We start from the raw sequence: 57,671 nt of genomic DNA, 5'->3' as shown, positions 1-57,671 counted from the left end.
GGTTGCGGCAGGTTGTGCAGCCGGTGCTCGACTACGGGCGGGTGTGGGGGCAGTTGCCGGAAGCCGAGTACTTGCCGGTGTGGGGGTTGGTGCTGAGCGTGGCGGCGGCCGCGCTGGTGGTTGTGGCGATCGTGGACCGGAGGGCGAAGACCGCCACACTCGTGCGTGCCAACCCGGGTGGGCAGTCTTGACGAGAGCGGCGACGCCGGCGCCGTGTCAGGTCCTCTTGAAGTTCATCACCACGTCTTGCGCCGAAATCTCGCACAAGGCCAGCGGTTTCCGTGCGCGGATCCGGATCTCGGGTTCGACGTCGTCCAGCAGCTGGGCGACCTCGGGTGATCCCTGTGCGATCTCCTGAAGAGCCCGGAGCCGGTGGAAACTCGTTCGTGCGACCGAGTTCTTCACATCCGCGTCGGTGACGTCCACGAACGCGGCCACATCGCCCAGGCGGGCGCCCATCACGATCGCGCAGAAGCGGTCCTGGTCCGTCACCGGAGCGACACCGTGGACGAGGCTGCGAACCCGGTCGAGCTCGCGATCAAGCCACTTCGACGACGGCAGTGCGCTGAGCGCCCAGCCCATGAGGAAGGGGTGAGCCATGTTCGGGTTCAGCTCGGTGCGGGTGATCTCGGGAACGGGCGCGTTGCTGACCCGGAGCCGGTGAACGGCCCAGCCGATCTCATACCAGTGTTCGCGCTCGTTGTAGATGATGGACTTCTCGATTCCGGCGGAGACCTGCGCAGCCAGCTGGTCGGTCACCCACGCCGCGCCGGGTACCTGCAGCCGGGTCGCGCAGCCGTGCAGCCGGTAGAGGTCCCACAACGACAGCCGGTCGGCGACGGTGTCCCTGCCGAGCCCGACCACGAGGTCGACCAGCTTCTTCGCTTCGTCGCGCTTCCTGGTGAGCACGAGTGACTCCGCGAACAGCGGCAGGGCGGCGAGGTCGGCGGGGCGACACCGTTCCAGACGTCGCTGAACGGCCTCGAAATTGATCTTCATCGCGATCTTCCACGGCCAGTCGCGCTGGCCGGGCACGGCTTCGCTCCACGTCAGGAACATCCGCAGCAGACCCGTCAGGCGCTTCACACACGTGATCCCCTGAAGGCTCTGGCTCTCCAGCCACTTCCGGTACAGGCCGGTGGCGGACTCCTTGTTCGAGGCGGTGGGCAACCAGCCGAGCTGGGTCAGGTAACGGGTGGCGCGGTACTGCTCGATGGGGTCTTGCAGGTGCAGGGCCTCACGGAAGAACGTTCGCCACACGTGCCGCCCGCGGGTGTCGTTCAGCAACTGCGCGCCGGTGCCTTCGGCGGCGCGTTCGGCGGCGTTCAGGAAGTCCAGCCCGGCCAGTGGGCTGTCGTACATGGCCTGTCGTGCTCTCCGCGCGAGCAAGGTGAGCTGCGCTGGTTGCGCGCTGGCGGTGTCCTCGTCGTCGGTCTCCACCGCCTCTGGCTGCGCCAGAGCCGTCACGACGGTTCGTGCGACGGTGCGGTCCAGGTGGGCCAGGTTGTGCATCGCGGTAGCGAGCTCCGCGGCGTTGTAGATGTTCCTGAGGCGCTTCTCGATGTCCTCCGCGTCGCCGAGCACCACGTTGAGCACGTCCTTGCCCGCGTCTGTGACACCACCGGCGATCAGGGTCTCGGCTGCGGCCGCGCAGGCCACCGTTGCTTCCGACGTCGAGATGCCCTGCATGTACTGCGACGGCATCTCGTTGAACGCCTCGATGAACCTGCCGATCAGGTGCGGGAAAAGCGCGCGCCCCAGCCGGTGGTAGTGCATCTGGGCCTGTGCGTTCTGCATCCCGATCATGCCGTTGAACACGCCCTCGTCCCACAGCCGGCCCTGGAGGCTGCGCAAGAAGTCCCAACCGAGGTCCGCGTGCTCTCCCAGCCTGAGGGCGAGCTGCGGACCCCAGTGGCTGACTCCTCGGTTCACCGCGTGGACGATGACGTTCAGCGCGATCTCCACGAGCTGCTTGCGGTAGGACGCCTCGGTGCCCCAGATCTCCTTCAGGAGGTGGTACCTCGTCGACGACCGCGTGTCGAGGCGGATCCGTTCGACCACCCAGTCGAAGCCGAGGTCCTCCGCGACCAGCGTGCCGAAGCCGGCGTGCTCGCGGAGGACGTTCTCGTCGATGGCCGTCAGTGCCGCGAGCAACATGCCGGTTCCCTTGCCGTCCCGCTGCTTCCTGGCGATCTCCGCCAGGTCCTCCGCGAGCTCGACGTCCGGCTCGTAGCCGCCTCTCGGGTAGAGGACCTGGATCGCCCTGTTGAGGTGCAACCGGCGAGTCGTGTTCAGCAGCATCGCTGTGTCGGCAGGGGGCGTCGAGGAGCGGATGATCTTGCTGATCTCGTCGCTGAACGAGGTGAGCTCGTTGAGGACCCTGTTGGCGAAGACGACCCTGATCTCGCCGATCTGCGAGAGCACGAGGTGCACGTCGCGCGCGGACTCCCCGGCGAGCGCCCGCAGCAAGGCGGGCTTCGCAGCGTGCAACCTCTCGGTCCAGTCCTCGTCGGGCTTGTCGAAGTGCACCCACAACGCGAGCCTGAGCAACGTCAACGTGAAGCTCGCGTCCGAAGGGGGGATGCCCAGCAGTCTGCGGACCTCGGGGTGTTCCGCGATCGCCTCGTGGCGGTCCGGGTGTTCCGACCGGTTGATGGCCCGCGTGGCCAGTTGGTCGACGCGGTACACCAGCAGGCACTCCATGAGGGAGGTGTGGTCGAGACCGGTCAGCAGGTCGCGCGCACCCTCGATCACGATCTCGTCGATCTTCGGGTCGTTGAACCTGAGGAGGAGGTTCAACAGCCCGTAGGTGTCGTGTTTGCTGGCGTAGCCGATCCGCAGCGCGTGTTCCGCGGCGTTGCGCACCCAGCTCAGGCAGTGCCCGAAGAGGTCGCCGTCGATGGACGTGCGGTAGCGGGAGACGACCCCCGCGACCATCATCAGCGTCGACTGGCGGAGGTCGATCTGGAGTCCGCTGATCCGGCTCGCGAGCAGCTCGCACAGCTCGTCGACCCTCTTGCCGAACAGGCCACCGGAGGACCGCAGGAGCGCGGCGATCTCGTCCGACCCGGCCGTGGTCAGCCACAGCTTGAACTCGTCGCTCTCGGCGAACTCCTCGATGACACGCCGCGCCAGCACCGGGCCGTGCATGCGCAGGCTGAAGATCGCGGTCGGGATGGTGTTCCTCGTCGGCTTGTCGTCCGACTTGGCGGCACGGCAGAGCTCCGCCGCGGAGTACCTGGCGATCGCCGCCTCACCCGCTTCGGCTCGCGGGCGCGCGGGGTCTGCCGCGCCGGCGAGCTGATCGCAGGCGAGCAGGATCCGCTCGCCCGCTGACACGTTGTTCAGGGTGAGGTAGCCCGGCACAGCGGTGGGGGAGAAACCGAGCTGGGGCAACTCGTCGACATCGAGGAAGTCGGTCAGCTCGGCCTGAGGGTTGGGACGCTTCAGGATCACCCTCGTAGCCGCGATGGCCAGCGTTTCGCGTTGGTCACCGGTGAGTCGTGCGAAGACGCCGGAGTTGTCCTCGACGTCCTCGTCTTCCCCCCGTGCGACGCGCAGGAGCTCGTCGCACAGATCCCGCAGGTTCGCGTCGTTGCGCTGCGTGATGTCGCGGAGCTGATCGTCGGTGAGCTCGCCGAGCAGGTCGGGCAGGCTCTTGCGCAGCGACTCGGCGAAGTCCAGGCTCTGCTCCGGCCCGCTGATCGCGTGCACCACGGGACAACCGCCAGTGGTCCACTCGGCGCCGGGCCCCGACTCGAACTGGGGCAGGGCGAAGATGGACACCTCGAGCTTCTGCGCGACGTCGCGGAGGATGTCAGCGATGTCGCCGGAGTTGCTCACCGGGCGCATCCCCATCAGCACCAGCAACCGCCGCTGGTACTTGCGTTCCGGTTCGCAGGCGAACGCCGCCCTGCCCACCCGGATGAGCTCGTCGCGCGTGGTGAGCTCCTGGTCGGAGTCGGTGTTCAGCGTCACGCACTGCCAGTTCAGGGCGGTCATCTGCGTGGTCACCTGGGTCACCGTCACCCGCTTGCCGCACTTGGTCCCGCCGCCGAAGAGGACGACCGGGACCTCGTCCCTCCACAACATCTGCTTGACGATCTGGCTCTGCTGGGTCCGGATCTCCGGCAACGGATCGTTCTTCGGGGTGACGTCCGCCTTGCGCCACTTGCAGTCCGCCAGCACTGCGGCGAAGCGCTCGCGCCTCCAGTTCGCCCAGGCGTCCTCGAAGAGGAACGCAGCGAGCCCGGCCAGTCCGCGCTGATTGTCGTCGGTCGTGCGTTCATGGTCGGCTGTTCGCAACAGCCAACCTGTCGTCGTGGGCACGAGCAGGGCGTTGAAACGGCCGTCGGCCTTGACCGCATCGTGGTGCTTCGAGATCTCGTCCTTGGACAACGGCGCGAACTCGGAACCGGACCACCTGCCGACCGCGACGATGCCGGTCGGTAGCGGGATTCCCGTCGTCGCGGTCAGCAACGAGACGCATTCGGCCAGCACCGTGGAGGAGTCGTGCAGCCACCGCGGCGCACGCGTGACGAGTTCGGGGATGCGTGCCAGCTCACGAGGTCCGAACTCGCTCATGGCCACCCGGACGACCTCCAGCGCCTGTGTCCGCGAGTTCGGCACTGCTTCCGCGGGAACGACGATGACGGCCGGGACCTCATCGTCGTGGTACGTCACGGACATCGGTGTGCCGGCGGGGAGCGGGGTACCGGGCGCCGGAGTTCTCGCCTGCGCCAGCTGAGCTTGCAGTGCGCTGACCTCGTCGAGCAGGCCTTCCTCGATCAGCTCCAGCGCGCCTGCCTGCTCGTCGCTGTTCAGCAGCCGCTCCACCAGCAGTTCGACCGCAGGAGCAAAGCGGCGTGCGGTTGCGGCGGGCAGACCGTCCACGTGCTCGGCGTTCGCTGCTAGGTCCCTGAGCACCCGTGAGAGCTCGTCGATCGTCGAGTCCTCGCGAGCCAGGAGGTCGGCTTCGACCAGGACGGCCGTCAGTGCGTCGGGCGATTGCAAGATCAAGACCTCCGTTTCACTCGAACTGGCGTTCCCGCTGCGGAACACCGCTGGGCGGACGGACAGGTGGTGCCAAGAACGTCGCTGGCTGGTCTCCAGACGTAACAGTCGTCGCCCGTTCAGCCCAGCCGCAGGCTGACCAGGGCGGACCTGGTGGTGACCAGGAGCAGGTCCGCCCTCGTGAACGCGGCCGCCACACCGGCTTCGTGGAGCGGCACGTCGAAGGACTGGCCGGTCGAAAGATGCCAGACGCGCACCGAGTTGTCCTGCGTGGCTCGCACCGCGGCGACCCAGCGATCTCCCACTGCCAGGCTTTCCACACCGTTGAGGCGGCCGAGCGCGTACGCGGGTCTTCCGGGCGCATCGACCCACAGGACTTCGTCGTGCATCCATGCCGCACTGATGCCGTCGTAGGACAACGCCAAGGCGCTGGAGTAGCCACCGCGGTACCCCGTGCGGACGGTGGGTCTCGCGGTGCTGTTCCTGTTCCACAGGTGCAGAAGGCCGGTCTCCGTCGCAACCGACAGCACGGTGCGGGCGATGCACACCGCTTTCGCGTCGGGCACGTCGACCGGTTCCTGGAGCGCTCGGCCGTCACGGCCGTCGATCATGTGCAGCACGCCGTCCCCGAGCGCGGCGACGCGGAGGTCGGTGTCGACGGAGACGGCCTCGATGCGCTCGGCTGCTTCGACGGCGATCAGTTCCTTTCGCGCGCAGTCCCAGATCGCTACCAGGCCGGTGTGGGTTCCGAGCACCACCACCGGCTCACCGTCGACGGTCGTCACCGCGCATGCTGATATGTCCCTGATATCGGCGTGTCCGAGCCGATGTGCCACCTCGAACGAGGAGGGGCTCCAGACGGTGACGACCTCGTCGTCGTGGACCGTCACGCAGTGCGCCGCGTCCGACCCGCTGTCGACGGCGACGAGGGTGATTTCGTCGGTGTCCTCCGGGCAGGGCCGGTAGCGCTGCACCTCGACCGGCACACCGGTCACCCGCGCCTGCTCGGCCAGGTGGGTCAACCCGGCCGCGTGCGCGTGCAACGCCAGCAGGATCGACCGGGACGGCCGGGGCAGTGACGAGTGGCGGATTCGATGCCACACCTCGAGGAGCGGCTCTTTGCCCACCGCGCGCAAAGCTTCGCCGATGGCGCTGCTCGGAGCCGCCAGGAGGAAACTGGCGTCGTCGAGCAGGTCCACGCCCTGAGGCCTGGCGGCCACTCCCGCCAGCAGTTCCAGGTACACGTGATCGGCGGAGTCCCAGTGCCGTTCGTGCCCCCCGTTCGTGGGGATGAGACCGAGCAGAGCGGGGAGCAACGTTGCGTCCGAAGTCCGGTATGCGCCGCCCTGCAGGCTGAACCGCAGCAGCCAGGTGTCCTTCTCCTCGTCGTGCGTGAGGTACCTGCCGAGCCGGCCCACGACGACCAGGACGTCGTCCTCGGTGCACGGCTGGTTCGAGAGCGCTGTGGCGAGCCGTGCCCATTGACGGACCGTCAACGGCTTGCGCAGAGCGAGTGGCGAGAGCAACTGGGAGACCCGGGAGTGCGAGTGGTCGGTGGCGAGCTCCTGTTCGCAGTAGCCCGTCAGAACCCTTCCCACTGCTGGGACCGCTTGGTCGACGTCCCCCGTATCCACCAATGCTCCCGCCGCGTGCGCGGCGGCCTGGAAGGACTCGCAGCACTGGTCGGTCACCTCGTCGAACCTGCGTGCCAGCTCGGCTTCCCTGCTCCGCGTATCAGGTGATCTGGTTGCGCGGAATCGCAGGTAGTCCGGTAGGTCGGCCGCGTAGTCGTCGAGGTCGACCCGTCGTGCCGCCGCCACGGACGCGAGGACGCTCGGAGGACCGGCCACCACCACGCGGAGCCCCGGCCGTTGCGCCAGAGCCACGACCTGATCCAGCACGTCCTGTGTGGGCGGTTCCGTCGCGGACACGTCGACCAGCAGAACTGATCGCTGCGTCTCCGTTGCGGTGTGACCGAGCACCGTGCTCATGGGTGTCAGGCGGCTGAGCGGGAGGTAGTCGACCGCCAAGTCGGACCGCACCCGGCCCGTGCGCCGTTGAGCGACGGGCGGCACCGCTGCCCAGAGCTCCCTGGACGTGGTGATCTGGGTCCAGCGCAGCAACGCGGTCTTCCCCGAGCCGCGCGATCCGGTGATCACGAGCGGGCCCGGCCGGTCGTCACCCAGGTGCTCGTCGATCGCTGCGAGGGCCTCTCTGCGTCCGGTGAAGTACCAGCCCGGCTGCTCAGCCGCCTCCACGCCGCGCGCGGACCCCACCCAGCTGACCAGACCGTCCGGCAGCTGCCTCGGCATGTGGTGCGGGTCCAGCAGCAGACCGCACGTGTTGTTGGTCAAAGCGATCAGATTGGCCTGCTGGGACGCGGTGTCCAGGTGCTCGTTGATCACGCCGACGAACTTGGTGATGTCGATCTGTTCCTGGTTCCCCTCGGCTGAGGCCAGGCTCGCGGTGAAGGCCTCCGCGAACTTGCCCACCTCCGCGTTCTCCAACCTGCGGGCCGCGGAGATGACCCACAGGTTCGGTCCACGGCCGCTCGTGCCAGACGCCTCGGCTTCCAGCTTCACGATGTTCAGCCCGGCCGTGCCGGACATGCACGTGTCGACAATCAGGAGGAAGTCGTCGAGGACGTGCGTGTTGAGAGCCCAACTGGCCAGGTTGGCCGCGGGGACGAAACGGGCGCTCGGCGTCACTGGTTTGCCAGGGGGCGGTGGCGTGGCGTCCGCCGATGGCAGGAACAGGGTGTTCGGTGTGGAGACGACGCCGTGTCCCGTGTAGTAGACGACCAGGCTCGCCCGGTCGCCGTCGCGGGAGGTCGCCTCCCGCTCGGTCACCCAGTCTTCCAGCGCCTGCTCCAGCTCGACCGGGCCACGCCGGTCTTCTTCGGGCGGCTCGATCTCGGTGTAGCCGAGGTTCGTGAACGCCGCGCGCATCAACGCGACTTCCCGGGTCACGTCGTCGGCGTCGAGCTTCCTGTGGCCGGAGTAGTCCGACAGCGCACCGATCAGGAAGAAGCGCTCAGCGGAGTGCATCTATCAACGCCGTGGCAGTGCTCAGGTTCCGAAGGTATTGGGACGCGTCATGACCGCGGATGATGGTGTTGATCGCCGGCCGATCGTCGATGCGGCGGTCGTACGGCGTCCGCAGCTTCTTCACGAGAGCGACCGGATCCTCCTTCGCCGCCACGTTCACCCACGTCCGCACCGACCCCGGCCACTCAGTTCCGCGCGACAGGGCGGGCGAGATCCGCTTCATGATGCCGGGAAGACCCAACGGAGATCCCAGGGTGATCAGGGTGCGGGCCGGCCACTCCGGATGTGCGCGCAACGCCTCGTACGCGGCGACGCTGCCCAGCGAATGCGCGACCACGACCTTCGTGTCGTCCTCCATCGCGATCTCGATCTCCCGGTGCACGGCCGCGCGGAACGCGGTGTCGGCGAAGTACCTGCGCACCTGCTTGATCAGCCACAGCACCCCGGACGTGGTCGCCGAACCGAAGAACGGGGTGTTCACCAGACCGCGCAGGGCTGTCTGGAACGAAGAGGGAAGACCCAGCTTGTCCTGTCCGGAACCCGCAGGCGCGATCCCGGCTGCTTCGACCATGCCGAACAGGATTTCCTGCTCGAACTCGTCCAGGTCCTCGGGGTCGTCCGCCGTGATCCCGGTGGTGCCCTTGCCGTCCAGGTAGAGGTGCCCGTAGTAGGCGACGCGGACCTCTACGGAGTGCGGATCGGGGTGGTGGTTCTCCTGCAGGCCGATGCGCACCCGCTCGGTCCACTCCCGCTGAGTAGCGGGACCGGTCGCCTGATCACACCAGATGCCGTGCACACCGAGAATGGCAGCCATCGAGCCAGAATATCCGCGGAGCACCTCCCGCGACCGCGGTTCTTCCCAATGTCGTTCGGGACGTACCGGGAAGATCACGATCGCCTAGGTCACCGGCCGCAGGCGGCGCGCCACGCCGCGAGAGACAGGTGCTGCTCGCCGAGGGTCGAGTCGTCGCCGGCGTAGAACCACGTGTTGCCGGTGAAGCGGTCCTGCCTGCACCTCCCCAGGAGAGCGAATCAGACGAACGGTGAACGCATCTGGGACCGCGTAGCGAGGACCGCGTGGGCGACTTCGATCCATGGGAGAGCAACCGCGGCTGAACGTCCGCGTCCGGGGTGCTCGACACCTGCACCTACACCGACGGATGGGTCTGATGATCGCTGGTGTCGCATCATCGCGTGGACTACCGCTGTACACACGCAACGCCGACGACTTCAAGGGCTCGAAGTCTGATGACGGCAGTGGGGAGCCCACCTCAGCGGGCTCCCCACTCGGCCGAAAGTCACCAGCCGCGGGCGCGCCACTCCGCGAGGGACGGGCGCTGCTCGCCGAGGGTCGAGTCGTCGCCGTGACCGGGGTAGAACCACGTCTCGTCGGGCAGCACCGCGAACACGCGGTCCTCGACGTCGTTGATGAGCGAGGCGAAGTTGTCGGGCGAGGTGGTCTTGCCCACACCCCCCGGGAAGAGTGAATCTCCGGTGAAGAGGTGCGGGTGGCCGTCCGGGTCGTCGTACAAGATCGCGATCGAGCCCGGGGTGTGGCCGCGCAGGTGGATCACCGTCAGGGGGACTTCTCCCACGTCGATGGTGTCGTTGTGGTCCACGAGGACGTCCGGTGCGACGGGGAGGACCGCGGCGTCCAGCTCGTGGGCGGCGGTCGTGCAGCCGTGGGTGGTGGCCAGGGGTTCGAGTGCCTGCCAGTGATCGGCGTGCTGGTGCGTGGTCACGATCGTGCGCAGGGCAGGGCGCGTGGGGAGTTGGTCGAGCAGGGCGGACAGGCGCTCGTGGTCGTTGGCCGCGTCGATGAGCAACGCCTCGTTCGTGGACCGGCAAACGAGCAGGTAGGCGTTGTTGTCCATCGGTCCGACGGAGATCTTCGTGATGGTCAGCGCGGGGAGGGTGCGGCTGGCCGCGGGGCCGCCGGGCTCGACGTGACCGGTGTAGTTCTCGAGTACGTCCACGGTGGCTGACGGTAGTCGCTCCGGGCCGTGCGCCGCACACCTTCAGGTTGCATACAGGTTGCACTCATAGGGTAAGTAAAGGTCGACAATCCGTCGCCGCGTACTCCGAAGGCACCAACCCGCATCGACGAACAGGTCCCCACCTCTCGTGATCCCAGAGCAACGGCACAAGTCCCGGACGACCCGGCGGGTCAGCTGGGACGTCCTCAGGGTCGTCGCCATCGGATGCGTGCTGCTCCACCACGCCACGCTCACGAGCGTCAGCAGCCACCCCGACCTGGGGCCGTTGCCGTTCACCTTCCCGATGTCGATGGGCGCCAGCACCCTGATGGTCGTCTCGGCCTTCTTCGCCTGCGCCACCCTCAGCCACGGCCGGCCGGGCCGCTTCGTGTGGAGAAGACTCGCGCGGCTGCTGCCCGCCTACATGGCCGCCGTGCTGCTCACCTACGCCGTGCAGAGATGGGTCGCGCCGGAGGGGTGGAGCCAGCTCGACGGCCGTGACGTCGTCTACAACCTGCTGCTCGTCAACCAGTGGTTCCCGGACGTCGACATCGTCGACTTCGCCTACTGGACGGTGCCGGTGCAGATCTGCGCGTTCGTCGCGGGTGCGCTGCTGGTCAAGCGGTTGCGCGGGACCGGGCTGCGGGTCTTCCTGTGGGGGCTCGTCGTCACCCCGCTGCTGCTGCGGCCGTTGCTGGACCACTCGTACGCGCTCTTCACGATCTACAACGGGTTCGCGCTGCACCGCGCGCAGCTCTTCGCCGCAGGGATTGCCATCTGGCTGTGGTCCAAACACCGGATGGGCACGGCGCACCTGGGCGCACTGCTGACCGCCACGTTGGTGGCACAGGCGGTTCACACGACCGAGTACGGATCGACGATCGGCTTCGGCGTGCTGCTACTGCTCGTGTGCGCGGCGGCCGCTGGACCCGATTGGGTGTTCTTCAACCCGGTCCAGCGGGCCGTCACGTGGCTCGCGGGCATCTCGTACGGCGTCTACCTGGTGCACCAGCAGATCGGCACCGTGGTGATGGACCGCATGCACAACGCCGGGCTGCGGTCCTGGTGGCTGCTCGCCGGCTTCCTCACCTCGGCGGTCGTGCTCGGCTGGGCGCTCACGAAGTTCGTCGAACGGCCCGCCTACCGGCTGCTCACTCAGGCCCAGTCGGGCAGTTCCGGCAGCTCGCCGCGCAGCTCGGAGCCGTCGGAACGGCCGGTCAGCCACGCCAGCACGGCGCTCGCCGGCCCGCTCACCGAGTTGCGGCTCTCCGGGCCGGTGAGCTCCCAGCTGCGCTGAGCGCCGCCGGGCAGGGTGACCTCGACCGAGAACGCGTCGACACGGCCCTCGAACTGGCGCAGGACGTCGTCGAGGAACTCCTCCACGAGATCGGCCGGCAGGTCGTCGAACGTCACCCCGGCGTCGAGGTCGACCAGGTGGATCCACAGCTCGCGCAGTCGCAGGAACGGCACGGACGACGCCGGGATCGACGCGCCCTTGGGCGAGGCGACCTCGGAACGCCAGGCGTGCGCGGGCAGGTCGCGGCAGGCCGCGTCGAAGCGCTGGCAGGCGGAGTCGAGGTCGGCCCTGATCACCTGCAGCAGCCTGCGGGAGCCCTCCTCGATGTCGGCGTCGCGGTCCGCGCGCGACGCGTACGCCTGGTGCTCGACCCCGGTCTTGGCCCAGGTGAGCAGGTTCACCAGCGCGTCGGCGTTGCGCGCGAGGTGGGTGACGACGTGCCCGCGGGTCCAGCCGGGCAGCAGGCTGGGGCCGCGCACCGCGGTCTCGTCCAGCTCCTCGACGACCTCGTACAGCACGTCCGTCGCCTGCCGCACCGCGGTCAGGTGCCGGTCGGGCACTCCCCGCGGCGACGGCACCGACGTGTGCTGCGTGGACGGCGTGTAGGTCATGTGCTGCCTCTCCCCGACGTTGAGGCTGATCGAAGTGCCCAGCCTAGGAGGTAGAGCCTGTTCAGGGGAATGCGGAAGCCGCCCGATCCGTTTTTGTCGGTGGTGGCACCTAGCATGGTTCGCGGGTCGGTCACAGCCTCCGGAACGGTGCTAGTACGCTTCGAACGCTTGTTCGGAAGAGTGTGGCGTGAGTGACCCGCCAATCGCAGCCGAAGGGACCCCAGTGGCAGACCGTCTTGTCGTTCGCGGCGCCCGCGAGCACAACCTGCGCAGCGTGGATCTCGACCTGCCGCGGGACAGCCTCATCGTCTTCACGGGGCTGTCCGGCTCCGGCAAGTCGAGCCTCGCGTTCGACACGATCTTCGCCGAGGGGCAGCGCCGCTACGTCGAGTCGCTGTCGGCGTACGCGCGCCAGTTCCTCGGGCAGATGGACAAGCCCGACGTCGACTTCATCGAGGGCCTCTCGCCCGCGGTCTCCATCGACCAGAAGTCCACGAGCCGCAACCCGCGCTCGACCGTCGGCACCATCACCGAGGTCTACGACTACCTGCGCCTGCTCTACGCCCGCGCCGGCAAGCCGCACTGCCCGCAGTGCGGTGAGGCGATCGGCAAGCAGACGCCGCAAGAGATCGTCGACCAGGTGCTCGCCATGGAGCAGGGCACCAAGTTCCAGGTGCTCGCGCCGGTCATCCGCGGCCGCAAGGGCGAGTACCTCGACCTGTTCCAGAACCTGCAGTCGCAGGGCTACTCGCGAGCGAAGGTCGACGGGGTCGTCCACGCGCTGGGCGAGGTGCCGAAGCTCAAGAAGCAGGAGAAGCACCACATCGCGGTCGTCATCGACCGGCTGAGCGTCAAGGCGTCGTCCAAGCAGCGCCTGACCGACTCGGTCGAGACCGCGCTCAGGCTCGCCGACGGCCTGGTCGAGCTGGAGTTCGTCGACCTGCCGGAGACCGACCCGAACCGGGTCAGGGGCTTCTCGGAGAACCTGGCCTGCCCCAACGGCCACCCGCTCGCGATCGAGGACCTGGAGCCGCGGTCGTTCTCGTTCAACTCCCCGTACGGCGCCTGCGTGGTCTGCACCGGCATCGGCGTGCGCAAGGAGGTCGACCCGGAGCTCGTGGTCCCCGACGACGAGCTGACGCTCGAAGAGGGCGCCATCGCGCCGTGGGCAGGCGGGCAGACCGCCGAGTACTTCACGCGCCTGCTGCAGTCGCTCGGCGAGACCATCGGCTACCGGATGGACCAGCAGTGGCGCCACCTGCCCGCGAAGGCGCAGAAGGCGATCCTGCACGGCATCGACGAGCAGGTGCACGTCCGCTACCGCAACCGCTACGGCCGTGAGCGCTCCTACTACGCCAACTACGAGGGCGTGATCCCGTTCCTCGAACGGCGCCAGGAGCAGACCGAGTCCGACTACATGCGGGAGAAGTACGAGGGCTACATGCGGGAGGTCCCGTGCCCCGCGTGCGCCGGCACCCGCCTCAAGCCCGAGATCCTCGCGGTCACGCTGCACCACGGCAAAAAGGGCGACAAGTCCATCGCCGAGGTCTGCGCGATGAGCGTCGGCGAGTGCTCGGACTTCCTCGACGGCCTCAAGCTCGGCAAGCGCGAGTCGATGATCGCGGGCGCGGTGCTCAAGGAGATCCAGGCCCGCCTGCACTTCCTGCTCGACGTCGGCCTCGACTACCTCTCGCTCGACCGCGCCTCCGGCACGCTGTCCGGCGGTGAGGCGCAGCGCATCCGGCTCGCCACCCAGATCGGCTCCGGCCTGGTCGGCGTGCTGTACGTGCTGGACGAGCCGTCGATCGGCCTGCACCAGCGCGACAACCACCGGTTGATCGAGACGCTGACCCGGCTGCGCGACCTGGGCAACACGCTGATCGTCGTCGAGCACGACGAGGACACGATCCGCACCTCCGACTGGGTCGTCGACATCGGTCCCGGCGCCGGTGAGCACGGCGGCAAGGTCGTGCACAGCGGCCCGTACAAGAAGCTGCTGAGCAACAAGGAGTCGATCACCGGCGCCTACCTGTCCGGCCGCAAGTCGATCCCGATGCCCGCGAAGCGCCGCAAGATCGACAAGAAGCGCCAGCTCACGGTCGTCGGCGCGCGCGAGCACAACCTGCGCGGCATCGAGGTGTCGTTCCCGCTCGGCTCGCTCACCTCGGTCACCGGCGTGTCCGGCTCCGGCAAGTCGACGCTGGTCAACGACATCCTCGCGACCGTGCTCGCGAACAAGCTCAACGGCGCCCGCCAGGTGCCCGGCCGGCACACCCGGATCAAGGGCCTGGACCTGGTCGACAAGCTGGTGCAGGTCGACCAGTCGCCGATCGGCCGCACCCCGCGGTCGAACCCGGCCACCTACACGGGCGTGTTCGACCACATCCGCAAGCTCTTCGCGGCGACGACCGAGGCGAAGGTCCGCGGCTACCAGCCGGGCCGGTTCTCGTTCAACGTCAAGGGCGGTCGCTGCGAGGCGTGCGCGGGCGACGGCACGATCAAGATCGAGATGAACTTCCTCCCGGACGTCTACGTCCCCTGTGAGGTGTGCAAGGGCGCGCGGTACAACCGCGAGACCCTGGAGGTGCACTACAAGGGCAAGACGATCTCCGAGGTCCTCGACATGCCGATCGAGGAGGCCGCGACGTTCTTCGAGCCGATCAACGCCATCCACCGCCACCTGAAGACGCTGGTCGAGGTCGGTCTCGGCTACGTGCGGCTCGGCCAGCCGGCACCCACGCTGTCCGGTGGTGAGGCGCAGCGCGTGAAGCTCGCCTCCGAGCTGCAGAAGCGGTCGACCGGCAAGACGGTCTACATCCTCGACGAGCCGACGACGGGTCTGCACTTCGAGGACATCCGCAAGCTGCTGGGCGTCATCAACGGCCTGGTGGACAAGGGCAACACCGTCATCGTCATCGAGCACAACCTCGACGTCATCAAGACGTCCGACTGGATCGTCGACATGGGTCCCGAAGGGGGCTCCGGCGGCGGTATGGTCGTAGCAGAGGGCACACCCGAGCAGATCTCGCAGGTGGAGGAGAGCTACACGGGGCAGTTCCTGCTGCAGGTGCTCGGGAATGAGGAGGTGTCGGCGGCAGGGTGATGATCCCACTCGATGCGCTGGCCCACCGCGAGCGCGCCCTTGCGGCGTCGCGCGGCGTGCCCGTGGCGTACCCCTTCAGCCTCGTTGAGGCGCTCGACATGTCGGAGCAGGCACTCCGCCGTGTCGCGGCTGTCGGCTGGTTGCGAACCCTGGAACGGCTTCCCCGCCTCGCCGACAAGTGAACTAGGCGCCGCTCGGGCCCTGCTTGAGCGGCACTGGAGCGGTGGTGGAGCCGGATTCCCGGTCGTGGGGAATTGACCTCTCGATGTGACTTTTGTCGAGGGACTGTGACTCCCACGAGCTATCCGGGATGATTCTGACGTGTCACTCAACCGCTACCGGTTCCGCAGCGTGTGGCATGTCTGCGCGCCGCCGGCAGCCGTGTACGAGGTGCTGTCCGACATCGCGAACTACCCGCGGTGGTGGCCGGAGGTCAAGTCGGCGACGAAGATCGACGACGAGACCGGTGAGCTCCGCTGCCGGTCGTTCCTGCCCTTCGACCTCGTCATCCGGGCGCGGCACAGCATCCGCAACCAGCAGGCGGGTCTGCTGCGCGCGACGCTGACCGGTGACCTGGAGGGCTTCGCCGGCTGGGAGATCATCGGCCGCGACGGTGGCACCGACCTGGTGTTCGACCAGGAGGTCGTGGTCAACAAGGCGCTGCTGCGGCGGCTGGTGCTGATCGCGAAGCCGTTCTTCCGCGGCAACCACGACCTGATGATGCGCGGCGGCCTCAAGGGGCTGAAGCAGCAGCTGGAGGTCCGGGCCGCGAGCCGCCCCGAGTCCTGACCTCGGCGTGGGCGCCCGTTCCGCACGACCGGCCGCCTGTGTGCGCGGAACCGGGTCAGCCGCTGGCGGACAGATGGCGCACCAACCGGCCTAGCTGCTCGGCGTGTGGTCGCCGGCTGGAAGAAGTTCAAGATCTTTGTGAACCGGTGGGGCGCGCCCTGCGTGTGGAGGGCGGTGGTCGCCGCGGCGACCGGGCCCACAGGGGAGAGAGGAGCCCCGGCGGGATGTTCCCGTCGGGGCTCTTCCCGTCTCTCACCGCAGGCGCAGCAGCACCGCCTGCTCCGGTTCCAGGACCGGCAGCTGGACCCCGACGTCCGACAGCACGGAACCGGGCAGCTCCACGGTCTCCCAGCGCGCGGGACCCCGCTGCGTCAGCCGCGGTCGGCCGGCGGGCGCGTCGAACGAGAGCCGGTACGTCCGCTCGGGGTCGAGGCCCGGCAGCCGCACGCGGCGCGGCTTGGTCTGCGTCGAGGTCGTGAGCTGGACGTAGGCGAAGAACGCCTCGGACCGGTCGGCGGCCACGACGCCGTGCACCCACGCCGCGGGGTCCGGGTGGTCGGAGTGCACGACGACCCCGCTGTGCACCAGCGACCGCACGTCCTTGTAGTACTCGATCACCGCCTGCAGTCCGGCGCGTTCGGAGTCGGTGGCCGAGTTGATGTCCCACTCGATCCCGAAGTGCCCGAACAACGCCGTGGCCGCGCGGAACGACAGGTCGTGCACGCGCCCGGTGGTGTGCGACTTCGTGGGACCGACGTGCGCGCCCATCAGCTCCGGCGGCAGGAACACACCGGTCCACCGCTGGATCAGCTGCCGTTCCAGGGCGTCGTTGCAGTCCGACGTCCACACGCGGTCGGTGCGCGCGAGCACGCCGAGGTCGATCCGCCCGCCGCCGGACGAGCAGCTCTCGATCTCCACGTGCGGGTGCCGCAGCCGCAGCTCGTCGAGCAGCCGGTAGAACGCGGCGGTCTGCGCGTGCACGCGCGAGCCGATGAGGTCGCGGTTGTGGTCCCACTTCACGAACGCGATGTCGTTGTCCGCCAGCACCGACGACACGCGGTCGAGGATGTACGCGTAGGCCTCCGGGTGCGCGATGTTCAGCACCTGCTGGTGGCGCGACGGCGGCGGCAGCACGCCGGGACGCGGCCCGAGCACCCAGTCCGGGTGGGCGCGGTAGAGGTCGGAGTCCGGGTTGACCATTTCCGGCTCGAACCAGAGGCCGAACTCCATGCCGAGCGCGCGCACGTGCTTGATCAGCGGGGTCAGCCCGTCCGGCCACACGGTCTCGTCGACGAACCAGTCACCGAGCCCGGCGGTGTCGTCGCGGCGGTGCCGGAACCAGCCGTCGTCCAGCACGAACCGCTCCACGCCCATCGCCGCGGCGGTGTCGGCCAGCGCGGTCAGCCGCCCCAGGTCGTGGTCGAAGTAGACGGCCTCCCAGGTGTTCAGCACGACCGGCCGCGGCCGCCGCGGGCGTTCCCGCAGCTGCCGGTGGAAGGCCGCGCTGATGCCGTCGACGCCCGCCGGCGAGTAGGCCGCGTACAGCCACGGCGTCTCGTACTCCTGGCCCGCGGCCAGCGTGATCTCGCCCGGCAGCAGCAGCTCGCCGCCACCGAGGACGGGCGTGCCGTCGACCTGGTTCTCCGCGTACGTCACGTGGTTGCCGCTCCACGCCACGTGCAGCGCCCACACCTCGCCGTCGCGGAACGAGAACCCCGGCGTGCCCGCCAGCAACCCGATGGTCGCGTCGTGCCCGGTGCGCCCGCGCCGGCTCTCCCGCACCCACGAGCCGTGGTGGAACGCCTGCCGCTGCGGCTGGCGTTCGCGGCTCCAGCGGCCGGTGAAGTCGAGCAGCTCGGTGGCGTGCGACGGGACGGGCAGCGCGGTCTCCACGCCCTCCAGCGCGTACGGCGTCGTGCCGTCGTTGCGGACGACGTGCCGCAGCCGGAGCATGCCGGACTCCAGCAGCTCGACGGTGCCGGTGACGGTCAGCTCGGCCGCCGCGTCGGAGGCGGCGTAGCGGAAGATCCGGTCCTCGGCCGAGGACGAGGTGACCTGGAGCGCCGGGGCGAAGTGCTCACCGCCGCGGTGCCCGCGCAGACCCGGACGGCCGGAGTACCCGGCACCGGCGTCGGGCAGCAGCGCGAGCGGGACGGGGACGTCCGGGGTGTTGTTCGGGTTGCTCCACGAGACGACGCCGGCCAGGCCGCGCAGTGCGGCCTGGCCGAGGTCCCCGAGGGTGCGCCCCCAGTGCGCCACGACCGGCAGGCCTGCACCCTCGATGGTGATGACGACGCTGGAGGTGTCGTCGTGCAGGTGCACGACCTCCGTGTTGCTCATGCGGGCCCCGTCCACATCAAACACAACTGAACAATGTGCCGATCCTCAGATCCGGGGCCCGCGTTGTCAAGCGTTGGAACTTGTTGGGTTTTGTCCGATCAGATGATCAGACTGATGAGCGCCGCGACCACGAAACCGACCACCGACAGGATGGTCTCCAGCACGGTCCACGACTGCAGCGTCTCCTTCACCGACAGCCCGAAGTAGCGCGACACGATCCAGAACCCGCCGTCGTTCACGTGCGAGGCGATGATCGAACCGGACGCGATCGCCATCACGACCAGTGCGAGCTGGGGCTGCGAGTAGTTCAGGTCCGACAGCACCGGTGCCACGATGCCCGCCGTCGTCACGATCGCGACCGTCGCCGAACCCTGCGCGATCCGGATGACGCAGCTGATCACGTACGCCAGCGCGATCACCGGCAGGCCGAGGTCGGACAGCTCACCCGCCAGGGTCTTGCCGATGCCCGTCGCGGCCAGCACGGCGCCGAAGAAGCCACCGGCACCGACCACGAGCAGGATCATCGCGACCGGCTTCAACGACGCGGCGGACAGCTCCGCCACCTTCTCCCGCGTCATGCCGCGCCGGAAACCCAGCAGCCAGAACGCGAGCAGCACCGAGATCGTCAGCGCCACCGCGGGCGTGCCGAAGAACGTCGCCACCGAGTACAGCCGCGTGCCCTTGGTCAGCAGGATCGAGCCGAACGTGCCGGCGAGGATCAGCACCAGCGGCAGGCCGATGATCGAGAGCACCAGGCCGAGCGACGGCGGGTCGCGGTCGTCGCCACCGTTCTCCGCCCGCGCGACCTCGGCCGCCGCCAGCATCTCCTCCGGGACGGGCACGTTGATGCGCTTGCCGATCCAGTACGAGTACAGGACACCGCCGACGAACCACGACGGGAGCGCCACCGCGAGACCCATGATGATGATCCAGCCGAGCGACACCCCCAGCAGACCGGCTGCCGCCACCGGTCCCGGGTGAGGTGGCATGAACGCGTGCATGACCGAAAGGCCCGCGAGCAACGGCATGGCGAACAACACGATCGACTTGCCGCTGCGCTTGGCCGCCACGTAGACGAGCGGCGCGAGCACGAAGATGCCGATGTCGAAGAAGACCGGCACACCGAAGATCAGGCCGGCGAGGCCGATCGCGACCGGCGCCTTCTTCTCGCCGAACGCGTTCATCAGCTTGTCCATCAGCACCTGTGCGCCGCCGGACGCCTCGAGGATCGCGCCCAGCAGCGTGCCGAGGCCGATGATCGCGGCGATGTGCCCGAGGATGGAGCCGAAGCCCTTCTCCAGCAACGAGTCCGAGGCCTTCTGCGCCGACCCGACCAGCTGCTCCACCGGCACGCCCGCGAGGAGCGCAACCAGCAGGGCGACGACGATCAGCGCGATGAACGGCTCGACCTTGAACTTGATGATCAGCAGGAGCAGCACCGCGATGCTGACCACCGCGAGGGTCAGCAGACCCGGTGTTGAGTGTTGCAACCAGTCGATCACGGGCGGCTCCTGAGTGAATGGCCTGGCAATGCGCCGGTGGCGGTTCCGTCGTCGATCACCGGCACCCCGTTGCAGAACACGAACGGGATGCCGGTGGCCTGCTGCCTCGGCTGGTCGAAGGTCGCCGTGTCGGCGATCGTGGCCGCGTCGAACAGCACCAGGTCGGCCGCGAACCCCTCGCGGACCAGACCCCGGTCGGTGAGCCGCAAGCGTTTGGCGGCCCGGCCGGTGAGGTGCTCGACGCACTCCTCCAGGCTCAGCACGCCCAGCTCGCGGACGTAGCGCGCGAAGTAGCGGGGGAACGTGCCCCACGCGCGCGGGTGGGGGCGGTCGCCGACGAGCAGCCCGTCGCTGCCGCCGGTGTGCGCCGGGTGCTTCATGATCGCCTGCACGTTCTCCTCGTGCCCCACGTGCATGAGGCAGGAGGTACCCAGGCGTTCGTCGACCAACACGTCGAAGTACAGGTCGGCCGGGGTGCGCCCGAGCCGTGCCGCGGACCGCAGGACGCTCGCGCCGACGAGGTGCGCGTTGCGGTCGTTGCGGACCCCGTTGATCTCGATGGAGTCCCAGTCGACCGGCACGCCGTGGCAGCCGTCCGAGCCGATCTCCTCGATCTCCGCGCGGATGCGCTCACGGGTGTCCACATCGGACAACCGGGCCAGCGCGCTGTCCGGTCCGCCCTCCGTCGCCCAGGACGGGAGCAGCGCGGACAGGTACGTCGCGCCCGGCAGGTACGGGTAGGTGTCCAGCGAGATGTCGGCACCGCCCGCGATCGCGTCGTCCAGCAGCGCCAGCAGCTCCGGTGCCCTGCCCTTGTTCACCGGGAAGTTCATCGTGGCGTGCGCGAGGTGCAGCGGGCAGCCGGAGCGCTTCGACACGTCCACCATCTCGGCGTACGCCTCCAGCGCGCCCGCGCCGTAGCTGCGGTGGTGCGGGCTGTAGAAACCGCCGTGGCTCCCGACGACCTCGCAGAGCTGCACCAGCTCGGACGTGTCCGCGTACATGCCGGGCGTGTAGGTGAGCCCGGAGGACATGCCGAAAGCGCCCTCCGCCAACGACTTCGCGAGCTCGTCCTTCATCGCGAGCAGCTCGGCCCCGGTCGCGGGCCGGTCCTCCCAGCCGACGGCGAGCATCCGCAGCGTCCCCTGCGGCACCAGGTACGCGGCGTTGACCGCGATGCCCTGGTCGAGCCGGTCGAGGTACTGCCCGACCGAGCGCCAGTTCCAGTCGAAGCCCGGCGGGTCGTCGTTCCACCCGGCGAGCTGGCCGCGCAGCGTGGCGAGCACCTCGTCGTTCACCGGCGCGTAGGACAGGCCGTCCTGGCCGAGCACCTCGGTGGTGACCCCTTGCGAGACCTTCGCCAGGTGGTCCGGCTCGGCGAGGATGCGCAGGTCCGAGTGCGAGTGCATGTCGATGAACCCCGGCGCGAGCACGAGCCCGTCCGCGTCGATCGACCGCGTGGCGGAGATCCCGCTGCCGATGGACGAGATGACGCCGTCCTTGATCCCCACGTCCGCCTGGTAGGCGGGCGCGCCCGTGCCGTCGGCGATCAGTGGTCCGCGCAGGACGACGTCGTCCATCAGGGCACTCCCCTTCTAGAAGTAGGTGCGGATCAGGTCGACCACGGTCGTGCCCTGCACGACCGGGATCAGCTGCCACTTGTCGAACACCGTGCAGGGGTGCGACAGGCCCAGCCCGACCCAGTCGCCGACCCGGACCGTGGCCTCGGGACCGAGCTTCAGGAACGCGTGCTGGTCGTTCAGCGCGGTCACCTCGGCCTGGGTCAACGGGGCGACCGCGCCGTCGCGGCGGCGCAGCAGCTGCGGCTCCGGCAGGCCCTCGTCGAACGACGCGTCGCGCTTGCCGATCGTGAGCAGCGCCAGGTCGCGCTGGGGCCGTGAGGTCACCTGGGCCCACGCCTTGAGCGCCGGCCGGAACGGCTCCACGCCGTCGATCCGCGCGAACGGCGAGATGCCGCGGTAGAAGCCGTCGTCGTGCGTGATGTACGCGCCGCTGCGCAGCACCGGGGTGACCGGCATCGGCCACGGCTGCGTCAGCGTCGCCGCGACCTGGTCGAAGTACGCGCTGCCGCCGGCGGTGACGACCACCTCGTCGAGCTCGTCGAACAGACCGGCGTCGGCGAGCTGGACCACGAGCCCGCGCAGGTCGGCGAGGTAGCGGTCCACGACGGACTGCGACGACTCGGACGCGTCGTGCGCCAGGGCGCCCTCGTAGCCACCTGCTCCGACCAGGCGCAGCACCGGGCTCTGGGCGGCCGCGCGGGCCACGGCCAGCGCGGTCTCCACGTCCCGCGCGCCGGTGCGGCCGCCGGGTGCGCCCAGCTCGACCAGCACGTCCACCGGGCGTCCCGGCTGGAGCTCCTGCAGCGTCTCGCTCATCAGCGCGACACCGGCCTCGGAGTCGACCCAGCAGCTGAACTCGAACCGCGGGTCGGCGTCCTGCTCGGCGACCAGCCAGCGCAGGCCGGCCGGGTCGAGCAGCTGGTTGGCGAGCAGGACGCGCTGCACGCCGAACGCCCGGTAGACGCGTGCCTGCGACGCGTTGGCCGCGGTCAGGCCCCAGACGCCGTGCTCGATCTGCCGCTGGAACAGCTGTGGCGCCATCGTCGTCTTGCCGTGCGGCGCGAGCTTGACGCCGTGGTTGTCGCACCACGTCGCCATCGTCGTCAGGTTGTGCTCCAACGCGTCCGCGTCGAGCACGACCAGCGGGCCGACGAACTCGTCGGCGAACAGGTCGAGGCGGCGGTCCGCGACCTCGCCGATCGTCGAGCCGAAGACGCTCGACGGCAGGCCCTTGAACCGCCAGTCGACGCGTTCGGACCGGATGCCGGCGACCGCGGAGAGGTTCATCTCCGTCAGTTGTTGCATATTTTGCAACTCCCATTGCGCGATGTGATGCTGGAGTGTGTAGCATTCGGGTGCGCCGCCGTCAACGAACACCTCTGGAGCACGCATGCGGTTCGAACACGTTGGCGGTGTCGTGTGTCTCGGCGAGACCATGGTGATGATGGTTCCGGCTGAACCCGGTCCCGTGCACCTGGTGCGCACCTGGCACCGCGCCATCGGCGGTGCCGAGTCCAACGTCGCCTGCCACCTGTCGCGCCTGGGCGTGTCCTCGTCGTGGGTGAGCGCGGTCGGCGACGACTCGTTCGGCCGTGCCGTGCTCGACACCGTCGGCGGGTTCGGCGTGGACGTCTCCGGGGTGCGGGTCGACCCGGCGCGGCCGACCGGCCTGTACGTGAAGGAGGCCTCGCCGCACGGCAGCCCGGTGCGCTACTACCGGCGCGGGTCGGCGGCCTCCGGCATGGGCCCGGAGATGGTCGACCGGCTCGGCCTGGACGAGGTCGCGCTCGTGCACCTCAGCGGGATCACGGCCGCGTTGTCCGACTCCTGCCTCGCCCTGCTGCGGGAGCTGCTGCGCAGGCCGCGGCACGGGTTCCGGATCTCGTTCGACCTGAACTGGCGGCCGGCGCTGTGGACCGACCGCGACCCGCGGGTGCTGCGCGAGCTCGCCGACCTGGCCGACGTCGTGCTGGCCGGCGCCGACGAGGCCGAGCTGGTGTGGGGGACCGGCGACCCCGCACGGCTGCGCGCGTTGCTGCCCGGCCCGAAGTCGCTGGTCGTCAAGCACGGCGCGGACGGCGCGACGCTGCTGGAGGACTCGGGTTCGTGGTTCGAACCGGCGCTGGAGGTGCGGGTCGTGGAACCCGTGGGCGCCGGTGACGCGTTCGCGGCGGGGTTCCTCGCGGCGACCCTGGCCGGCGAGCCGCCCTCGGTGCGGCTGCGGGCGGGGCACCTGCAGGCGGCCTCCGCTTTGCTGACCGCGGAGGACGTCGGCGATCCTTTGCCCGGCGACGTGACAGCACGCCTGCTGCACGCCGATCCGCAGACCTGGGCCGCCGCCCGCCTGGAGGGGTAGATGAGCCAGAGCCTCGACCGCGCGCTCACGCTGGTGGGCCAGCTCGCGACCGGCCCGAAGACGCTGGACGAGCTGTCCGGCGTGATCGGCGTGCACAAGTCCACGACGCTGCGCCTGCTGCGCACCCTGGAGACGCACCGGTTCGTCCAGCGCGACGGCGTGCACCACTACCGGCTCGGCACGGCGCTGTTCGACCTCGCCCACCGCGCCCTGGAGGAACGCGACGTGCGCCGCGCCGCCGAACCCGCGTTGCGCGAGCTGAACTCCAAGCTCGGCTACACCCTCCACCTCGCGTCCTATGAGGACGGTGAGGTCATCTACATCGACAAGTACGAGTCCTCGCACCCGATGCGCATGTACTCCCGCATCGGCCGCCGCGCCCCGCTGCACTGCACCGCCGTGGCCAAGATCCTGCTGTCCGGCCTCCCGCCCGCCGCGTTGCAGAAGGTGCTGGCGACCATGGAGTTCCCGCGCCTGACCGCGAACACCATCACCGGTCGCGCCGGCTACCTCGCCGAACTGGACCGCGTGCGCGCCAACGGGTACGCCGTCGACAACGCCGAGCACGAGGACTTCATCCACTGCATCGCCGCACCCATCCGCGGTGCCCGCGGCGAGGTGATCGCGGCCGTCTCGATGTCCGTGCCCAAGGTGCTGCTCGACTTCGACGGGCTGCTCGCGCACCTGCCAGAACTGCTCGCCACCGCAGAGGCCGCTTCCGTCGAATGCGGTCACGTTCCGAGGTAAGGGGATTTTCCGTTGTCCAAGGTTGAGATCAAGACTGCCGACGCGCCGCAGCCGGTGGCCCGCTTCTCGCAGGGTGTGCGCAAGGGCAACATCCTGCAGGTGGCAGGCCAGGTCGCGTTCGACCCGTCCTCCGGTGAGATCGTCGGCACCACCGTCGCCGAGCAGACCCGCCAGACGTTCGCGAACCTCAACGCCGTGCTCGCCGCCGGTGGCGCGTCCATCGACGACGTCGTGATGATCCGCGTGTACCTCACCGACACCGCGCACTTCGCGGAGCTGAACGAGGTCTACGGCGAGTTCGTCACCGACCCGGCCCCGGCGCGGACCACCGTGTACGTGGGACTGCCGGCCGGGTTGCTGGTGGAGATCGACGCACTGGCCGTCGTGGACTGACGACCCGCTCGGCGGGCTTTTTCGCCCGCACAGCGCGCCGGACACCGGCTACTGCGGTTTCCTGGGGGCGCACCTCCCGGCCGGGAGGTGCCCCCTTCGCCGTGGGGAGACCGAGGTTGACAGCGGAGAAGGCCAACACCCGGATGCAGGCCGCCCTGCACGCCGTCCGCCCGCCCGCCCGAGGTCGGCCTGCCGCCCGCGCTCGCGGACGTCGCCGCGGCCGGTTGGACCACCGAGGGGTCGCGGTACCTGCTGCGGGGACTGGAGTCCGGGGTCCTCGACATGCCGCTCGCCGACACGCTCGACGAGCGGATGGGGGTGGCGCTCGCCTTCGCCCGCGAGTGCCTGCGCCAGGCCGAACGACCGGTGACGGCGTTGTTCTCGATCTCCGAGCCGTACGACGACGTCGTGCCGGTGACCACGCACGTGGCGTTCTGGACGCATCGGCGTGAGGCCGAGGACTTCACGGACTCCGATCAGCAGCTGATGTTGTTGAGCACCGAGCCGACGACGTTCCTCTACGCGTGCGACGAAGAACAGCGCGCGGTGATGGCCGACACGGCCGCCGCGCTCGACCTGCCGCACGACGAGGCGGTGGCGCTGGTCAACGCCTGCTGGAGCGACCTGAGCAGGCGCTATTCACTGCTCTACGGCGGGTGGCTCGGCCGGCAGAGCGGTGCGGAGTGGGCCGCGCGGATCAGGGCGGGGACCGCGGCGGCGGAGTGATCATCGACGCCGGATTGGTCACGTGGCAGCATCCGCCCCATGAAGTGGTACGCGGACAGACCGGTCAGGCTCACGCGTCAGGTGGTGGCAGACCTCCTCGCCGTCGGGTGGGTGGCGCTCTGGATCTGGGTGGCCACCACGGTCCACGACTGGGTGCTCGAGCTGCGGGCGCCGGGCGACGGGCTGGTCAGCGCGGGCGTCAGCATCCGCGACGTCTTCACCAACGCCGCCGGCAAGGCCAGGGGCGTCCCCTTCGTCGGGGAGGACCTGTCCGGGGCTTTGGGCAACGGCACCAAGGCCGGCGAGACCCTGACCGACGCGGGCAACGCGCAGATCGGCGTGGTGCAGGACTCCGCGTTCTGGCTCGCCGCGGCGCTGGTCGTCGTCCCGGTGCTGTTCCTGCTGATCACGTGGTTGCCGGTCCGGCTGCGGTACGCGCGCAGGGCCGCCGGGGTCGCGCGGCTGCGCGACAAGCCGGACCTGCTGGCGCTGAGGGCGCTCACCAGCCTCTCGCCGCGGCAGCTCGCGAAGTTCGGCGGAGATCCCGCGGTGGCGTGGCGCACCGGCGACACCGACGTGATCGACGAGCTGGCCCGGCGCGAGCTCGCCTCGCTGGGGGTGCGGGCATGACCGCGATCGCGGTGATCGCCGCCGTGGTGTCGCTGTGCTCGGTGGCGGTGGCGCTGTGGCAGGCGCGGGAGGCGAAGAACGCGCAGGAGGCGGCGCGCAAGGCGCAGGAGGAGGCCGCGGCGGCCCGCAAGGCGGTCGAGCAGGCCACCTCGAGCGCGTTGCAGGCCAAGACGGCGGTCGAGGAGTCGCGCAAGGCGGCCGAGGACGCGCGCAGGGGCGTCGACGAGGCCCGTGGCGCGGCGGTGAGCGCTCAGGACGCCGCCGGTGCCGCGCGGATGCTGGCCGACGAGGCGCAGCGGGCGGGGCAGTTCGCGATCGAGCGGGTCGAGGAGGTCGCCGAGAGCGTCTCGGCCGAACGGCGGCGGCGCGGCATGCCCTCGTTCGAGATCACGCCGGGCGCACCGGACGAGTTCCACCTCAGCTACGTGGGCGGGCCGCCGGTGCTCGACCAGGTCACCGTCTCGGTCGTGCCGGGCTCGCGGGTGCTCGGGCTGTCGGTGGGCGACGAACCGCCGGGCGAGCAGGTCGAGATCGGCCCGCTGCCCAACGGCGCCAGCGTCGCGTTCCGCGCCGCCACCGGCCAGCGGGCCTCACCGGTGTTCTCGGTGAGCGCCCAGCCGTGGGAGCCCGTGGTCGTGCGGGCGGATCAATAGACGGGACCGGTGAACTTCTCGCCGGGGCCCTGACCCGGCTCGTCGGGCACGACGGAGGCCTCGCGGAACGCGCGCTGCACCGACTGGAGACCGTCCTTCAGCGGTGCGGCGTGCGGGCCGAGGTACTCCGACGAGGCGGTCACCAGGCCGGCCAGCGCCGTGATCAGGCGGCGGGCCTCGTCGAGGTCGCGGCGCGGCGAGCTGTCCGGGTCCGGGTCCGCGAGGCCGAGGCGCTCCGCGGCGGCGGACAGCAGCATCACGGCCGCACGGCTGATGACCTCGATGCTGGGGACGTCGCCCAGGTCGCGGACGTCGTCTTCAAGGGTGCCTTCAAGCGGATCGGTCACGCCGCCCATTCAAGCAAGCGGACCCCACCCGGCCTCGATTCGGGGGTTGACAACCGCGTCTGCTACTATTTCCGACGCGACCAGCTCCCGCTCGTGCGGGAGCGGCAAGTGGAGCCCCGCTCCCACCCGCGATCACCGCTTGTTGAGGTGGCCGGGTCCGGTCCTCCTGGCAGCAGGGCGCACGGGTGCCCTCCGCCAGGTCTGTGATCGGTCGGAAGCGGGCCCTGTCGTCATCGACGACGGGGCTCTTGTTTTTGGCGCAAACGAGTCTCAAAGGACGTGAATGACAAGTCCCTCGAACCGCGGTGCACCCGTCAGCACCGAGCCGCGCATCAACGACCGCATTCGGGTGCCGGAAGTTCGTCTGGTCGGGCCGAATGGTGAGCAGGTCGGGATCGTTCGCATCGAGGACGCGCTCCGACTCGCGCAGGAAGCGGATCTCGACCTCGTCGAGGTCGCCGCTCAGGCTCGCCCGCCGGTCTGCAAGCTGATGGACTACGGCAAGTTCAAGTACGAGACCGCGCAGAAGGCGCGCGAGTCCCGTCGGAACCAGCAGCTGACGGTCATCAAGGAGCAGAAGCTCCGGCCGAAGATCGACCCGCACGACTACCAGACGAAGAAGGGCCACGTGGCCCGCTTCCTCTCGCACGGGAACAAGGTCAAGGTGACCATCATGTTCCGCGGTCGCGAGCAGTCGCGCCCCGAGCTCGGCTACCGGTTGTTGCAGAAGCTGGCGGAGGACGTCGCGGAGCTGGGCTTCGTCGAGTCGAACCCCAAGCAGGACGGCCGCAACATGATCATGGTGTTGGCGCCGCACAAGAACATCAAGCCGCGTCCGGTCAAGCAGGAGCAGGACGGCGTCGTCGAAGCCGACGAAGCCGCCGAGGCCACCGAATAAGGACGCATGGCCGCCCCCGACCCGGTGGGTAGCACGAGACGAGGACGGAAATGCCGAAGAACAAGACGCACAAGGGCACCGCGAAGCGAGTCCGGGTGACCGGCAGCGGGAAGGTCGTCCGCGAGAAGACGGGCAAGCGCCACCGCCTGGAGGTCAAGTCCAGCCGTGAGACGCGTCGCATGGCCGGCACGACCGTGGTCTCCCCGGCCGACGCCCCCCGCATGAAGAAGCTGCTCGGTCTCTGACCTGCTTCGACCCCCTAGCTAATTTCGGGGCGGCAGCACCAGGCTCTGGTGAGCACCGCCCCCATGAGATCGACAGGATGGACCCGTGGCACGCGTCAAGCGGGCTGTGAACGCCCAGAAGAAGCGCCGTACCACCCTCGAGCTGGCCAGCGGCTACCGCGGTCAGCGTTCGAGGCTGTACCGCAAGGCCAAGGAGCAGGTGCTCCACTCGCTCAACTACGCGTACCGCGACCGCCGTGCGCGCAAGGGCGACTTCCGCAAGCTGTGGATCCAGCGCATCAACGCCGCTGCCCGCGCGAACGGGATGACCTACAACCGCCTCATCCAGGGCCTGCGCCTGGGCGGTGTCGAGGTCGACCGCAAGATCCTGGCCGACCTCGCCGTCACCGACGCGACCGCGTTCGCCGCCCTCGTCGAGATCGCCCGTGGCGCGCTCCCGGCCGACGTGAACGCCCCGGCCGAGGACAAGGCCTGAGCCACCACGCACCCGGTCAACGACCCGAGGCAGCTCCGTTCACCGAACGGACGCCTCGGGTCGTTGCTGCTCGCCACCTGACCCGCCGCCAGGGCCGTGACAAGGCAGGCCGGTTCCTCGTCGAGGGCGCCCAGGCCGTGCGGGAAGCACTCGCCTGGCGCCAGGGCGAGGTCCACGAGCTCTTCGTCACCGCGACCGCCGCCGACCGCAACCCCGAGCTGCTCCGCACCGCCGCCGACGCGGGCATCCGGATCAGCGAGGTGACGGACAAGGCCGCCGCGTCGCTGTCCGAGACCGTGACACCGCAGGGTCTCGTCGCCGTGTGCGACGCGGTCCCGCAGCCGCTCGACCGGGCGCTGTCCGGTTCTCCGCGGCTCGTCGCGGTGCTGTACGGCGTGTCCGACCCGGGCAACGCCGGCACCGTCACCCGCGTGGCCGACGCGGCGGGAGCCGACGCGGTGATCTTCGCGGGCGATGCGGTCGACCCGCACAACGGCAAGTGCGTGCGCGCCTCCACGGGCTCGCTGTTCCACCTGCCCATAGCCCGGTCCCGTGACGCCGGTGAGGTCTTCGCGGCCTGCCGCGCGGCCGGTCTCACCCTGGTGGCCGCCGACGGGTACGCGGAGCAGGACCTGGTCGAGGCCTCCGCCAAGGGTGAGCTGAACCGGCCCACCGCGTGGGTGTTCGGCAGCGAGGCGCACGGGCTGCCCGACGACGTGGTCGCCTCCCTCGACACCGCGCTGAAGGTGCCGCTGTACGGGGCCGCCGAGAGCCTCAACCTGGCGACGGCCGCCGCGGTCTGCCTCTACGCCTCCGCCCGCGACCAGCGCAGCTGACCGGGCCGCGGAAAACCGCTGGCGCGCAGTCGCGTTTTTCGTATCGTGTGCCGGTGCGCGAACCCGAGATCGAACTCCTCTGCTCCCAGCTCACCGCCTACTACGTCTTCCCGGACACGGCGGTCGAGATCGCCGCGGTCCTGCGCGGCCGGCTCGCTGAGGGCGCGTACGCCGGCGTGGACGACGAGCGGTTCGCCGCGCTCGTGACCGAGGACCTGCAGAAGGTCAACGGCGACAAGCACCTGCGGCTCCTGCACAGCCACGACGAGGTGTCCGAGTCCGACCAGGGGTCGGCGTGGGACCCGGTGGCGTACCGGCGGGAGGCCGAGCTGGACGCGTTCGGCATCACCCGCGTCGAACGGCTCGCCGGCAACGTCGGCCTGCTGGCACTGCGCCTGCTGCACGACGCCGAGATCGCCACCCCGGCCGTCACCGCGGCCATGACGCTGCTCGCCCACACCGACGCGCTGATCATCGACCTGCGCGCCAACGGCGGCGGTGACCCGCACACGGTCGCGTTGATCTGCAGCTACCTGTTCGACGAGCCGGTGCACCTCAACGACATCTACAACCGGCCCGCCGACTCGACGCAGCAGTTCTGGACGTTGCCGCACGTGCCGGGCCCGAAGTTCGGCGGCACCAAACCGGTGTACGTGCTGACGAGCGGCCGCACGTTCTCCGGTGCCGAGGAGCTCAGCTACAACCTGCGGCAGAACGAGCGCGCCACCCTCGTCGGCGAGACCACGAAGGGCGGGGCGCACCCCGGCGACCGCTACCGCGTCGGCCCGCACCTCAAGTCGTCCATCCCGAACGGCCGTGCCATCAACCCGGTGTCCGGCACCAACTGGGAGGGCGTCGGTGTCGTGCCGCACGTCGAGGTGCCCGCCGCCGAGGCGTTCGACGTCGCGTACCGCGAGGCCCTGACCCACGTCCTGACCCTGGGCTCCGACGGCCCGCGCCGCGCCATCCACGAGGCCGCGACCGCCGCCCTCACCTCGGTGTGACCGCACGCGGGGCCCTTTCGTGCTCTCCTGGTGAACGAAAGCTCCCCGCGTGCACCCGCTTCTGATGTCACGCGGGAGTCCTTCGTTTCCCTCAGGGGAACGAAAGGGCCCCGCGTGACGGTCAGGAGAGGCGGGCGGTCAGGGCGCGGACGAGGGGGTCGGTGCCGGGGGTTTTCTGCTGGGCGCTCAGGGCGTCCGACAACGCCGAGAGCACCTCGCCGACCAGTGAGTCGTCGGGGAGCAGGGTTGCGGCGCGGCGGGCCTCGGACTCGGAGCCCTCGGGGTCGCCCGCCTCCAGCAGCACCCGTGCCGAGCGCACGACCAGGAACGTCCGCCAGCCGTCCTCCGACAACGAGGTCGCCAGCGCCTCCGCCTCGCGGTTGTACTTGATCGCCAGCGCGTACTCACCGGCCTGCGAGTGCAGGAACGCCCTGATCGCCGCGATCTCCGCCTGCCGCCGGGTGACCTCGGTGAGGTCCTCCAGCGACGGCAGCAGGGCCTCGGCGTCGTCGAGGGCCGAGCGGGTCTCCCGCACCGCCTCACCGGGCAGGGCGGAGGCCAGCTCGATCAGCGAACCGACGGCCTCGGAGACGTTGCCCTCCGACTGCCACAGCTCGGCGGCGGCGCGGTAGGTCGCCGCCGCCTCCTCGTGCTCGTCGGTGCGGTGCAGCACCGAGGCGAGCGCGTCGAGCAGGAACGCGCGGCGGCCGACCTCCTCGGCGGGCAGCAGGGCGGCGGCCTCCCGCAGGTGCTTCACGGCGTCGGGCAGCTCGTCGAGCGTGCGGCAGACCTGGCCGAGCCGGAACACGATCTGCAGGCGCAGGTCCTCCTGGCCTTCCTGCACCAGCCGCAGCGCCTCCTCCAGCACCTCGGCGGCCTCGACGAACCGGTTCGTCTGCACGTAGCCGCCGCTCAGCGCGAAGCAGAAGTGCGCGGTGTGGCCGGGGGAGAGGTGCACGCGCGAGACCGCCACGGCCTCCCGCAGCTCCGCCAGGCAGGCACCCTCCTGGTCGAGCTCCTGGATCGCGGCCACCTGGTACCAGCGCGCCTCCGCCGACTCCGGCAGCGGGAACGACGACACGAACGCCGCCGCGGTCGCCAGCGCCTCCGGCACGCGCTGCTGCAGGGTCTCGAGCCGCAGCCGCATCCGCAGGCCCTCGAAGCGGGCGTTCGGCGGCAGGTCACCGGCCAGCGCGGCCACGACGTCGGCGTACGCGCCGTCGAGGTCCTGCTGCCGGGCCTTGTGCTCGGCGGCCTGCACGAGCACCCGGCCGCGCAGCTCCGGAACATCCCAAGAGGACGCGAGTGCCATCATCTCGCCGGCCTGGTCGTGCTGGTGCTCCTCGTCGAGGAGCTCGGCCAGCGACAGCGCGGCGATCGTGCGCGTGTAGTCGGTGGTGGCCTCGGCCAGGCACCGCTGCGCGAGCTCCCGGCCGTTCTCCAGCTTGACGGCCATCCTGGCCCGGTAGCGCAGCGCCATGTCCGCGGGCAGTGCCGCCAGCAGCGCCTCGAAGTGCTCCTGCTCGAACGGCGCCAGGCCGCTCGTGATCCGGCGGATTCCGGCGTGCGCGGCCAGGTCCGGCGGCAGCAGCGCGTCCATGTCGGCGGGCAGCGAGTCGAGCATCCGCCGCGCCTGCACGAAGTCACCGCTCTCGTACAGCTCGACCATCCGCGTGGCGATGTCGACGGGGTCGCCGAAGACGACCGGCTCCTCCGCCGGCGTCGGCGCCGCGGCCACCGGGACCGCCAGCGGCACGTGCGGGTAGTCGGCCTGCTCCAGCGCCTTCGTCACGCGCTCGGTCCACGCCGGGGTGCCGTTGCGCTCGTCGAACGCCTTCGCGAGCTCGACGGCCCGCGCCGACAACCGGTCGAGCAGCTGGGCCGCGGTCAGCGTGCCCACCGACGGCACGTCGAACCCGACGTCGGCCGGGAGCCGCTTCAGCAGCACGGAGGCGCACTCGGCGAACGACATCTCGTCGGCCGGCAGCTGCGTCGCGGTCACCTTGTGCAGCGACCGGCGCAGGATCTCCTCGCCGCGGTCGAGGTTGCCGGTCAGCGCGCAGAACCGGATGTGCTCGTGCACGTACGAGGTGATCTCGTCGTCCTTGATCAACCGGTACGCGGTGGTGTGCGCGTGCGCGGCCTTCTCCAGGTCGCCGATCTCCAGCAACGGCCACAGCAGCGCGCTCAGGATGCCCTGCGGCTGCGTGGCGCACCCGGTGTTGCCGGACAGGCCCTCCCAGCCGTGGCCGGCGGCCTCGGAGTGCCGGCCGAGCCGCGCCAGCATCCACACCTGCTCCTCGACCACGCACGCGTCGCAGTCGGCCATCGGGCCGGACTCCGTGGCCAGGTACCTGCCGAGGTGCTCGCGCACGCCGTCCAGGTCACCGACGTGGTAGGCGTACTCCGCGCGGGCGCCGTGCACCGGCTGCACCGAGTACCCGAGCCGGCCGTAGCGGTCGGCGAGCTGCCCGATGACGGCCTGCAGCTGCTCCAGCGAGAACCGCGGGTCGCGGCGCAGGCCGGTGGAGATCCACTTGTGGGACCAGTCGAGCGAGTGGCGCTCGTAGTCGTTGAACGCCTCCGGGTCCTTCTCCTCCGCGCCCAGGCACCACGCGAACGGCGCCAGCATCAGGTCGTAGCGCGACAGGTAGTAGGCCGAGTCGATCATCGCGATCCGGCACGACACCCCGAGCGGCAGGTGGCCGAGCGCGTCGGACATCCGCGCCACCCGTTCCAGCGCCTCGTGCTTCGGCATGCCCGTGGGCATGTTGTAGGCCTCCAGGAACGCGTTCTCCGCGTCCTCCTCGGTGAAGTCGGCCATGTCTCACTTACCCCCAACGGCGCGGTCGAGCAGTTCCAGGAACGAGCGGTTCAGCGCCGCCGTGTCCTTCGGTCGCATGGCCCGCCGCGCCTGCAGGACGGCGTGCACGTACAGAGATTCGAGCGTCAGCTCCACGAGCGACGGGTCGGTCAGCCGCGCGAGCCGCTGCACCAGCGGGTTGCGGCAGTTCAGCACGAGCTGCTCCGGCCGGCCGGAACCGGTGTCCGCGGTCAGCTGCCCCAGCAGCTCCGCCCACAGCGGGTCGGCGTCGGCGGCGGTCTGCTCGGTGTCGAGCCTGCGCTGCTGCTCGGCGTTGCTGATCAGCAGCGCGGGCAGCGAGACCGGGTCGAAGTCGCGGACCACGGCGTCGCAGTCGTGCCGGTCCAGCGCCGCCGCGCCCTCCGCGAGCCGCAGCTTCAACGCGGCCTCGACGTCGGGTTCCGGATCGGCCAGTGCCGCCAGCAGCTCGCTCGGGGCGACCCGCCGCGCGACGGCGGGACCGTCGAGCGCGCTCAGCCGGTTCAGCAGCTCCATGTCGTAGGCGTAGCCGGCGTTGACCAGCCCGAGCCCCTGCGCCGCCGCGACCGGGGCGAGCTGGTGGAACTCGTCGACCTCGGGGATGTAGAGGATCGCGCCGTGCTTGCGCCTGAACTGCCGCAACGGGATCGCGCCGTCCGTGGTCTCGAACGGCAGCCACCGCTCCACCAGCCGCAGCATCTCGTCGTCGGACCGGGCCAGCGACTTGATGCCCAGGTGGTGCGCGGCCAGCAGCTCACCCGCGCGGCGCGGCTCGATCGCGTCCAGCCGGATCAGCCAGTCGCGGATCTGCTCGCCCAGCTCCTCGCGCACCGCCAGCAGCATCTCGTCCTGGTACAGCGACTCGCGCGACGCCGTCGGGCGGATCGCGGACGCGTCGACCACGCACCGCACGAAGTACGCCCAGTCCGGCAACAGGCCCTCGACGTTGTCGCCGACCAGCATCCGCTTCAGGTACACCCGGTGCGTCTGGCGCGTCCCGGGGTGCACGCCGGAGGGCAGCACGAACGCGACACCGGTCAGCCCGGCCGCCTCGACCTCGATCGGGATCGCCTCGAACGGCGTGAACCCCAGCACCTGCTCGCAGTAGGCGGACAGGTCCGCGTCCTCGTCGTCCCACGGCCGCAGCCCGCGCGTCACGACCTCGCCGTCCACCGTGACGACCGCGGGCAGCAGATCGCCGTAGTCGCTCACCAGCGGCCGCACGACGTCGGCTTCCAGCCAGTGCTCGTTGCCGCGCGACGCCCGCAGCACCACCGTCGTCCCGACGGCCACCTCACCGTCCACGGCGGACACGGAGTAGTTGCCGGAGGAGTCCGCCTGCCACCGCACGGCCGCACCACCGCGGGCCGAGCGCGTGATCACCGTCACCGAGGAGGCGACCAGGAAGCACGACAGCATGCCGACGCCGAACTGCCCGAGGAACCCCTCGCGGGCGAAGCCCAGGTCGTCGCGCTTCGAGGTGCGGCCGAGCGTCGACAGCAGCCCATGCACCTCGTCCTCGGTGAGGCCCACACCGCTGTCGGTGATCGTCAGCTCGGGGCCGCAGGTGATCGAGACCTCGGCCGGGCAGGACGGGTCGAGCTCGCGCCGTGCCGTGATCGCGTCGACGGCGTTCTGCAGCAGCTCGCGGACGTAGACGCGCGGGCTGCTGTACAGGTGGTGGCTGAGCAGGTCGATGATGCCGCGCAGGTCGACGCGGAAGGTGTGCGACATGATGCCGCCCATCCTAAGGACGCGATCCACACCGGCGCCGCCATTTATGTGGAACGGCCCGGGGCGGTCAAGTGGGCACCCACTAGGATCGGGGAGTTGATTACCGAGTCCGTGACGGGAGCTGTCCTACAACCATGTCCGGAGCCAACGACCCGTACGACCCCAAGCAGGTCGCGGCGCTGTCGGCCGAGCACCTCGACGCCGCCGTGCAGAAGGCGCGCGAGGCGTTCGCCGGGGCAGCCGACCTGGAGGCGCTGGCCGCGGTCAAGCCCGGCCACCTCGGCGACCGGTCGCCCGTGCTGCTGGCCCGCCGCGAGATCGGGGCGCTGCCGCCCAAGGCCAAGGCCGACGCCGGCAAGCGGGTGAACGAGGCGCAGTCCGCGATCAAGGTCGCCTTCGACGAGCGCCACGCGGTGCTCGCCGTCGAGCGCGACGAGCGGGTGCTGCGCGAGGAGACCGTCGACGTCACGCTGCCCTGGGACCGCTTCCCGCGCGGCGCGCGCCACCCGATCACCACGCTCGCCGAGCGCATCGGTGACGTCTTCGTGGCCATGGGCTACGAGGTCGCCGAGGGCCCCGAGCTCGAGACCGAGTGGTTCAACTTCGACGCGCTGAACTTCGGCAAGGACCACCCGGCGCGGTCGATGCAGGACACCTTCTACGTCGCGCCGGCCGACTCCGCGCTGGTGCTGCGCACGCACACCTCGCCGGTGCAGGCCCGCACGCTGCTCGACCGCGAGCCGCCGGTGTACGTGGTGTGCCCCGGCCGCACGTTCCGCACCGACGAGCTCGACGCGACCCACACCCCGGTGTTCCACCAGGTCGAGGGCCTCGCCGTGGACAAGGGCCTCACCATGGGCCACCTCAAGGGCACGCTCGACGCGTTCGCCCGCGCCATGTTCGGCGAGGACTCCCGCACCCGGCTGCGCCCGTCGTTCTTCCCCTTCACCGAGCCGTCGGCCGAGGTCGACGTGTGGTTCCCGGAGCGCAAGGGCGGCGCAGGCTGGGTCGAGTGGGGCGGCTGCGGCATGGTCAACCCCAACGTGCTGCGCGCCTGCGGCGTCGACCCGGACGTCTACTCCGGCTTCGCGTTCGGCATGGGCCTGGAGCGGACGCTGCAGTTCCGCAACGGCCTGCCCGACATGCGCGACATGGTCGAGGGCGACGTCCGCTTCACCCAGCCTTTCGGAACGGAGGCCTGAGCCGGATGCGCATCCCGGTCAGCTGGCTGGTCGAACACCTCGGTTTCGACGAGATCCCCACCCCTGACGAGCTCGCCGAGGCGTTCGTGCGCATCGGCATCGAGGTCGAGGAGGTGAGCCCGCTCGGTCCCGTCACCGGCCCGATCGTCGCCGGTCGCGTCGTCGAGATCGAGGAGCTCACCGAGTTCAAGAAGCCGATCCGCTACTGCAAGGTCGAGGTCGGCCCCGAGCAGGTCAACAACATCATCTGCGGTGCCTCGAACTTCGTCGAGGGCGACTCGGTCGTCGTCGCGCTGCCCGGTGCCGTGCTGCCCGGCGGCTTCACGATCTCGGCGCGCAAGACGTACGGCCGCACGTCCGAGGGCATGATCTGCGCCGCGGACGAGCTCGGCATCGGCGACGACCACTCCGGCATCCTCGTGCTGCCCTCGGGCACCGCGACGCCCGGTGACGACGCGATGGAGCTGCTCGGCCTGAACGACAGCGTCATCGAGGTCTCGCCGACACCCGACCGCGGCTACGCGTTCTCGGTGCGCGGCCTGGCCCGCGAGATCGCCTGCGCGCTCGACGTGCCGTTCGGCGACCCCGGTGTCGTCGAGGTCCCGGAACCGGAGGGTGAGGCCTGGCCGGTCCACCTCGAAGACCGCGCCGGCTGCTCGCGCTTCGTCGCACGCCGGGTGACCGGTGTCGACCCGACCGCGCCCACGCCGTGGTGGATGCGCCGCCGCCTGATGCTCGCCGGCATGCGCTCCATCTCGCTGCCGGTCGACGTCACGAACTACGTGATGCTCGAACTGGGCCAGCCGCTGCACGCGTTCGACGCGGCAGCGGTCCAGGGCGCGCTGACCGTGCGCCGGGCGGTCGCGGGCGAGAAGCTCACGACCCTGGACGACGCGGTGCGTGCGCTGGACGTCGACGACATCGTCATCGCCGACGACTCCGGGGTCGTGTCACTGGCCGGTGTCATGGGCGGCGCGTCGACCGAGGTCCGCGACAGCTCCTCGGACATCCTGCTGGAGGCCGCGAACTGGGACCCGGCGTCCATCGCCCGCACGGTCCGCCGCCACAAGCTGCCGTCCGAGGCCGCCAAGCGCTTCGAGCGCACGGTCGACCCCGCGCTCGCCCCGGTCGCGCTGGAGCGGGCCGCGAAGCTGCTCGTGCACTACGGCGACGGCGCGATCAAGCCCGGCCGCACCGACGTCGGCGCGGCCGTGCTGCCCGAACCCGTGTCGATGCCGATCGACCTGCCCGACCGCATCGCCGGCGTCCGCTACGCCCGCGGTGTGACGGCACGGCGCCTCGGCCAGATCGGCTGCCAGGTCGCGGTGACCACCTCCGACGACGGCCAGACGATCGTCACGGCGACGCCGCCGACGTGGCGTGCCGACCTCGTGCAGCCCGCCGACCTGGTGGAGGAGGTGCTGCGGCTGGAGGGCTACGACACGATCCCCTCGGTGCTGCCGCCCGCGCCCGCCGGTCGTGGCCTGACCGAGCAGCAGCGCCGCCGCCGCACCGTGTGGCGCACGCTCGCCGAGGACGGTTTCGTCGAGGTCAAGCCGTTCCCGTTCATCGACCCGTCGGTGTTCGACGCGTTCGGTCTCGCGGAGGACGACGTCCGCCGCAACACCGTCGGCGTGCTGAACCCGCTGGAGGCGGACAAGAACGTCCTCGCGACGACGCTGCTGCCCGGCCTGCTGGAGACGTTGCAGCGCAACCTCGCCCGTGGCGCCAAGGACGTCGCGCTCTACAACGTCGCCCAGGTGACGTTGCCGCGCGCGCAGCAGGTCCCGGTGCCGTCGCTGGGCGTGGACCGCAGGCCGACCGAGGCCGAGGTCGCCTCGATGCTGGCCGCGCTGCCGCAGCAGCCGCTGCACGTCGCCGGTGTGCTGACCGGCCACCGCGAGCTGGCCGGCTGGTGGGGCAAGGGCCGCATCGCCGACTGGTCGGACGCCGTCGAGGCGGCCCGCCGCGCGGGCCAGGCCTACGGGGTGACCCTGCGCGTCGTGGCGTCGGACCTGCTGCCGTGGCACCCCGGCCGCTGTGCCGAGCTGCGCGTCGGCGACTGGCCCGTCGGCCACGCCGGTGAGCTGCACCCGAAGGTCGTCGAGGCGCTGGGCCTGCCCAAGCGCACGGTGGCGTTCGAGCTCGACCTCGACGCGCTGCCGCTCGACGACCACCGCCCGGCCCCGGTCGTGTCGCCGTACCCGCCGGTGCTGCTGGACGTGGCGCTCGTCGTGGACGCGTCCGTGCCGGTGCAGTCGGTGTCGGAGGTGCTCGGCGCGTCCGCGGGCGAGCTGCTGGAGGACATCCGGCTGTTCGACGTGTACACGGGCGAGCAGGTGGGCGAGGGCAAGAAGTCGCTCGCGTACTCGCTGCGCTTCCGCGCGCCGGACCGCACGTTGACGGTGGAGGAGGCGACCGCGGCCCGCGACGCCGCCGTGGCCGCCGCCGGTGAGCGCGTGGGAGCATCGCTGCGCGCCTGACCGGTCACTCGCGGTGAAGCCCGGGGTTCCGCGGAGTCCCGGGCTTCACCGCGTCATGGGACGAGTGCCGTTGTCCAGAAGAACTGCCGTACCGAAGAATCGCTCGATCGGCTGAATCCCCGGAACCGGGATTTGGGGTCAAACCGGCAGGTGGTGGCCCTGGGTAGCTGTCAAGGTGCCGAAGGTCCTTCATTACAGGGGGAGATCGGCGCCCGACAGACGCTTGCGCAGTACGTGAAGGTTCTCCAAGATTGGCGGCGCGGCCCGCTGGGCCGAGGGGCGAAGCGATGAACCACCGGGCGAGTCTGGTCGCCGGTCCGGTGGGGAGCTAGAGGCGAACCCACCGCCTGGAGCAACAACTCTGGAGAGTTGCGCCATGCGTAGTTTGGGTCCCCGACTGGAGATCGCCGTGTCGTTGACGATCCTCATGGTCGGCGCGGCCGTGGTGGCGGCCATGCACCTCACGTGGCCGGAGCCGCAGGTCCCGGCTATGGCGTACTCCGTCAGCAGCGGCGAGTCGGGGATGCAGCAGCTCAAGCCGTTCGAGATCAACGACATCTCCGGTGCCCCGGTCGAGCTCACGCCGGGTGCGGTGGGCCAGCGCACGGTGCGGCTGTCGAACCCGAACGCCGTCGGCATCATCGTCGAGAGCCTGTCCGCGGTGCCCGGTCAGCCGCTGGACGCCACGCAGCAGCGCGTCGAGGGCTGCCCGGCCGGTGTGCTGAGCGTCGTGCCGCTGACCGACGTCGTGGAGATCCCGGCGGGCGGAGCGGTCGAGGTGACCATGAAGGTCCAGGTCGCCGCGGACGTCCCCGCGGTCTGCGCCGAGCTGGTCTTCCCGCTCACCTACTCGGGCCGCGCCAAACACGGTTAGTCAGCCGCTCCCGCACCGCCGGCCACTCGTCGGCCAGCACGGAGTGGACGACCGTGTCGCGGCAGGTGCCGTCCGGTCGCGTGATGTGCCCCCGCAGCACGCCTTCCCGTTCCGCGCCGAGCTCCTCCACCGCCCGCTGCGACCGCACGTCCCCGGCGTCGGTGTACCAGGCCACCCGCACCGCGCGGCGCGTCTCGAAGGCCTCGGTCAGCACCAGCAGCTCGGCCTCCGGGGTGATCTCGGTGCCGTGCCGGTCGGTGCCGACGACGGTGTACCCGATCACCAACCTGCGGTGCTCCGGCACGACCTCGTAGAACGACGTCGTGCCCACCACGCGGCCCGTGCCGTTCTCGACCTGCGCGTACGGCTCGCGCGTGAGCACCGCGTCGGTGACCCACTGCCGCATCTCGTCGACCGTCCGCGGCCGGCTCGGCAGCCACGTCCAGAGGTCCGGGTCGCGGGTCGCCTCGAACAGGCCCTCCGCGTGTGCCGGCGTCAGCGGTTCCAGCCGGACGTGCGTTCCCCTCATGTGGTCAACCTAGAGGTGTTTGAGGGCTTCGCGCCGTGACAACGGCGACAGGCCCGGCCGCGCGGCCACGAACGCCCGCACCCAGCCCGGCTCGGTCTTCGCGTACTCGCGCAACGCCCAGCCGATGCCCTTGCGCAGGAAGAAGTCCGGGTCGCCGGCGTTCGCGTCGACGCACGCCGTCAGCAGTTCGGTGTCGGTGGCCGCCTTGGCGCCCAGCTGGCAGATGACCGACGTCCTCCGCCGCCACCGGTCCGGGTCGGCCGACCACTGGAGCACCACCGGCCGGACGGCCGCGGGTTCCGAGCGCAGCAGCGGGCCGATCCGCTTGGCCGCGATCTCGTCGACGTGGTCCCACCACGCACCGGTCACGACCATCTCGTCGAACCACGGCAGGAGCTCGGCCGACTGAAATCGTTCGTCCCCGCTCAACGAGAGCGCGACATACCGTTCCTCGCGAAACTCCGCTTCACGCCACAACCGCTGCACGGCGCGGAACCAAACGTTCCGGTCGTCGATTCGCGGCAACGTCCTCAGCAACGCCGTGCGACCCGGCTTCGGCACGCCCAGGAACGGCATGTCCGACTTCATGTACGCCCGCATCTGCGGTGCCTTAACCGGGTCGGCCAGCGCGGCCAGCCCCGTCCGCACGGCGTCGACCAACACGTCCTCGGCAGTCACAGCGGCACTGTACGACCGGAGTCCCGCTCGCGCGGGCGTTGACCCGACTGCCCGAGGCCCGGCGGTCGATCGGCGCACACTTCTTGAATTTCGCTACGCACAATGCCCGGCCTAGCTAACGAAAACGCAAAACATCTCCGGCCACACCCTCACGGTGAACAAGAAACACTTGTGCGCGCACTACAGTTCGCTTTCATGCGCGTGCTGATGGTGGTGGTGGCGCTCGTGCTCGGCAGCATGAGCGCGACCAAGGCGGAATCCGCGGATTTCCTGGACCTGCCGCTGCTCAACGGGAACGGTGAGCAGCGCGGTGGCGTGCACCCCGACCTGCCGGCCGACCGGGTCGTCCTGGAGCGCGCGCTCGACTCCGCCCGGTCGAAGGGCCTGCACCCGACCCGCTACCAGGCGCTGCTGTGGCAGTACTGGGTCGTCCGCGCCGCCGACGACGCCGGGGTGCGGCTGGCCGACTGGGACCCGCAGCGCCCGGCCGAGCACAACCGGCCGATCATCTTCGCCGTCTACGACTTCTACGCGCGGCTCTACCTGGCGCACCCGGACACGTTGCGGTGGATGGGCTTCGCGAACATCGGCGCGCCCGCGTTCGCCGCCGGCATGCTCGACCTGGGCACCCTGCCGGAGCTCCGGTTCTTCTCCTCGATGCTGATGTCGATGCAGAAGCACATCTTCATGGACCTCGGCGCGATGCACGCCGCCTACCTCGCCGGGGGCATCGCCGCCGTGGAGGAGATGCGCGACGCCGGGATCATCGACGCGGCGACCACCGCGGCCTGGGCGGACCCGGCACGCGCGGTGCTCGCGTTCTCGAACCGCGAGCAGAACCTCGTGATCCCCGACCAGTTCGACCGGATGCGCGCCCGCCTGCTGCCGCCCGGCGAGATCGTCACCTACGCGATGACGGTGGCGGGACCGATGCCGGTGCCGGGCGCGCGGACCCCGGCGCAGTACCGGCCGCTGCTGTGCGGTCCGCTGCCCGCGTTCAACTACGCGGACCGGGTGGCCCGCTGGGACTTCCTCAGCCACGACACGGTGCCCGCCTACGAACGCCTGACACCCGAGGCGGTGCGCGGGATCGTGACCCGGCCGTTCGGCGAGCGCGTGGCCGAGTACCGGGCAGCCGCGCGGCTGCTGGACCTGATCCTCCGGCTGCCCGCGCGCACAGCGGCCTGCGGGTTGTCGCTGCTGACCGGCTGAACCGGATCAGTCGTTCCCGCGTGGAACCGGTGCGCGCTGGGTAGGCTGCCGACCATGACGTCGTACGACTACGACCTGATCGTCATCGGCTCCGGCCCCGGCGGCCAGAAGGCGGCGATCGCGGGTGCGAAGCTGGGCAAGCGCGTGGCGATCATCGACAAGCAGGAGATGGTCGGCGGCGTCTGCGCGAACACGGGCACCATCCCGTCCAAGACGCTGCGCGAGGCCGTGCTGTACCTGACCGGCATGAGCCAGCGCGAGCTCTACGGCGCGAGCTACCGGGTCAAGCAGGACATCACGATCTCCGACCTGATGGCCCGCACCCAGCACGTGATCGGCCGCGAGGTCCAGGTCGTGCGCGCGCAGCTGCACCGCAACGGCATCGACCTGCTCAACGGGTTCGGCCGGTTCGTGGACGAGCACACCGTCGCCGTCGACGGCAGCCACCGCGGCGACCACACGCGGATCACCGGCGAGTTCATCGTCATCGCCACCGGCACCACGCCCGCGCGTCCGTCCGTCGTGGACTTCGACGAGGAGCGGATCCTCGACTCCGACGAGGTCTTCGCCCTGCAGGAGATCCCGTCGTCGCTGGTCGTCGTCGGCGCCGGCGTGATCGGCATCGAGTACGCGTCGATGTTCGCCGCGCTCGGCACCCGCGTCACCGTCGTCGAGCAGCGCGAGCGGATGCTGGACTTCTGCGACCCGGAGATCGTCGAGTCGCTCAAGTTCCACCTGCGCGACCTGGCCGTCACGTTCCGGTTCGACGAGAAGGTCGTGGACGTCTCGGTGTCGGAGTCGGGCACGATCACGACGCTGGCGTCGGGCAAGCGCATCCCGGCCGCCGCGGTCATGTACTCCGCCGGCCGCCAGGGCTGCACCGAACACCTCGACCTCGCCGCCGCGGGCCTGGAGGCCGACCGCCGCGGCCGGCTGTCCGTCGACGAGCACTACCGCACGCCGGTCGAGCACATCTACGCCGTCGGTGACGTGATCGGGTTCCCCGCGCTCGCCGCGACGTCGATGGACCAGGGCCGCCTCGCCGCCTACCACGCGTTCGGCGAGCCGGTGCACGAGCTGACCGCGTTGCAGCCGATCGGCATCTACACGATCCCGGAGATCTCCTACTGCGGTGCCACGGAAGCCGAGCTGACGTCGTCCGCGGTGCCCTACGAGGTCGGCATCTCCCGCTACCGCGAGCTGGCGCGCGGCCAGATCGTCGGTGACGCCTACGGAATGCTGAAGCTGCTGGTGTCCACTGCGGACCGCAAGATCCTGGGCGTGCACGTGTTCGGCACGGGCGCGACGGACCTCGTGCACATCGGCCAGGCCGTGATGGGCTGCGGCGGCACGGTCGACTACCTCGTCGACACGGTGTTCAACTACCCGACGCTGTCCGAGGCGTACAAGGTCGCCGCGCTCGACGCGACGAACAAGATCCGCGCGCTGGACAGGTTCAGCGGTCTGTGAGACCGGCGTCGTGAGCGACGATGGCGGCCTGCACGCGGTTGGCGCAGCCGAGCTTCGGCAGGATCCGGCTGATGTGCGCCTTCACCGTGCCGGTCGCCATGAACAGCCGCTCGCCGATCTCGGTGTTCGACAGCCCTGACCCGACGAGCCGGAGCACCTCCCGCTCGGTCCCGGTGAGCGCGTCGACCTTGCGGCGCGCCTCCCCGCTGGTGTCCGGTGCGGTCAGGTGCCGTTCGATCAGGCGCTTCGTGATCTGCGGGGCGAGGATCGGCTCGCCCCTGGCCGCCGTGCGCACGGCCGTGATCAGCTCCTGCGGCGGGGTGTCCTTGAGCAGGAACCCGGTTGCGCCCACCTTCAGCGCCTGCGCCACGTAGGAGTCCTCGCCGAACGTCGTGAGCATGACGACGTTCGTGCTCCCGGCGATCTGTTCGGCGGCCTTGAGCCCGTCGCCGCCGGGCATCCGGATGTCCAGCAGCGCCACGTCGACCCGGTGCGCGCGGGCCTGCTCGACGGCCTGCCTGCCGTCGCTCGCCTCGGCCACCACGGTGATCTCCGGGTCGTTCTCCAGGATCAGCCGGATGCCGGCGCGCATCAGCGTCTCGTCGTCGGCGATCAGAACTCGGATCACGCGCCCACCCTACGGGCGCTCCTGCTCCTTGGAGATCAGCCTGCCCTCGCGGAAGCACAGCTTGTAGAGCAGGTCCGCGTCGTGCGAGCTGCGGAAGCGCGAGCAGCTGTCCACGCCGAGCTGCCCGAACCCGTACTGGTCGAACACCTCCTCCTCGGTGGTGACACCCACCCGCAGCGAGTCGAAGTACGGCGCGTTCATCTGCGTCGGGTTGAACAGCGCGAAGACCAGCAGCACGATCAGCGCGCCGCTGATCGGCAGCAGCGCGAGCAACCCCAGGCAGCCGCCGCCGAGCACCCGCGGCACGGTCAGCACCTCGGCCGCGAGCGGCGGCGGCACCTCCGCCACCTCGGCGGCGAACTGGTCGGCCTGCGGTGCCGGGTGCAGCGGCACGTCCGCCGCCACCCGGAAACCGCCCTCGTGCGGCGGTCCCGCGCTGAACGCGCCGCCGAGCAGCCCGACCCGTTCCTCCAGGCCGGCCAGGCCGCGCCGGGTGCCCCTGCCGGGCACGGTGGTGGTCGGTCCGTTGAGGACCTGGATCCTGGCCCGTCCGCCCTGGACGGCGACCTGCACCCTGGTGCGGGCCTTCGGCGCGTGCTTGCGGACGTTGCTCAGCGCCTCCCCGACCACCCGGTGCACCGCGCGCCGGGTCCGCGGGTCGGCGCCGTGCAGGTCGTCGCCGGACCAGTCGAGGGTCACCGCGACGCCCGCCGCGGCCGCGTTCTCGACCAGGTTCGCGATGTCGGTCCTGGTGCCGGTGTCCTCGTCGAGCGACTCGGGTTCGGGGTTGGTCCGCAGCACGCCGAGGATCTCGCGCAGCTCGGCCATCGCGAGCGACGACGTGGTGCGGATCAGCTCGGCCTGCTCCTGCAGCTGCGGTGCCCTGCGGGCGGTCGTCAGCTCCAGCGCGCCGGCGTGGATGGAGATCAGGCTGAGCCGGTGGCCGAGCATGTCGTGCATCTCGCCCGCGATGTGCGCGCGTTCCTCGGAACGGGCCGACGCGGCGGTGAGCGCGCGCGCTCGTTCCAGGTACTCGTTGCGTTCCCGCAGGAGCCGGACCATCGGCCTGCGGCGGCCGAGCAGCATCCCCGACACCGCGGGGAAGAAGATGAAGAAGACCGACCCGACCGCCGCGCCCAGCAGCGACTCGGCCGGTGGCGTGGTGCGGTAGCTCTCCTGCAGCAGGCTGAACCCGACTTGCAGCACCGTCATGAGCCCCAGCAACGCCCACAGCCGGCCGAACCGGGAGACGCGCCGGCACGCGGCGAAGACCACGAACATCGTCACGGCCTGCGCCCACAGGTTGTTGACCGCGAACAGCGGCGCGGTGAGCAGCAGCGCCCACTCCGGCCGCAGCGGCGCGAGCCACACCAGCACCGCGACCCACAGCGCGGTCGCGACGGTCAGCGCCGGGTGCGGGACCGGCGCCAGCGGTGCGAGCAGCGGCACCAGACCGACCAGGAACGCCAGCACCGGCCACGCGACCCTCACCGCGCCAGCTCCCTCTTCGTCGTCAGCAGGCCCTGCCGGGTGAAGCAGAGCTCGAAGTCGTGCCCGTCGTCGTCGCGCACGGGGTAGCGGTAGCAGCCGGGCCCGTCGGCGGGCACGCCGAAGCCGTGCGTCTCGGTCACCTCGGCCTCGTGCGTGACCGCCACCCGGTAGCCGTCGAACTCCTGCCGGGTCATCTCGCCGCGGCCGAACACCGCGATCACCACCAGCACCAGCACCGTGCCCACGGCGGGGACGACGGCGAGGACGCCGAGGCAGCCGCTGCCGACCACCCGCGGCACGGTGAGGACGTCGGCGGTGACCGGCGGCGGCGCTTCCGCGACGGCACCGGTCGCGCCCGTCTCCTCCTGGACCACCGGGTGCGCCGGCAGGTCGGCCGCCACCCGGAACCCGCCCGCGAGCCGGCCCGCGTCGAACTGCCCGCCGATGAGCGTGACCCGTTCCTCCAAGCCGATGAGCCCGCGCCGGGTGCCGCCACCGCGGGGTTCGCCGCTCGGGCCGTTGACCACCTCCACGCGCACCCGTTCGGCCACGTGCACCGACACGCGGGTCTGGGCTGACGGCGCGTGCTTGTGGACGTTCGTGAGTGCTTCACGCACGACCCGATGAACGGCCCTGCGCAGCCGTGCGTCGGCATCGGCCAGATCGTCGCCCGTCCACCGCAGGTGCACGGAGACGCCCGCGTCCTGCGACGCCGCCACGAGCCGTTCGACGTCGGCGCGGGTTCCGGCGTCCTCACCGGTCTCGGTGGCCGTGCCGAGAACGCCGAGGATCTCGCGCAGCTCGTCCATCGCGACCGCGGAGGTCTTGCGGATCAGCTCCACCTGCTCGCGCAGCTCCGGTGCCTGCTCGGCGGCGGCGGCCTCCAGTGCGCCCGCGTGCGCGGTCAGCTGCCGGAGCCGGTGGCTGAGCACGTCGTGCATCTCGCTCGCGATGTGCGCCCTGGTGTCGGACCTGGCGGTGCTCGCGGTGAGCACACGCGCGTGCTCCAGGTAGTCGTTGCGCTCCATCAACACCTGCGTCAACGGCTTGCGGCGCCCGACGAGCGCACCGGCCACGGCCGGGAAGACCAGCAGGAACACCACCGAGAACCCGGTGCCGAGCAGGTACTCGGTGACGTTGTCGCCGTTGAGCCACGAGTGCAGCCCGCCGAACCCGGCCTGCAGCGCCGCGGTCGTGGGCACCAGCAGCCACAGCTGCCGGGCGGGGACCGTCCTGGCCACGCGGAAGACCACGAGCGAGGTGGGCGCGATCGCGAGCAGGTTGTTGACCGCGTGCAGGGGAGTGGTGAGCAGCAGCGCCGCTCGCGGCCAGCGAGCACTGACCGGCACCACCGCCGCGGCCCACACGGCGGAGGCGACCACCAGCCACGGCGCGGCGGGCCGGCCGAGCGGTGTCATGAGCGACATCAGCGCCAGCAGCAGGGCACCGCCCGCCCACAACCCGTCGCGCAGCCTCACGTTCACGGCGATCATCCTCGCCGACCGCCCCGGTGGCGCCCAGCGCCACCCGACCCCAATCCCCCAGCCACCCAGCCACGTTTTGCCGGCACGCGGGGACCCCGCGTGCACCAGGAGAGTACGAAAGCTCCCCGCGTGCACTTTCAGTTGAGTGAGTTTGCATGAGCGTGCATAATCATTCGTATGACAGTGAGGATCGCGGTCGCGGGCGCCAGCGGGTACGCGGGTGGCGAGCTGCTCCGCCTATTGCTGGGCCACCCGGACGTCGAGATCGGTGCGCTCACGGCCAACAGCAGCGCCGGTGACCAGCTGCTCAAGCACCAGCCGCACCTCCTGCCGCTCGCCGACCGACAGCTACAAGACACCACAGTCGACGCCCTCAGGGGGCACGACGTGGTGTTCCTCGCACTTCCGCACGGCCACTCCGCCGAGCTCGCGGCTCAGCTCGGCGACGACACCGTCGTGATCGACTGCGGCGCCGACCACCGGCTGACCGACGCCGGCGACTGGACCCGCTGGTACGGCGGCACGCACGCGGGCTCGTGGCCCTACGGCCTGCCCGAACTGCCCGGACACCGCGAGAAGCTGGTCAACGCGCGCAGGGTCGCCGTTCCCGGCTGCTACCCGACCGTGTCGTCGTTGGCGCTCGCACCGGCCGTGGACCTCATCGAGGACGAGGTCGTCATCGTCGCCGTGTCCGGAACGTCCGGTGCCGGCAAGTCGCTGAGGACGAACCTGCTCGGCTCCGAGGTCATGGGCTCCGCGAGCGCGTACGGCGTCGGCGGCGCGCACCGGCACACGCCCGAGATCACCCAGAACCTGAGCGGCGTGGCCGGACGGCCGGTCAAGGTCAGCTTCACGCCGGTGCTGGCGCCGATGTCGCGCGGCATCCTCGCCACGTGCACCGCCACGCTGCGCGACGGCGGTGACGTCCGCACTGCCTACGAGAAGGCGTACGCCGACGAGCCGTTCGTCCACCTCCTGCCGGAGGGCATGTGGCCGACGACGAACGCCGTCCTAGGGTCCAACGCCGTCCAGCTGCAGGTCACCGTCGACACGGACCTGAACCGCCTCGTGGTCGTGGCGGCCGTCGACAACCTGGCCAAGGGCACCGCCGGTGCCGCCGTCCAGTGCATGAACCTCGCTCTCGGCCTGCCGGAGACGACCGGCCTCTCGACCGTTGGAGTCGCACCGTGAACCGCAGCAAGGGCGTCACCGGGCCCCAGGGCTTCCGCGCGGCCGGAGTCGCCGCCGGGATCAAGGAGTCCGGTGCCCTCGACCTGACCCTCGTCGTGAACGACGGGCCGCAGGACGCCGCCGCGGGTGTCTTCACCACCAACAAGGTGAAGGCCGCACCCGTGCTGTGGTCGCAGCAGGTCGTCCAGTCCCGCCGGCTCACCGCGGTGGTGCTCAACTCCGGCGGCGCCAACGCGTGCACCGGCCCCGAGGGCTTCCAGGACACGCACGCCACCGCCGAGAAGGTCGCCGAGGTGCTCGGCACGGGCGCGGTCGACGTCGCCGTGTGCTCCACCGGCCTGATCGGTGAGCGGCTGCCGATGGACAAGGTCCTCACCGGGGTCGAGACGGCCGCGAAGGAGCTCGCGTCGTCGCAGGAGGCCGGTCTCAACGCCGCCACCGGCGTGATGACGACGGACAGCCGCCCGAAGCAGTCGTGGAAGGACTCCGGGCAGGGCTGGTCGATCGGCGGGTTCGTGAAGGGCGCGGGCATGCTCGCCCCGAACATGGCCACCATGCTGTCGGTCCTCACCACCGACGCCAGGATCTCCGGCGAGGAGCTGGACCGGGCGTTGCGCGCGGCCACCTCCAAGACTTACGACCGCCTCGACGTCGACGGCGGCACCTCGACCAACGACACCGTGCTGGTGCTCGCCTCCGGCGCCTCGGGCGTCGAGCCGTCCTACGAGGACTTCCTCGCGCTGCTCACCGAGGTCGCGGGCGACCTGGTCAAGCAGCTGCAGGGTGACGCCGAGGGCGTGACCAAGGAGGTCAGCATCACGGTGAAGCAGGCCGCCACCGAGGCCGAGGCCGTCCTCGTCGGGCGGACCGTCGCCGAGGACAACCTGGTGAAGACCGCGCTGTTCGGCTCGGACCCCAACTGGGGCCGGATCGCGATGGCACTGGGCCGGGCCGACGCGCAGATCGACCCGGACGTGCTGCAGATCCTGATCAACGGCGTGTCGCTGTACCGCAACGGGACCCGCGACCGCGACCGGTCCGAGGCCGACCTGTCCGGCCGTGACATCGAGATCGTCATCGACCTCAACGTCGGCGAGGCCGAGGCCACGATCCTCACCACCGACCTGTCCCACGACTACGTCGAAGAGAACAGCGCATACTCATCGTGAACGCACAGGAAAAAGCGGCAGTTCTCGTCGAAGCGCTGCCGTGGCTGGAACGCTTCCGCGGCGCGCTCGTGGTCGTGAAGTACGGCGGCAACGCCATGGTCGACGACGAGCTGAAGAAGGCGTTCGCCGAGGACATGGTGTTCCTGCGGCTGTGCGGCCTGCGCCCGGTCGTCGTGCACGGCGGCGGCCCGCAGATCAAGTCGATGCTCGACCGGCTCGGCATCCACAGCGAGTTCCGCGGCGGCCTGCGCGTGACCACGCCGGAAGCCATGGACGTCGTGCGGATGGTGCTCGTCGGCCAGGTCGGGCGCGAGCTCGTCGGCCTGATCAACCAGCACGGCCCGTACGCGGTCGGCATCTCCGGCGAGGACGCGCACCTGTTCACCGCCACCCGCCGCGGCGCACTCGTGGACGGCGAGGAGGTCGACATCGGCCTCGTCGGCGACATCACCAAGGTCAACCCGGACGCGGTGCTCGACATCGTGCGCGCGGGCCGCATCCCGGTCGTGTCATCGGTGGCGCCGGACGTCCACGGCGTGCCGCACAACGTCAACGCGGACACGGCGGCCGGCGCTCTCGCGGTCGCTCTCGGCGCCGAGAAGCTCGTCGTGCTCACGGACGTCGAAGGTCTGTACGCGAACTGGCCGGACCGCTCGTCGCTGCTGAACCAGGTCCGCGCCTCCGAGCTGGAACGGATTCTGCCGGGCCTGGACAGCGGCATGATCCCGAAGATGGAGGCCTGCCTGCGCGCGGTGCGCGGCGGCGTCCCGCAGGCGCACGTGATCGACGGCCGGCTGGCCCACAGCGTTCTGCTCGAAGTCTTCACCTCCGAAGGTGTCGGAACCATGGTGTTGGGGGACAAGTGACCACGCGTTGGCAACAGTCCATGATGGACAACTACGGCACACCGTCGCTGCAGCTCGAACGCGGTGAGGGCGCGCACGTCTGGGACGCCGACGGCAACCGCTACGTCGACCTGCTGACGGGTCTCGCCGTCAACGCGCTCGGCCACGCGCACCCGGCGATCGTCGAGGCGGTCTCGACGCAGATCGCGAAGCTCGGCCACACCGGCAACCTGTACGTCAACGAGCCCGCCCTGAAGCTGGCCGAGCGCCTGCTCGACATCGCGGGCGAGCCCGGCAAGGTCTTCTTCTGCAACTCCGGCGCCGAGGCCAACGAGGCGGCGCTGAAGATGGCCCGCCTCACCGGCCGCACGAAGGTCGTCTCGACCGTCGGCGGGTTCCACGGCCGCACGATGGGCGCGTTGACGCTCACCGGCCAGGAACCCAAGCGCGCGCCGTTCGCACCGCTCGTCCCCGGTGTCGAGCACGTCCCGTTCGGTGACGTGGCCGCACTCGAAGCCGCGATCGACGACGACACGGCGGCGTTCATCGTCGAGCCGATCCAGGGCGAGCAGGGCGTCGTCGTCGCTCCGGCGGGCTACCTCCAGGAGGTCCGCCGGATCACCGCCGAGCACGGCGCGCTGTTCATCCTCGACGAGGTGCAGACCGGCATCGGCCGCCTCGGCACGTGGTTCGCGTTCCAGCAGGCCGGGATCGTGCCGGACGTCCTGACGCTCGCCAAGGGCATCGGCGGTGGCCTGCCGCTGGGCGCCACCATCGGCTTCGGCGCGGCGGCTGATCTGTTCAAGCCCGGCCACCACGGCACGACCTACGGCGGCAACCCGGTCTGCTGCGCCGCCGGGCTCGCCGTGCTCGACACGATCGCCTCCGAAGGCCTGCTGGAGCACGTCTCCGCGGTGGGCAAGGAGATCGCCACCGGTGTCGAGGCGTTGCACCACCCCGCGATCACCGGGGTCCGGGGAGCCGGTCTGCTGCTCGGCATCACGCTGCGCGAGGCGGTCTCGGCGAAGGCCGCGGCGGCCGCGCAGAAGGCCGGTTACCTCATCAACCCCATCCAGCCCGACGTGCTGCGGCTCGCCCCGCCGCTGGTGCTGGACGAATCCGACGCGCAGTCGTTCGTGGCCGCGCTGCCGACCTTCTTCGAGGAGCAGGCGTGACTCTGCGGCACTTCCTCCGCGACGACGACCTGACGACCGCCGAGCAGGCCGCCGTCCTCGACCTCGCGGACACCTACAAGGCCGACCGGTTCACCGCGAAGCCGCTGGCGGGCCCGAAGTCCGTCGCCGTGATCTTCGAGAAGAACTCGACCCGCACCCGGCTGTCGTTCGAGGTCGGCATCGCCCAGCTCGGCGGCAACCCGGTGATCATCGACGGCCGCTCCATGCAGCTCGGCCGCGAGGAGACCATCGAGGACACCTCGCGAATCCTGTCCGGGTACGTCGACGCCGTGGTGTGGCGGACATTCGCCCAGGCCCGCATGGAGGCGATGGCCTCCGTGTCGCGGGTTCCCGTGGTCAACGCGCTGACCGACGAGTTCCACCCGTGCCAGGTGCTCGCCGACCTCCAGACGATCCGCCGCCGCTACGGCACGCTGGCCGGCCTCACGCTGACGTACCTCGGTGACGGCGCCAACAACATGGCGCACTCGCTGCTGCTGGGCGGCGCCACGGCCGGGATGCACGTCCGCATCGGCGCACCGGCCGGTTTCGTGCCGAACCCGCAGTTCCTGGAGGACGCCAAGAAGCGGGCGGCCGAGACCGGTGGCTCGGTGGCGCTGATCAGCGACCCGCGCGAGTCGGTCGACGGCTCCGACGTGCTGGTCACCGACACGTGGACGTCCATGGGCCAGGAGAACGACGGCAAGGACCGCGTCGGCCCGTTCCGGCCGTACCAGGTGAACGCCGACCTGCTGGCCGCGACCGGCAAGCCGGACTCGACGGTGCTGCACTGCCTGCCCGCGCACCGCGGCTGGGAGATCACCGACGAGGTGCTCGACGGCCCGCAGTCGCTGGTGTGGCAGGAGGCGGAGAACCGGCTGCACGCCCAGAAGGCGCTGCTCGTGTGGTTGCTGGAGCAGTCGTCATGACCCGCACCGCCCGGCAGGGCCGCATCGTCGAGATCGTCAGCCAGCAGGCCGTCCGCAGCCAGTCCGAGCTCGCGAAGCTGCTGGCCGCGGAAGGCATCGAGGTCACGCAGGCCACGCTGTCGCGCGACCTCGACGAGCTCGGCGCGGTCAAGCTGCGCGGACCCGACGGCGGTGCGCCGGTCTACGTGATCCCGGAGGACGGCAGCCCGGTGCGCGGCGTGCAGGGCGGCACCACCCGGCTGGTGCGGCTGCTCAGCGAGTGGCTGGTGTCGGCCGACTCGTCGGGCAACCTCGCGGTGCTGCGCACCCCGCCCGGTGCCGCGCAGTTCCTGGCCAGCTCGCTCGACCGGGCCGCGCTGCACGAGGTCGTCGGCACGATCGCCGGCGACGACACGATCCTGGTCGTGGCCCGCGAGCCGATGACCGGCGCGGAGCTGGCCGAACGGCTCACCGCGCTGGCCTCGGTCAACGGCGATGAATGACCACCCGGTGCACGCCGTCGTGACGTTCGACGAGGGCGTGCCGGTCGCGGTGGACGGCGAGACGCTGACCGTGCCCGAGGCCGTGCGGGAGCTGAACTTCCGCGCCGGCGTGGTGCGGTCCAGCCTCGGTTCGGTGGCGCTGCGGGTGGCGCGGACGGCGATCCGCGGTGGCTCCGGCGAGGTCGACATCACGCTGTCCGAGGGGCGCGTGGTGGGCATCGTCGCCCGTTCGGAAGAATCCCTCTACGACTTCGCTAGCTGAAAGTTGCGTGCAATGAGTTCCTTGTGGGGTGGCCGGTTCGAGTCGGGACCGGCCGAGGCGATGGCCCGCCTGTCGCTGTCGACGCACTTCGACTGGCGGCTGGCGCCGTACGACATCGCCGGCTCGCGTGCGCACGCCCGTGTGCTGCACGCGGCGGGCCTGCTCACCGACGACGAGCTCGCCGGCATGCACAAGGCGCTGGACGAGCTGCTGGCCGACGTCGAGTCGGGCGCGTTCACGCCGGTGCTGGAGGACGAGGACGTCCACACGGCCCTGGAGCGCGGCCTGATCGACCGCGCGGGCGCCGAGCTGGGCGGCAAGCTGCGCGCGGGCCGGTCCCGCAACGACCAGGTGGCGACGCTGTTCCGGATGTGGCTGCGCGACGCCGCCCGCCGGGTCGCCGCGGGCGTGCTGGACGTCGTGGACGCGCTGGCGGGACAGGCCGAGACGCACTTCGGTGCCGTCATGCCGGGCCGCACCCACCTGCAGTCCGCGCAGCCCGTGCTGCTCTCGCACCACCTGCTGGCGCACGCGCACTCGTTGCTGCGCGACGTCGACCGCCTGCACGACTGGGACGAGCGAGCGGCGTTCTCGCCGTACGGCTCCGGTGCGCTGGCCGGCTCCTCGCTGGGCCTGGACCCCGCGAAGGTGGCCGCCGACCTGGGCTTCTCCGCACCGGTCGAGAACTCCATCGACGGCACCGCCGCACGCGACTTCGCCGCCGAGATCGCGTTCGTGCTCGCCATGGTGAGCGTGAACCTGTCGCGGATCGCGGAAGAGGTCATCATCTGGACCACCGCCGAGTTCCGGTTCGCCGTCCTCGACGACGCGTGGTCGACCGGCTCGTCGATCATGCCGCAGAAGAAGAACCCGGACGTCGCCGAGCTGGCGCGCGGCAAGTCGGGCCGGCTGATCGGCAACCTCACCGGGCTGCTGGCGACGCTGAAGGCCCAGCCGCTCGCGTACAACCGCGACCTCCAGGAGGACAAGGAGCCGCTGTTCGACTCGGTCGAACAGCTCGAACTGCTGCTCCCGGCGTTCGCGGGCATGGTCGCGACGCTCAAGTTCGACGTCGACCGGATGGCCTCGCTCGCGCCGGCCGGGTTCACGCTCGCCACGGACATCGCGGAGTGGCTGGTGCGCGAAGGCGTCCCGTTCCGCGTGGCGCACGAGGCCGCGGGTGCGTGCGTGCGCGCGGCGGAGTCCCGTGGCGTGGGCCTGGAGGACCTCACCGACGAGGAGTTCGCGGCGATCTCGCCCGCGTTGACGCCTTCGGTCCGTTCGGTGCTCACGGTCGAGGGCTCGATCGCGTCCCGCAACGCCCACGGCGGCACGGCACCCCCGCGGGTCCGCGAACAGCTGGACGCGTTGGTGGCCAAGGCATCGGCGGCCCGTGAGTTCTAGGCTGCTCACCCGGGAGGAGCTGGCGGTCGACCCGGTCGACGCGTCCCGGCTCCTCCTGGGGTCCTTCCTGGAGACCGGCGGCGTGCGCGTGCGCATCGTCGAGGTGGAGGCGTACCGGGGCGGCGACGACCCGGCGTCGCACTGCTACCGCGGCAAGACGCCCCGCAACGAGGTCATGTTCGGCCCGGCCGGCCATCTGTACGTGTACTTCGTCTACGGCATGCACTTCTGCGCCAACGTCGTGTCGCTGACCGACGGTGTGCCCGGTGCGGTGCTCTTGCGCGCGGGGGAGGTCGTCGAGGGCGAGGACATCGCGTTCTCCCGCCGCCCGGCCTCGCGTTCCGCGGCGGAACTGGCCAAGGGACCCGCACGGCTGTGCAAGGTCCTCGGGCTGGACCGCGGCTCCAACGGCCTCGACCTGACGTCTGCTGACTCGCCGGTGCGGTTGTACGCGGGCGACCCGGTGACGACCGTGCACTCCGGACCGCGCGTGGGTGTCGCCGTGGCGATGGACGTGCCGTGGCGGTTCTGGATCGACTCCCCGTCCGTGTCGACCTACAAGCGCGGCGGGAAACGGCGCGCGAACCCGGCACCGGAGTCGAGCTGACCCGTCCGGTGAGGACGGGACGGGCGGGGTGACGTGCTCGGCCACCCCGCCGCCGTCGGCTACGGCCGCACCGTGGTCCTGCGGTACCAGGCCCTGCGGTGGTCCACCGGCAGCGCCAACCGGGTGATCAGGCTCGTCAGCAGCGTGCCGATGAGCAGCCAGAGCACCGCGGCCAGGCCCTCGTTGAACAGCACCGCCACCTTGGGGCTGTCCGGCGTGAACAGGCCCTCCAGGCCCAGGGTGATCCCGTCCGCCCAGCCCGCGACGAACTGGAAGAACCCGTTGGTCGCGTTGGCATCGGCGATCACCAGGAAGATGTGCACCAGAAGCACGATGGCGAACACCCAGCACACGACGTCGATGACCGCGCAGACGCTGTGCACGGTGCGCACCTTGCGGTACGTGTCGTCGCGGCGCTCGACCACTTCCTCGACGACCGGCTCGTTCACCCGCTCGTTCACCCGCTCGTTCACCCGCTCGTTCACGCGCGGCAAGCGCTCGGTGGGCCGCCGTAACTCCGCATCACGTGGGTCCGTCATGGCGCTGGCGTACCCGTCCACGTACCGGGTCGAAACACGTTGGACCAGGTAGGCGACAATGAGACGCGTGAGCGAGCACATCCTTGACGAACTGTCCTGGCGCGGCCTGATCGCGACGTCCACCGACCTCGACGCACTCCGGAAGGACCTGGCCGCCGGCCCGCTCACCCTCTATTGCGGTTTCGACCCGACGGCGCCGTCGCTGCACGCGGGCAACCTCGTGCCGCTGCTGATGCTGTCGCGGTTCCAGCGGGCGGGCAACCGGCCCATCGTGCTGGCCGGCGGTGCCACGGGCATGATCGGCGACCCGCGCGACACCGGCGAGCGCACGCTGAACTCGCTCGACACCGTCGCCGAGTGGGCCGACCGGATCCGCGGCCAGCTGGAGCGGTTCGTCGAGTTCGACTCCTCGGCCACGGGCGCCGTCGTCGAGAACAACCTCAACTGGACCGGCCAGGTCACCGCGCTGGAGTTCCTGCGCGACGTGGGCAAGCACTTCTCGGTCAACGTCATGCTGTCGCGGGAGACGGTGAAGCGCCGGCTCGAGTCGGACGGCATGTCGTACACCGAGTTCAGCTACCTGCTGCTGCAGTCGAACGACTACCTGGAGCTGCACCGCAAGTACGGCACCTCGCTGCAGATCGGCGGCTCCGACCAGTGGGGCAACATCGTCGGCGGCGTCGACCTGATCCGCCGGGTCGAGGGCAAGCACGTGCACGCGCTGACCGCACCGCTGGTCACCGACGCCGAGGGCCGCAAGTTCGGCAAGTCCACCGGCGGTGGCAACGTGTGGCTCGACCCGGAGATGACCTCGCCGTACGCCTGGTACCAGTACTTCGTGAACGTCGGTGACGCCGACGTGCTCCGCTACCTGCGGCTCTTCACGTTCCTCTCCCGCGAGGAGCTCGGCGAGCTGGAGCGGGAGACGGCGGAGAAGCCGCACCTGCGCTCGGCGCAGAAGCGGCTCGCGCAGGAGTTCACCGACCTGGTGCACGGCAAGCGCGCGACGGAGCAGGTGCAGCTGGCCTCTCAGGCGCTGTTCGGCCGGGGCGAGCTGCGGGACCTGGACGAGTCGGTGCTGAAGGCCGCCCTGGCGGAGGCGCCGACCGGTGACGTCCGGCTCGCGGACGAGCCCACGATCGTCGACCTGCTGATCGCCGGTGGGCTGGCGGACAGCAGGGGAGCCGCGCGGCGCACGGTGAACGAGGGCGGTGCCTACGTGAACAACGCGAAGGTGACCGACGAGGAGTGGAAGCCGTCGTCGTCGGACCTGCTCCACGGTGAGTGGCTGGTCCTCCGCCGCGGGAAGCGCAACAACGCCGGCGTGCGGGTAGCGCTCTGACCTGGGTTTACAGCTGTCCGAAGGCCGTCTGCCCCGCACGGGGCGGGCGGCCTTCGATCTTTCTGAACGTGATCGCGGTCACAGTGTGCAGGGGATCGGGGCTGCGATAGCGTGTTCGTGGGTCCTGTACGGGGCTGTTGACCTGCGGTTTCACCACCGCGGGTGAACGGTTTGCCCCCGATTTGACCCCGAGTTGGCGTGCGTGTAACTTTCTCCATGTCAGCGCGGAACGGGCCGGGAACACCGGAACGGAGCGCGACGAGGGTCACGAACCAAGCTTCCACGGACTGTGGTAGAGTGGGTGACCGAGAAACGACGAAGACCCAGCCGGTAGCTCGTCTGAGCTCAGAGGCCAAGGGCGTCGGAAGTTTCAACAACAAGCTTATGTACGACACAGCCTCGGATCGAGTCGCCGTGCGGCGGACCGTGATGATGAGCGCGTGTTCTTTGAGAACTCAACAGCGTGCCGATAACACAGCCAGTAATATGAATACTCCTCGTCAGGAGTATTCCTTTGAGTAGCTAGAC

Annotated in this window: 48 protein-coding genes and 1 pseudogene (1 of these 49 running past the window's edge); 31 read left to right on the top strand and 18 right to left on the bottom strand. The window is 70.4% G+C overall.

The window, feature by feature from the left end:
- Positions 1 to 191 carry the final stretch of a hypothetical protein gene (locus ACZ7CF_RS41545; RefSeq protein WP_458430864.1) on the top strand. It extends 1,081 nt beyond the left edge of the window, so 191 of the gene's 1,272 nt are visible here — the last part of the coding sequence; the start codon falls outside the window, past its left edge; the stop codon is at positions 189 to 191.
- Between the two features lie 25 nt (positions 192 to 216).
- Here the strand turns inward: ACZ7CF_RS41545 and ACZ7CF_RS41540 are convergent, their stop codons facing one another.
- The 4 genes from ACZ7CF_RS41540 to ACZ7CF_RS41525 form a co-directional block, all read right to left on the bottom strand.
- A complete protein-coding gene (locus ACZ7CF_RS41540; protein ID WP_470372460.1) occupies positions 217 to 5,013 on the bottom strand; it encodes a hypothetical protein in 4,797 nt (1,598 codons plus the stop codon).
- Positions 5,014 to 5,132: 119 nt separating this feature from the next.
- Positions 5,133 to 8,060, bottom strand: a complete 2,928-nt coding sequence (locus tag ACZ7CF_RS41535; protein ID WP_470372459.1) for a hypothetical protein — start codon at positions 8,058 to 8,060, stop codon at positions 5,133 to 5,135.
- Entirely contained in the window at positions 8,047 to 8,874 is an 828-nt protein-coding gene (locus ACZ7CF_RS41530; RefSeq protein WP_470372458.1) for a hypothetical protein, read from the bottom strand. The genes ACZ7CF_RS41535 and ACZ7CF_RS41530 overlap by 14 nt, the downstream gene beginning before the upstream one ends.
- Before the next feature lie 484 nt (positions 8,875 to 9,358).
- On the bottom strand, positions 9,359 to 10,036 hold the full coding sequence (locus tag ACZ7CF_RS41525; protein ID WP_470372457.1) for an MBL fold metallo-hydrolase: 678 nt from the start codon (positions 10,034 to 10,036) through the stop codon (positions 9,359 to 9,361).
- 148 nt (positions 10,037 to 10,184) lie between these two features.
- On the opposite strand from ACZ7CF_RS41525, the pseudogene ACZ7CF_RS41520 reads away from it, so the two are divergent.
- Positions 10,185 to 11,144 (top strand): annotated as a pseudogene (locus ACZ7CF_RS41520) (acyltransferase family protein); the annotation flags it as partial.
- A gap of 47 nt (positions 11,145 to 11,191) precedes the next feature.
- Here the strand turns inward: ACZ7CF_RS41520 and ACZ7CF_RS41515 are convergent.
- Positions 11,192 to 11,944, bottom strand: coding sequence for a maleylpyruvate isomerase family mycothiol-dependent enzyme (locus ACZ7CF_RS41515; RefSeq protein WP_470372456.1), 753 nt, complete (start codon positions 11,942 to 11,944; stop codon positions 11,192 to 11,194).
- 223 nt (positions 11,945 to 12,167) lie between these two features.
- On the opposite strand from ACZ7CF_RS41515, the gene uvrA reads away from it, so the two are divergent.
- From uvrA to ACZ7CF_RS41500, 3 genes are all read left to right on the top strand, one after another.
- The gene (gene uvrA / locus ACZ7CF_RS41510) at positions 12,168 to 15,047 is read left to right on the top strand and encodes an excinuclease ABC subunit UvrA (RefSeq protein WP_360397807.1); all 2,880 of its coding nucleotides are present in this window, start codon (positions 12,168 to 12,170) and stop codon (positions 15,045 to 15,047) included.
- Positions 15,044 to 15,229 carry a hypothetical protein gene (locus ACZ7CF_RS41505; protein ID WP_470372455.1) on the top strand — a complete coding sequence of 62 codons (186 nt, stop codon included), beginning with the start codon at positions 15,044 to 15,046 and terminating at the stop codon, positions 15,227 to 15,229. The genes uvrA and ACZ7CF_RS41505 overlap by 4 nt, the downstream gene beginning before the upstream one ends.
- A 139-nt stretch (positions 15,230 to 15,368) precedes the next feature.
- Positions 15,369 to 15,836 (top strand): SRPBCC family protein, encoded by a 468-nt coding sequence (locus tag ACZ7CF_RS41500; RefSeq protein WP_360397811.1) that lies wholly within the window; start codon positions 15,369 to 15,371, stop codon positions 15,834 to 15,836.
- A 252-nt stretch (positions 15,837 to 16,088) separates the two neighbouring features.
- On the opposite strand, the gene ACZ7CF_RS41495 is transcribed toward ACZ7CF_RS41500, so the two are convergent.
- The 4 genes from ACZ7CF_RS41495 to ACZ7CF_RS41480 all read right to left on the bottom strand — a co-directional run bounded on the left by ACZ7CF_RS41495 (position 16,089) and on the right by ACZ7CF_RS41480 (position 22,566).
- Positions 16,089 to 18,176, bottom strand: a complete 2,088-nt coding sequence (locus ACZ7CF_RS41495; RefSeq protein WP_470372454.1) for an alpha-galactosidase — start codon at positions 18,174 to 18,176, stop codon at positions 16,089 to 16,091.
- 98 nt (positions 18,177 to 18,274) lie between these two features.
- Positions 18,275 to 19,678, bottom strand: coding sequence for a GntP family permease (locus ACZ7CF_RS41490; RefSeq protein WP_360397815.1), 1,404 nt, complete (start codon positions 19,676 to 19,678; stop codon positions 18,275 to 18,277).
- A complete protein-coding gene (locus ACZ7CF_RS41485) occupies positions 19,675 to 21,258 on the bottom strand; it encodes an N-acyl-D-amino-acid deacylase family protein (protein ID WP_470372453.1) in 1,584 nt (527 codons plus the stop codon). The genes ACZ7CF_RS41490 and ACZ7CF_RS41485 overlap by 4 nt, the downstream gene beginning before the upstream one ends.
- A gap of 15 nt (positions 21,259 to 21,273) precedes the next feature.
- Entirely contained in the window at positions 21,274 to 22,566 is a 1,293-nt protein-coding gene (locus ACZ7CF_RS41480; RefSeq protein ID WP_470372452.1) for an amino acid deaminase, read from the bottom strand.
- Between the two features lie 85 nt (positions 22,567 to 22,651).
- Between ACZ7CF_RS41480 and ACZ7CF_RS41475 the strand changes: the two genes are divergently transcribed.
- The 6 genes from ACZ7CF_RS41475 (at position 22,652) to ACZ7CF_RS41450 (ending at position 26,766) form a co-directional block, all read left to right on the top strand.
- Complete coding sequence (locus ACZ7CF_RS41475; RefSeq protein WP_470372451.1) at positions 22,652 to 23,617, top strand: sugar kinase; 966 nt, start codon at positions 22,652 to 22,654, stop codon at positions 23,615 to 23,617.
- A complete protein-coding gene (locus ACZ7CF_RS41470) occupies positions 23,618 to 24,364 on the top strand; it encodes an IclR family transcriptional regulator (protein ID WP_360397823.1) in 747 nt (248 codons plus the stop codon).
- A 12-nt stretch (positions 24,365 to 24,376) separates the two neighbouring features.
- Positions 24,377 to 24,757, top strand: a complete 381-nt coding sequence (locus ACZ7CF_RS41465; protein WP_030474127.1) for a RidA family protein — start codon at positions 24,377 to 24,379, stop codon at positions 24,755 to 24,757.
- Between the two features lie 282 nt (positions 24,758 to 25,039).
- Positions 25,040 to 25,483 carry a hypothetical protein gene (locus ACZ7CF_RS41460; protein WP_470372450.1) on the top strand — a complete coding sequence of 148 codons (444 nt, stop codon included), beginning with the start codon at positions 25,040 to 25,042 and terminating at the stop codon, positions 25,481 to 25,483.
- 39 nt (positions 25,484 to 25,522) lie between these two features.
- Positions 25,523 to 26,113: a hypothetical protein gene (locus ACZ7CF_RS41455; protein ID WP_360397829.1), complete on the top strand. Its 591-nt coding sequence runs from the start codon at positions 25,523 to 25,525 to the stop codon at positions 26,111 to 26,113.
- Positions 26,110 to 26,766, top strand: a complete 657-nt coding sequence (locus ACZ7CF_RS41450) for a hypothetical protein (protein ID WP_458430895.1) — start codon at positions 26,110 to 26,112, stop codon at positions 26,764 to 26,766. The genes ACZ7CF_RS41455 and ACZ7CF_RS41450 overlap by 4 nt, the downstream gene beginning before the upstream one ends.
- Here the strand turns inward: ACZ7CF_RS41450 and ACZ7CF_RS41445 are convergent.
- On the bottom strand, positions 26,760 to 27,113 hold the full coding sequence (locus tag ACZ7CF_RS41445) for a DUF1844 domain-containing protein (RefSeq protein WP_360397833.1): 354 nt from the start codon (positions 27,111 to 27,113) through the stop codon (positions 26,760 to 26,762). The two genes, ACZ7CF_RS41450 and ACZ7CF_RS41445, sit on opposite strands and share 7 nt — an antisense overlap.
- A gap of 283 nt (positions 27,114 to 27,396) precedes the next feature.
- On the opposite strand from ACZ7CF_RS41445, the gene infC reads away from it, so the two are divergent.
- The 5 genes from infC (at position 27,397) to ACZ7CF_RS41420 (ending at position 30,571) form a co-directional block, all read left to right on the top strand.
- Positions 27,397 to 28,011, top strand: a complete 615-nt coding sequence (gene infC, locus ACZ7CF_RS41440; protein ID WP_360397835.1) for a translation initiation factor IF-3 — start codon at positions 27,397 to 27,399, stop codon at positions 28,009 to 28,011.
- A 50-nt stretch (positions 28,012 to 28,061) separates the two neighbouring features.
- Positions 28,062 to 28,256, top strand: a complete 195-nt coding sequence (gene rpmI, locus ACZ7CF_RS41435; RefSeq protein WP_360397837.1) for a 50S ribosomal protein L35 — start codon at positions 28,062 to 28,064, stop codon at positions 28,254 to 28,256.
- Between the two features lie 85 nt (positions 28,257 to 28,341).
- Positions 28,342 to 28,731, top strand: coding sequence for a 50S ribosomal protein L20 (rplT, locus tag ACZ7CF_RS41430; protein ID WP_360397839.1), 390 nt, complete (start codon positions 28,342 to 28,344; stop codon positions 28,729 to 28,731).
- Positions 28,728 to 29,567 (top strand): TrmH family RNA methyltransferase, encoded by an 840-nt coding sequence (locus ACZ7CF_RS41425; protein WP_360397883.1) that lies wholly within the window; start codon positions 28,728 to 28,730, stop codon positions 29,565 to 29,567. The genes rplT and ACZ7CF_RS41425 overlap by 4 nt, the downstream gene beginning before the upstream one ends.
- 53 nt (positions 29,568 to 29,620) lie before the next feature.
- Positions 29,621 to 30,571 carry a S41 family peptidase gene (locus tag ACZ7CF_RS41420; RefSeq protein ID WP_470372449.1) on the top strand — a complete coding sequence of 317 codons (951 nt, stop codon included), beginning with the start codon at positions 29,621 to 29,623 and terminating at the stop codon, positions 30,569 to 30,571.
- Between the two features lie 121 nt (positions 30,572 to 30,692).
- On the opposite strand, the gene ACZ7CF_RS41415 is transcribed toward ACZ7CF_RS41420, so the two are convergent.
- Both ACZ7CF_RS41415 and ACZ7CF_RS41410 read right to left on the bottom strand, forming a co-directional pair.
- Entirely contained in the window at positions 30,693 to 33,395 is a 2,703-nt protein-coding gene (locus tag ACZ7CF_RS41415; RefSeq protein ID WP_470372448.1) for a tetratricopeptide repeat protein, read from the bottom strand.
- A gap of 3 nt (positions 33,396 to 33,398) precedes the next feature.
- Positions 33,399 to 35,147 carry an HSP90 family protein gene (locus ACZ7CF_RS41410; protein WP_458430898.1) on the bottom strand — a complete coding sequence of 583 codons (1,749 nt, stop codon included), beginning with the start codon at positions 35,145 to 35,147 and terminating at the stop codon, positions 33,399 to 33,401.
- A gap of 134 nt (positions 35,148 to 35,281) precedes the next feature.
- Here ACZ7CF_RS41410 and pheS point away from each other — a divergent pair, with 134 nt between their 5' ends.
- The 3 genes from pheS (at position 35,282) to ACZ7CF_RS41395 (ending at position 39,706) form a co-directional block, all read left to right on the top strand.
- Entirely contained in the window at positions 35,282 to 36,349 is a 1,068-nt protein-coding gene (gene pheS / locus ACZ7CF_RS41405; protein ID WP_360397847.1) for a phenylalanine--tRNA ligase subunit alpha, read from the top strand.
- Positions 36,350 to 36,354: 5 nt separating this feature from the next.
- On the top strand, positions 36,355 to 38,832 hold the full coding sequence (gene pheT, locus ACZ7CF_RS41400; RefSeq protein ID WP_470372447.1) for a phenylalanine--tRNA ligase subunit beta: 2,478 nt from the start codon (positions 36,355 to 36,357) through the stop codon (positions 38,830 to 38,832).
- 376 nt (positions 38,833 to 39,208) lie between these two features.
- Entirely contained in the window at positions 39,209 to 39,706 is a 498-nt protein-coding gene (locus ACZ7CF_RS41395) for a hypothetical protein (RefSeq protein ID WP_360397851.1), read from the top strand.
- Here the strand turns inward: ACZ7CF_RS41395 and ACZ7CF_RS41390 are convergent.
- A complete protein-coding gene (locus ACZ7CF_RS41390; RefSeq protein WP_470372446.1) occupies positions 39,675 to 40,235 on the bottom strand; it encodes a GNAT family N-acetyltransferase in 561 nt (186 codons plus the stop codon). The genes ACZ7CF_RS41395 and ACZ7CF_RS41390 overlap by 32 nt on opposite strands.
- Before the next feature lie 9 nt (positions 40,236 to 40,244).
- Positions 40,245 to 40,913, bottom strand: coding sequence for a DNA alkylation repair protein (locus ACZ7CF_RS41385; RefSeq protein WP_458430900.1), 669 nt, complete (start codon positions 40,911 to 40,913; stop codon positions 40,245 to 40,247).
- A 195-nt stretch (positions 40,914 to 41,108) separates the two neighbouring features.
- On the opposite strand from ACZ7CF_RS41385, the gene ACZ7CF_RS41380 reads away from it, so the two are divergent.
- Positions 41,109 to 42,125, top strand: a complete 1,017-nt coding sequence (locus ACZ7CF_RS41380) for a hypothetical protein (protein ID WP_360397856.1) — start codon at positions 41,109 to 41,111, stop codon at positions 42,123 to 42,125.
- Positions 42,126 to 42,179: 54 nt separating this feature from the next.
- Positions 42,180 to 43,595 (top strand): Si-specific NAD(P)(+) transhydrogenase, encoded by a 1,416-nt coding sequence (sthA, locus tag ACZ7CF_RS41375; protein WP_360397857.1) that lies wholly within the window; start codon positions 42,180 to 42,182, stop codon positions 43,593 to 43,595.
- Here the strand turns inward: sthA and ACZ7CF_RS41370 are convergent.
- Genes ACZ7CF_RS41370 through ACZ7CF_RS41360 form a run of 3 tightly spaced genes read right to left on the bottom strand, consistent with a single transcriptional unit; the run spans position 43,582 to position 47,198 of the window.
- Complete coding sequence (locus ACZ7CF_RS41370) at positions 43,582 to 44,223, bottom strand: response regulator transcription factor (protein WP_360397859.1); 642 nt, start codon at positions 44,221 to 44,223, stop codon at positions 43,582 to 43,584. The genes sthA and ACZ7CF_RS41370 overlap by 14 nt on opposite strands.
- Before the next feature lie 9 nt (positions 44,224 to 44,232).
- Positions 44,233 to 45,714, bottom strand: a complete 1,482-nt coding sequence (locus tag ACZ7CF_RS41365) for a sensor histidine kinase (RefSeq protein ID WP_470372445.1) — start codon at positions 45,712 to 45,714, stop codon at positions 44,233 to 44,235.
- Positions 45,711 to 47,198: a sensor histidine kinase gene (locus ACZ7CF_RS41360; RefSeq protein ID WP_470372444.1), complete on the bottom strand. Its 1,488-nt coding sequence runs from the start codon at positions 47,196 to 47,198 to the stop codon at positions 45,711 to 45,713. The genes ACZ7CF_RS41365 and ACZ7CF_RS41360 overlap by 4 nt, the downstream gene beginning before the upstream one ends.
- Positions 47,199 to 47,375: 177 nt before the next feature.
- Here ACZ7CF_RS41360 and argC point away from each other — a divergent pair, with 177 nt between their 5' ends.
- The 9 genes from argC to ACZ7CF_RS41315 are packed head-to-tail and all read left to right on the top strand — an operon-like array spanning position 47,376 to position 55,262.
- Positions 47,376 to 48,389 (top strand): N-acetyl-gamma-glutamyl-phosphate reductase, encoded by a 1,014-nt coding sequence (gene argC / locus ACZ7CF_RS41355; protein WP_470372443.1) that lies wholly within the window; start codon positions 47,376 to 47,378, stop codon positions 48,387 to 48,389.
- Positions 48,386 to 49,558, top strand: coding sequence for a bifunctional glutamate N-acetyltransferase/amino-acid acetyltransferase ArgJ (gene argJ / locus ACZ7CF_RS41350; protein WP_360397867.1), 1,173 nt, complete (start codon positions 48,386 to 48,388; stop codon positions 49,556 to 49,558). Before argC ends, argJ begins: the two co-directional genes overlap by 4 nt.
- On the top strand, positions 49,546 to 50,424 hold the full coding sequence (gene argB / locus ACZ7CF_RS41345) for an acetylglutamate kinase (RefSeq protein ID WP_360397885.1): 879 nt from the start codon (positions 49,546 to 49,548) through the stop codon (positions 50,422 to 50,424). The genes argJ and argB overlap by 13 nt, the downstream gene beginning before the upstream one ends.
- Positions 50,425 to 50,444: 20 nt before the next feature.
- Entirely contained in the window at positions 50,445 to 51,578 is a 1,134-nt protein-coding gene (locus ACZ7CF_RS41340) for an acetylornithine transaminase (RefSeq protein ID WP_470372474.1), read from the top strand.
- Entirely contained in the window at positions 51,575 to 52,507 is a 933-nt protein-coding gene (argF, locus tag ACZ7CF_RS41335) for an ornithine carbamoyltransferase (RefSeq protein WP_360397869.1), read from the top strand. Before ACZ7CF_RS41340 ends, argF begins: the two co-directional genes overlap by 4 nt.
- On the top strand, positions 52,504 to 52,989 hold the full coding sequence (locus ACZ7CF_RS41330) for an arginine repressor (protein WP_360397871.1): 486 nt from the start codon (positions 52,504 to 52,506) through the stop codon (positions 52,987 to 52,989). The genes argF and ACZ7CF_RS41330 overlap by 4 nt, the downstream gene beginning before the upstream one ends.
- The gene (locus ACZ7CF_RS41325; protein WP_458430904.1) at positions 52,982 to 53,251 is read left to right on the top strand and encodes an argininosuccinate synthase; all 270 of its coding nucleotides are present in this window, start codon (positions 52,982 to 52,984) and stop codon (positions 53,249 to 53,251) included. The genes ACZ7CF_RS41330 and ACZ7CF_RS41325 overlap by 8 nt, the downstream gene beginning before the upstream one ends.
- A 12-nt stretch (positions 53,252 to 53,263) precedes the next feature.
- Positions 53,264 to 54,655: an argininosuccinate lyase gene (argH, locus tag ACZ7CF_RS41320; RefSeq protein ID WP_458430905.1), complete on the top strand. Its 1,392-nt coding sequence runs from the start codon at positions 53,264 to 53,266 to the stop codon at positions 54,653 to 54,655.
- The gene (locus ACZ7CF_RS41315; RefSeq protein ID WP_360397875.1) at positions 54,645 to 55,262 is read left to right on the top strand and encodes a DNA-3-methyladenine glycosylase; all 618 of its coding nucleotides are present in this window, start codon (positions 54,645 to 54,647) and stop codon (positions 55,260 to 55,262) included. The genes argH and ACZ7CF_RS41315 overlap by 11 nt, the downstream gene beginning before the upstream one ends.
- 59 nt (positions 55,263 to 55,321) lie before the next feature.
- On the opposite strand, the gene ACZ7CF_RS41310 is transcribed toward ACZ7CF_RS41315, so the two are convergent.
- Entirely contained in the window at positions 55,322 to 55,747 is a 426-nt protein-coding gene (locus ACZ7CF_RS41310) for a hypothetical protein (RefSeq protein ID WP_470372442.1), read from the bottom strand.
- A 121-nt stretch (positions 55,748 to 55,868) separates the two neighbouring features.
- On the opposite strand from ACZ7CF_RS41310, the gene tyrS reads away from it, so the two are divergent.
- Positions 55,869 to 57,143 (top strand): tyrosine--tRNA ligase, encoded by a 1,275-nt coding sequence (gene tyrS, locus ACZ7CF_RS41305; RefSeq protein ID WP_360397879.1) that lies wholly within the window; start codon positions 55,869 to 55,871, stop codon positions 57,141 to 57,143.
- The last annotated feature ends 528 nt before the right edge of the window (positions 57,144 to 57,671 follow it).

Source organism: Lentzea sp. NPDC036955, assembly GCF_055608005.1.
This window is presented reverse-complemented; position numbering and strand designations above follow the sequence as displayed.

Excerpts from the sequence above, each read along its gene's own strand:
- ACZ7CF_RS41535 (WP_470372459.1), bottom strand. The coding sequence starts at position 8,060 with ATGCACTCCGCTGAGCGCTTCTTCCTGATCGGTGCGCTGTCGGACTAC.
- ACZ7CF_RS41530 (WP_470372458.1), bottom strand. The coding sequence starts at position 8,874 with ATGGCTGCCATTCTCGGTGTGCACGGCATCTGGTGTGATCAGGCGACC.
- ACZ7CF_RS41515 (WP_470372456.1), bottom strand. The coding sequence starts at position 11,944 with ATGACCTACACGCCGTCCACGCAGCACACGTCGGTGCCGTCGCCGCGG.
- ACZ7CF_RS41495 (WP_470372454.1), bottom strand. The coding sequence starts at position 18,176 with ATGAGCAACACGGAGGTCGTGCACCTGCACGACGACACCTCCAGCGTC.
- ACZ7CF_RS41485 (WP_470372453.1), bottom strand. The coding sequence starts at position 21,258 with ATGGACGACGTCGTCCTGCGCGGACCACTGATCGCCGACGGCACGGGC.
- ACZ7CF_RS41480 (WP_470372452.1), bottom strand. The coding sequence starts at position 22,566 with ATGCAACAACTGACGGAGATGAACCTCTCCGCGGTCGCCGGCATCCGG.
- ACZ7CF_RS41475 (WP_470372451.1), top strand. The coding sequence starts at position 22,652 with ATGCGGTTCGAACACGTTGGCGGTGTCGTGTGTCTCGGCGAGACCATG.
- ACZ7CF_RS41470 (WP_360397823.1), top strand. The coding sequence starts at position 23,618 with ATGAGCCAGAGCCTCGACCGCGCGCTCACGCTGGTGGGCCAGCTCGCG.
- ACZ7CF_RS41460 (WP_470372450.1), top strand. The coding sequence starts at position 25,040 with ATGCCGCTCGCCGACACGCTCGACGAGCGGATGGGGGTGGCGCTCGCC.
- ACZ7CF_RS41455 (WP_360397829.1), top strand. The coding sequence starts at position 25,523 with ATGAAGTGGTACGCGGACAGACCGGTCAGGCTCACGCGTCAGGTGGTG.
- ACZ7CF_RS41450 (WP_458430895.1), top strand. The coding sequence starts at position 26,110 with ATGACCGCGATCGCGGTGATCGCCGCCGTGGTGTCGCTGTGCTCGGTG.
- infC (WP_360397835.1), top strand. The coding sequence starts at position 27,397 with ATGACAAGTCCCTCGAACCGCGGTGCACCCGTCAGCACCGAGCCGCGC.
- rpmI (WP_360397837.1), top strand. The coding sequence starts at position 28,062 with ATGCCGAAGAACAAGACGCACAAGGGCACCGCGAAGCGAGTCCGGGTG.
- ACZ7CF_RS41415 (WP_470372448.1), bottom strand. The coding sequence starts at position 33,395 with ATGGCCGACTTCACCGAGGAGGACGCGGAGAACGCGTTCCTGGAGGCC.
- ACZ7CF_RS41410 (WP_458430898.1), bottom strand. The coding sequence starts at position 35,147 with ATGTCGCACACCTTCCGCGTCGACCTGCGCGGCATCATCGACCTGCTC.
- pheS (WP_360397847.1), top strand. The coding sequence starts at position 35,282 with ATGTCCGGAGCCAACGACCCGTACGACCCCAAGCAGGTCGCGGCGCTG.
- pheT (WP_470372447.1), top strand. The coding sequence starts at position 36,355 with ATGCGCATCCCGGTCAGCTGGCTGGTCGAACACCTCGGTTTCGACGAG.
- ACZ7CF_RS41395 (WP_360397851.1), top strand. The coding sequence starts at position 39,209 with ATGCGTAGTTTGGGTCCCCGACTGGAGATCGCCGTGTCGTTGACGATC.
- ACZ7CF_RS41390 (WP_470372446.1), bottom strand. The coding sequence starts at position 40,235 with ATGAGGGGAACGCACGTCCGGCTGGAACCGCTGACGCCGGCACACGCG.
- ACZ7CF_RS41380 (WP_360397856.1), top strand. The coding sequence starts at position 41,109 with ATGCGCGTGCTGATGGTGGTGGTGGCGCTCGTGCTCGGCAGCATGAGC.
- sthA (WP_360397857.1), top strand. The coding sequence starts at position 42,180 with ATGACGTCGTACGACTACGACCTGATCGTCATCGGCTCCGGCCCCGGC.
- argC (WP_470372443.1), top strand. The coding sequence starts at position 47,376 with ATGACAGTGAGGATCGCGGTCGCGGGCGCCAGCGGGTACGCGGGTGGC.
- ACZ7CF_RS41340 (WP_470372474.1), top strand. The coding sequence starts at position 50,445 with ATGATGGACAACTACGGCACACCGTCGCTGCAGCTCGAACGCGGTGAG.
- ACZ7CF_RS41330 (WP_360397871.1), top strand. The coding sequence starts at position 52,504 with ATGACCCGCACCGCCCGGCAGGGCCGCATCGTCGAGATCGTCAGCCAG.
- ACZ7CF_RS41325 (WP_458430904.1), top strand. The coding sequence starts at position 52,982 with ATGAATGACCACCCGGTGCACGCCGTCGTGACGTTCGACGAGGGCGTG.
- argH (WP_458430905.1), top strand. The coding sequence starts at position 53,264 with ATGAGTTCCTTGTGGGGTGGCCGGTTCGAGTCGGGACCGGCCGAGGCG.